Genomic DNA, 56,461 nt, shown 5'->3' on the forward strand with positions numbered 1-56,461 from the left:
CCCGGTGCTGATCGGGGAGCCCGGCGTCGGCAAGACCGCCATCGTCGAGGGTCTCGCCCAGCGGATCGTCCGCACCGATGTGCCCGAGGGGCTCCGCGACAAGACGGTCTTCCAGCTCGATCTCGCGGCTCTCATCGCCGGCGCGAAGTACCGCGGCGAGTTCGAGGAGCGGATGAAGGCGGTGCTGGCGGAGGTCATCTCCTCCGACGGCCGCATCCTCCTGTTCATCGACGAACTGCACACGCTGGTGGGTGCCGGTGCGACCGAGGGCGCGATGGACGCGGGCAACATGCTCAAGCCCATGCTCGCGCGGGGCGAGCTCCACCTCATCGGCGCGACGACGCTGGACGAGTACCGCCGGCACATCGAGAAGGACGCCGCGCTCGAGCGCCGGTTCCAGACGGTGCTGGTGGAGGAGCCCGGCGTCGAGGACGCCGTCTCCATCCTGCGAGGGCTGCGCGAGCGCCTCGAGGTCTTCCACGGCGTGCGCATCCAGGACAACGCGCTCGTCGCGGCCGCGACCCTCTCGCACCGGTACATCACCGACCGGTTCCTGCCGGACAAGGCCATCGACCTCGTCGACGAGGCGTGCGCGCGGCTGCGCACCGAGATCGACTCGATGCCGGCCGAGCTCGACGAGCTGACCCGTCGCGTGACCCGTCTCGAGATCGAGGAGGCCGCCCTCGCGAAGGAGGAGGACGCGCCGAGCCGCCTCCGCCTCGAGGAGCTGCGCCGCGAGCTCGCGGACCTGCGGGCGGACGCGGACGCGAAACGCGCGCAGTGGGAGGCCGAGCGCCAGGCCATCCGGAAGGTGCAGGAGCTGCGCAGCGATCTCGAGAGGGTGCGGCGGGAGGCGGAGGACGCCGAGCGCAGCTACGACCTCGACCGCGCCGCCGCGCTCCGCTACGGCACGCTCTCCGAGATCGAGCGCCACCTCGCCGCCGAGGAGGCGCGGCTCCTGTCGAAGCAGGGCCCGCAGCGGATGCTGCGCGAGGTCGTGACCGAGGAGGAGATCGCCGAGATCGTGGCCGCCTGGACCGGGATCCCCGTGGCGCGCCTCCAGGAGGGCGAGCGGGCGAAGGTGCTGAAGCTCGACGAGGTCCTGCAGGAGCGGGTCGTCGGGCAGCCGGAGGCCGTCGGCCTGGTCGCCGACGCGATCATCCGCGCTCGATCGGGCATCCGCGACCCCCGGCGCCCGATCGGGTCGTTCATCTTCCTGGGGCCGACCGGTGTCGGCAAGACCGAGCTCGCCAAGGCGCTGGCCGGTGCGCTGTTCGACAGCGAGTCGGCGATGATCCGCCTCGACATGAGCGAGTACCAGGAGCGGCACACCGTCAGCAGGCTGGTCGGAGCCCCTCCCGGGTACGTCGGGTACGACGAGGGCGGGCAGCTCACGGAGGCGGTGCGGCGGCGACCCTACTGCGTCGTGCTCTTCGACGAGATCGAGAAGGCGCATCCGGACGTCTTCAACACCCTGCTGCAGGTGCTCGACGACGGCCGCATCACCGACAGCCAGGGCCGCACGACCGACTTCCGGAACACCGTGGTGATCATGACCTCCAACATCGGGGCGGACCACCTGCTGACCGGTCCCCGGGACAGCAGCGGAGGCATCACCGGCGACGTGCGCGACCTGGTCCTCACCGAGCTGCGCGGCCGCTTCCGCCCGGAGTTCCTCAACCGCGTCGACGACATCGTCGTCTTCGCGCCCCTCGGCCTGGAGCAGATCGAATCGATCGTGGAGCTGCTGATGGCCGATCTCCGCCGACGCCTCGCCGACCGGCAGATCGCGCTCGAGCTCACTCCGGAGGCGCGGCGGCTGATCGCGGTCCGCGGATACGACCCGCTCTACGGGGCGAGGCCCCTGCGGCGCTACATCTCGCACGACATCGAGACCCGTCTGGGGAGGGCGCTCCTGTCCGACGCCGTGGGTGAGGGGTCGGTGGTGCGCATCGATGTGCGGGACGGTGACCTCGCCATCGACCTCGACCGCGCGGCGACCGACGCGGACGTCGAGGTCGTGAGATGACGGCGACGACGATCGTCCGCTGCGCCGAGTGCGGTCGCCGGAACCGCGTGCCCGCGGCCGCCTCCGGTCGACCGCGCTGCGCGAACTGCGGCACGGCCCTCCCGTGGATCGTCCAGGCTCTCGACGACACCTTCGCCGAGGTCGCCGAGAACGCGGACCCGCCGGTGATCGTCGACATGTGGGCGACCTGGTGCGGCCCCTGCCGGATGGTCAGCCCGGTGCTGGAGCAGCTGGCCCGCGAGAGGGCGGGCGAGGTGAAGCTCGTCACCGTGGACGTCGATCGAGCGCCGGGACTGTCGTCGCGGTTCTCGGTGCAGGCCGTGCCGACGCTGCTCGTCATGCACCGGGGCCGGGTCGTCGCGCGCCAGGCCGGCGCCGCGCCGGTCGCCGTGTTGCGGCGGTGGTTCGACGAGGCGATGGAGAAGGACTCGCGCGAGTTCAGGGGCGCCTCCCCGGGCGCCGAGCACGGAGAACCCTCATGACCGTCCGTCCCGATCCCCATCTGGCCGCCGTCCGCGCCGTGACGCCCCGCACGCCGGGTGCCTGCGAGGACTGCCTGGCACTCGGCACGCCATGGGTCCACCTCCGACTGTGCTTGACCTGCGGCACCGTCGGGTGCTGCGACTCCTCGCCGATGAGGCACGCACGAGCGCACGCCCTGCGCCACCGGCACCCGATCGTCCGCTCCCTCGAAGCGGGGGAGACCTGGCGCTGGTGCTACATCGACGAGGACTTCGCATGACCGGGGGAGTCGGCTCCCCGGGCGTCGTCGAGGAGACTCCCGACACGCTCGGGGCGTTTCCCCGGCTCACGCCCGTGCAGCTGGAGGCGCTCGGAGCGGTCGGCTCGAGGGTGGCGGTCGTGGAGGGCCAGGTGCTGGCCCTCGCGGGCGAGTCCCCCTCCGCGTTCTTCGCCGTGCTCGAGGGCCGGCTCGCGGTCGCCGAGGGGGAGCGGGTCGACATCCACGGTCCCGGCCGCTTCGCCGGTGACATCGGGCTGCTGGAGGGGCAGCCGTCGTTCGCGACGATCACCGCGGTCGACGACGGCACCGTGCTCGCGGTGCCGGTCGAGGCGCTCGAGAGGATCGTGACGGGCGACCCGCTCGTCGGCGACGTCGTCCTGCGCGCGTACCTCATCCGCCGGTCGCTGGCGATCGGGTTCGGCGCGGGGCTCAGGATCGTCGGGTCGCCCTTCTCTCCCGACACCCGCCGGCTGCTCGACTTCGCCGCGCGGAACAGGGTGCCGCACCGCCTCCTCGACGTGGAGCGCGACCAGGGCGCCGAGGTGATCCTGCGGCGGGCGGGGCTGGATGCAGCAGACGTGCCGGTGGTCGTCGTCGCCGGTTCGCGACTCCTCCGGAACCCGTCGGTCGCGGAGCTCGCGGAGGCGCTGGGCATGCGGAGCACCCGGCCCCCGGCGAGCACCGACCTCCTCGTCGTCGGCGCGGGGCCGGCGGGTCTCGCCGCCGCCGTCTACGCGGCCTCCGACGGACTCTCCGTGGTCCTCACCGACGCCGTCGCGACCGGCGGCCAGGCGGCCCTGTCGGCGCGGATCGAGAACTACCTCGGATTCCCCTCCGGGATCCCGGGTGCGGAGCTCGCCGAGCGCGCCACCCTCCAGGTCGCGAAGTTCGGCGCCACGCTCGTCGCCCCCTCGGCCGCCCAGAGCCTCCGTGCCGACGGAGGGGTGCTCGAGGTCCGCTTCTCGGACGGATCGGTCGTCTCTCCACGGGCGGTGGTGATCGCGTCGGGCATGCGGTGCAACCGCCTCGATGCGGTGGACCTCGACCGCTTCGAGCACACCGGCGTCCACTACGCCGCGACGCTCAACGAAGCGCGCCACTGCGGCGCGGCCGGGGTCGTGGTGGTGGGAGGCGGCAACTCGGCGGGGCAGGCCGCCGTCTTCCTGGCGGGCACCGCGTCGCACGTCCATCTGGTCGTCCGGGGGCCGGACCTGGCCGCGAGCATGTCGCGCTACCTGATCGTCCAGGTCGAGGATCATCCCCGCATCACGGTGCATCTGCGCACCGTGGTGGTCGAGGCGCGCGGCGAGGACCGCCTCGAGTCGATCGTCGTCGAGCGCGCGCCCTCCGGCGCGCGGGCGGAGCTCGCCGCGGCGCACCTCTTCGTGATCGTCGGGGCGACACCGGCGACGTCGTGGCTCGGGCCGGAGTTCGACCGCGACGAGCGCGGCTACCTCGTCACGGGAGCCGGCACGTCCGCGTCGGGGGCGAGCAGGCCCGCCCTCGAGACGTCGGTCCCCGGGGTCTTCGCGGTCGGAGACGCGCGCAGCCGGTCGGTGAAGCGCCTCTCGGCGGCGATCGGCGAGGGCGCCGGCGTGGTCCGGATGGTGCACGACCACCTCGAGACGGGGGGCAGTCGACGGGCGGAGACGTTCAAGGCCTGAAGACCACGGAGAACGTGCGGATGCGCTCCGTGATCGTCCAGGTGCCGGTGTTCCGCGGCGGAGTTCGAGCGCCACCTCGCGCCGGTGAGCGACCGGGAGCAGCGGGAGTGCTTCGGGCTGCTCCGACCGGAGCGCCCGCGTCTCAGCCCGCGGCGCGCCGGCTCGCCGCGGCGTGCGCGAGGAGGGTCGCGACGACTCCGACGGCCACGCCGATCGCCGTCTCGAGTGCGCGGTCGCGCAGCAGCACGAGCTCGTCGGTGCTGTGCGCCAGCTCGACCATCAGGATGGCGAGCGGGGTGACGAATGCGAGCGTGAGGCCGTAGTTGCGGCCGACGACGAGCTCGGCGGTCATCTGGAGGAGCACCACGACCACGATCGTGCCGAGCGGCGACAGCGGGAGGGCGAGGAGCGCGGCGGCGATCGCGACTCCGACGACGGTGCCGAGCATCCGGTGGCCGGCGCGGACGAGGCGGGCCGTCGCGTCGACTCCCGACACGGCGGCCACGGCCGAGACCATCGCCCAGTAGGGGTGCCCGAGGCCGGTCGCCGTCGGGATCGCCCCCGCGACGAGCACGACGGCGGCGAAGCGGACGATCGCCGCGCGGGTCGCGGGGCGAGTCGCCGCGGCTCGGAACGAGGTGCGCCACGGGGTCGGTGCGAGACGGCGCGCGCGGGGAGAGGCGATGCCGCTCACCCCCACGAGCAGCGCGAACGCGGCCGAGGCGGAGGCGAGGGCGAACGCCTCGACGAGGCGCGACGGCTCGACCGCCACCGAGGCGCAGGCCGTGACCGCGAACACCGGGAAGAGCGGCCCCGGCGGGTGCCAGTGCAGGGCGTCGCTGAGGTACGCGGCTCCTGCGGTCGCGAGGGTGACGACCGGGATGATCAGCCACTCGCGCACCGGGGAGAGCGCGACGGCCGTGCCGATCGTCACCATCGCGACGAGGTAGGCGGCGGCCGAGAGCTGCATCGCGAGACGCGGCCGGTGGGTGTGCTGACGACCGTAGAGCGCGGTGAAGGCGCCGAAGGTCGCGTAGAGCGCGAGATCGGTGCGGCCGACGGCCCACAGGAGCAGGAGCGGGACGGCCATCGAGATCCCGGCGCGGACCGCGACCCGGTGCGCGCCGTTGTGGGGTCCGAAGGCGATCAGCTCGCGCGGGTGGGGCATCAGGGGAGTGGTGACGGGCATGAGGTCCTCAGGTCGGCCGGAGTCCGAGCGGCACCGGCCGGAGTAATGGTTCACGGGTGAACCAAATATACTTTACTCGTGAATGACTCCGGGAGCCACCTCGCAACGGACGCGGTCGACGAGATCCGTGCCGGATGGGCGGCGCTGCGGCCCGATCTCGACACGGAAGCGGTCGAGATCGTCGGGCGACTGATCCGCGCCTCCGCCCTCGTCGTCCGGGCGACGGAGGAGCGGCTCGCCGCCTTCGAGCTCACCCGCGGCGAGTTCGACGTGCTGACGACGCTCCGCCGCGCCGGCGCCCCCCAGTCGCCGACCGCGCTCCGCACGATCGGCCTCGCCTCGGCTCCCGCGATCACGAAGCGCCTGCACGCGCTCGAGAGGCGAGGGCTGGTCGCGCGCTCGGCGAACCCGACCGACGGGCGCGGCGCGCTGATCGCGCTGACCGCGGCCGGCGCCTCCCTCATCGACCTCGCGTTCCCCGAGGTTCTCGAGGTGGAGCGGGGACTGCTCGCCGCGGTGCCGGCGGGCCTGCGCGACGGGGCCGCGCGCTCCCTCCGGGCCGTGCTCGCGAGCGTGGAGGCCGCGCAGAAGCCGTGACTCCCGCCTCCGGAGCGCTCGCTACCGTGGAGCCATGCGCCTGACCTCGAGCTTCACCGTGGCGTCGCGGCCGCCGCTGCTGCAGCTGGTCAAGACCGCGGTCGCGACGATCGTCACCTGGATCCTCGCGAGCCTGATCTTCCCCGACACGCTGCCCGTGTTCGGCGCGATCGCCGCCCTGCTGGTGGTCGCGCCGAGCGTGAACCAGTCGTTCTCGAAGGCCCTCGAGCGCAGCGTCGGCGTCATCGTCGGCGTCGTCGTCGGGTCGCTGATCGGCACCCTCCTGGGCGACGAGAGCGCGATCGTGCTGCTCGCGATCGTCGCGGCGATCGCCCTGGGCTGGGCGATCCGCCTGACTCCCGCCTCCGCGGTGCAGATCCCGATCAGCGCGATGCTCGTGCTCTCGGTCGGCGCCGTCACACCCAACTACGCGTTCGACCGCATCATCGAGACGCTGATCGGCGCTGCCGTCGGAGTCGTGGTCAACGGAGTGATCGTGCCGCCGGTCACCCTCGCGCCGGCCGAGCGGGCCGTCGGCGATCTGACGGCGCAGCTGGCCGCAGCGCTCGACGACCTCGCCGACGTGCTGCAGAAACCGGTGCCGCGTGCCCGGCTCGACGAGCTCCTGATCAACGCCCGACTCCTGCAGACCATGCAGCGCAAGGCCGAGGAGGCGATCGCCACGGGGGAGGAGTCGCTCCGGCTGAACCCGCGCCGGTCGGCCCACCGCGACCGGCTGGTGGCGCTGGACTCCATCACCCCGCGGCTCGCCCGCATCGTCACCCGCGTGCGCGGGATGACCCGGACCGTGCACGACCTCTACGACGGCGACCTGGTGCGCGAGCCCACCATCGCCGACATCGCCGTGCAGCTGCACCGCGCGGCGCACGACCTGCGGCTGCTCGTGCAGTCGTCGGTCGCCGTCCCCGAGCCGGAGGTGATCACCGACGAGCTGCCGGCGCTCACCGCGCCGCTCGTGATCGCGACACCGCATCCCGAGCACTGGATCCTGCTCGGCGCGCTCGCCGAGGACCTCCGCCGCATCCGCGAGGAGATCGTGGGCGAGGAGTCCTGAGCGGGGAATGCGCTCCGCCGCGAGCCGGTTCGGTCCGATGATGTCCTCGGTCTCCCTCGCCTCCGTCCCCCTCGCCGTCCTCGACCTCGCCGCCCGGCCGTTCGGCGGCACCAACGCCGATGCGGTCGCAGGGAGCATCGCGCTCGCGCAGCACGCGGAGCGGCTCGGCTACGAGCGCTTCTGGGTCGCCGAGCACCACGGGATGCCCGGGATCGTCTCGAGTGCACCGGCCGTGCTGATCGCGGGCATCGCGGCCCGCACCGAGCGGATCCGCGTGGGCAGCGGAGGAGTGATGCTCCCCAACCACGCGCCGCTCGTCGTCGCGGAGCAGTTCGGAACCCTGCGCGCGCTCTACGGCGACCGCATCGATCTCGGGATCGGCCGAGCGCCCGGGACCGACGGGGCGACCGCCGCGGCACTGCGGCGCACCGAGAAGGGGCTCGGAGCCGAGGACTTCCCGCAGGAGCTCCTCGACCTGATCGGCTTCTTCGAGGGCTCGATGAGCCCGAACAACCCGCTGGCCGGGATCACGGCGGTTCCCGGGCTCGGCGACATCCCGCAGATCTGGCTGCTCGGCTCGAGCGGGTACAGCGCCCAGGTCGCCGGAGCGCTGGGGCTGCCGTTCGCCTTCGCGCACCACTTCTCGGGCGAGAACACCGAGGAGGCGCTCGCGCTGTACCGCTCGTCGTTCCGACCCAGCGACGATCTCGCCGCCCCGCACTCGGCGGTCAGCGTGCAGGTCGTGGCCGACGACGACGCCGACGTCGTCGAGCGCGAGTCGCGGCCGGGCATGCTCACGTTCCTCCGGATGCGGCGGGGCGCGAAGCCCGAGCCGGTCTCGGTCGAGGAGGCGGCTGCTCACGTGTTCACGCCGATGGAGGAGGAGGTCGTGCTGCAGAGGAAGGCGCGGCAGGCGTTCGGGACGCCCGGGCAGGTGCGGGCGGCGCTCGGGTCGCTGCTCGGGTCGACCGGCGCCGACGAGCTGATCGTGTCACCCGCCTCGGCGACCGTGTCGTCGAAGCTGCGGACCCTCGAGATCGTGCGGGAGCTGCAGGCGGCGTAGGGCCGTCAGGCCTCGCCTCCCGGCTCGTCGCGGAGCGCCTTCGGATCGGTCGCCTCGGCGTGCTGCGTCTTGCCCTCGGCGATGAGCGAGTCGTCGTCGACGAGGATGCCGGCGAGCTCGGTCACCCGGCCGAGGGCGGCTCCGAGCGGATCGGGCGCGGCGGCGTCCTCCTGGGATCGGTCGACCTCGTCGTCGGGGAAGCGCCGGAGCTCGGCCTCGCCCCGGTCGGGCTGCGGAGCGCGGGCGTGCTCGACGCAGAGGCGCGCGACCTCCTCGGCGTGCGCGTGCATCACGGAGTGGGAGGCGTCGGGGATCTCCCAGGCGCGGGCGTGCGGGATCGCCTCCGCGACCTCCTCGACCCACTCGCGCGGCACCAGCCGGTCGTACTCGCCGCGGATGACGAGGGTCGAGGCGCGGATGCGCGGCACGGTCCGCTCGATCGGGTAGTGCATCATCTCGGGCAGCACGCGCGAGAACCAGCGCGGGCCGCAGAGGAGGTAGGCGGCGGCCGCGAGGATCGCGACCTTCATCGGCTCCCGGAGGCTCGACTGCGCGAAGCGGAGGGCCGCGATCGGGAGGCGGCGCTCGCGGCGGTTCATCACCGGGCCGAGCAGCACGATGGTCGTGAGCTCGGGGCGCCTCGCGGCCAGCTCGGCGACCACCTGGGTGCCCATCGAGTGGCCGAGGACGACGGGATCATCGAGTCCGAGCTCGTCGATGACCGCGCCGACGAGCTCGGCGTAGTCGCCGATGCTCATCCGCCGCGCGTACGGAGGGTGCGGCACGCCGCCGAAGCCCGGCAGGTCGAGCGCGTGCACCGGACCGAACTCGTTCAGGGCGGGGGCGAGCCGCTCGAAGTAGGTGGCGGCGACTCCGATGCCCGGGACCAGGACGAAGGTGCGCTCGCCCTCGCGGCCGACCGTGCTCACCCGCGCCCACACGTCGCGGTGGCGGACGCGCTTCACGGAGACGTCGGTGCTCCGGTAGCGGCGGCGCGGGTCGCGGCGGCGGGAGCGGGTGGTGGCGAAGACGTCGCGGACGCCGGGCCGGATGCTCGAGGCGAGGGAGCGCAGCGGGTCGCTCGGTCGGGGCACGGTCGCCTCCTCGGGATCGGGGTCTGTGCGAGCCTAGATGCTCGTCGGATCGGCACCTCCTCGCGTGGACTCAGAGGAGCATGTCCTCGGAAGGGTGCAGGATCAGCCGGGCCGGGCCGAGGTGGAGGACCCCGTTCGTGAGCGGGGCGGTGCGGACCCCGCCGCGCCTCCGCATGGCCCTGTGCGCCCCCGGCGCGAGCGAGACGTTCATCCACGCGCACGGGTTCGCCGGCCGGCCGCCCTGGAACTCGAGGCGCTCGCCGGCCTGCTCGATCGCGAAGGTGCGGCCCGCGAGGGCGTCGATGTCGGCTCCGCGCACGACGATGTTGCGGCGGACGTCTGCCGGGTCGAACGGGTCGGCGCCGAGCTCGGCGGCGACGTGCTCGAGCGACTCGATCGCGTAGAGGGTGACGGCTGCGGTGCGGTGGGCGCGCTTGGCGAAGTAGCGGTCGCCGACGATCCCGAGACCTGCGCGGATCTCGATCCGATCGGGCTGCTCGTTGCCCTCGTAGGGGACCGGCCCGTCGGCGGGGCGGCCCTCGAAGCGGTGCAGGGGCGAGACGACGAAGCGCACGAGCTCGATCGCGGCTGCCTCCATGAGGGCAACGCTACGCGGCCCGCGCGGCGCCTGTGCCGACGGAACCCGTTCTCGCCCAGGGAGCCCTGTCAGCGACGTGTCTCGGGCGGAACGGGTTCCCTCGCGGGAGCTTTGGAGGATTCGCGGACGCGCCTCGCGGCATGTATAGTCGTACCTCGTTGCGTGCGCCCCTCCGGGCTGCGCGATGGACTGCGCCCGTAGCTCAACGGATAGAGCATCTGACTACGGATCAGAAGGTTGGGGGTTCGAATCCCTCCGGGCGCACTCGGAATCCAGGCCCTCACCGGCTTCGGAGCCACCGAGTACTGGTTGAGACAGTGCGGCTCCCAAGAGCCTCGAACGGCCCGCTTCGGCGGGCCGTTCCTCGTTGACAGGAGTGCGGGCGTTCGATTCGCGCCTGGCTGAGGTGGGTCCCGCTGGATGCCGGAAGCGCGCCAGAGGCAGCATCGTCATCCCTCGCCTGAATGATGAAGCGAGGCGCACTCTCGCCGCGGGCGACGACCCACTGGGGTGTGTCGGCGATCGCGCAAGCGCTGACCTCGCCGACGCACACCGCCATCGTGTCGCAACCGGGATCATCAGCTGTCGGGTCGGCGAGAGACGCGTGGATCGGTCGCCTCGAAGCATCGACGCAACGTGATGCGCGTGATCCAAGCGGGAGGCGTCGTTCAGTGGGGCATCCCGTTCGCGCCACTCGATGGGAACCTCGGCGTCTTCCTGCCCCACCTCCTCGCTCTCGTCATCGAGGGGCACGAACCACGACGGGTGCCCTGCCTAAACAGGTTCCACCAGAACCCTTCACCCGTGCATCACGCGTCCGTAGCGTTGCCGACATGGATCACCGAGCTGAGGTACGCGAGTTCCTCGCGTCGCGTCGCGGGCGCATCAGTCCCGAGCAGGCCGGGATCGAACCCAGCGGCGGTCGTCGCCGAGTCGCGGGGCTGCGTCGAGACGAGGTGGCCCGTCTCGCCGGCATGAGCGTCGACTACTACACCAGGCTCGAGCGGGGGAACCTGTCGGGCGTCTCCGACTCCGTCCTCGACGCGATCGCTCGCGCTCTCGTCCTCGATCGTGCCGAGCACGACCACCTCTGCGATCTCGCGCGAACCGCGAACGAGGCGGGAGTCCGCTCCCGGTCGCGGCCTCCCGTCGCGGCGAAGGTCCGACCCGAGGTGCAGTACCTGCTCGACGCGATCACCGGGGCTCCGGCCTTCGTGTCCAACATCCGGATGGACCTGGTCGCCGCCAACGCGCTCGGCTTCGCGCTGTACTCCGAGATGTACAGGAGCACGGCGAGGCCGGCGAACCACTCCCGGTTCATCTTCTTCGACACCCGGTCGCACGACTTCTACCCCGACTGGGAGCGGGCCGCGGATGTCAACGTCGCGATCCTGCGACGCGACGCAGGCCGCAACCCGCGCGACGCGCAGCTCGCCGCGCTCATCGGCGAGCTGTCGATCCGCAGCGACGACTTCCGGACTCGGTGGGCGGAGCACAACGTCCGACGGCACTACACCGGTCTGAAGCAGTTCAACCACCCCGCGGTCGGTCTGCTGGAGCTGACGTTCCAGGCGACCGAACTGCAGGACGACCCCGGCCACTCGATGACCGTGTACCCGGCTGTGCCGGGCAGCGCCTCCGACGACAAGCTGCGGCTCCTCGCCACGTGGGCCGCGACAGAGGACATCGCACGCCTCACCTCCAGCTCCGCGAGCTGACCCCCCTCCTCTCCCTCTCTCCACGGCCACGGTGCGGCTCCCGCCTCCTGCGACGCCGCCCCCGAGCCCCGAAGGACGCCATGACCTCCACCCTGCCCGTGCTCCTCCCCGACGCGAGCGACCGAGCCGAGCCCCGCACGATGCCCTGGCTCGCGCTCTCCCTCCTCGCGACGATGGGGTTCATCCTCGTCGCGGCGGAGACGATGCCCGCAGGCCTCCTTCCGGTCATCGCGGAGGGGATGAGCATCAGCGAGGGAACGGTCGGACAGTTCATCAGCGTCTGGGCACTCGGGACCGTGATCGTCACGATCCCGGCGATCAGCATGACCCGCGGCTTCCGGCGGAAGCCGCTCATCCTCGTCGTCATCGCGTGCCTGATCGCGGCGAACACCGTCACCGCCCTCTCGAGCGATGTGGTGCTTTCACTCGTCTCGCGATTCTTCGCCGGAGCGTTCACGGGGATCATCTGGGGGATGCTGGCCGCCTACGGCCGCAGGATCAGCCCACGTCGGCGCGCCGGACTCGCGCTGTCGATCGTCTCGGTGGGAGCGCCCGTCGGCTTCGCCCTCGGCACGCCGCTCGGCGCCTGGCTGGGAACGACCTTCGACTGGCGCTGGTCCTTCGGCGGACTCAGCCTGATCGCGCTGATCACCTTCGTGATGATCGCCGTCTTCGTCCCTGACGCCCCCGGTCAGCCGAGGACCGCGGCGGGGAGCCTCCCGCTGGCTCGCGTCTTCGCGATGCCCGGCGTGGCGATCGTGTGCCTGACGATCTTCGTCTGGATGCTGGCGCACAACACGATCTACACCTACGTCGCTCCGTTCCTGCGCGAGGGCGGGTCCGGTCTCGGCCCCGACCTCGTGCTCCTCGTCTACGGGGTCTCCTCGATCGTCGGAGTCGCGATCACTGCGGCTCTCATCGACCGTCTCCCGCGGGCGCTGCTGCACCTGAGCGTCGCGGTGTTCATCGTCGCGGCCCTCGTGCTCCTGCTGGGCCGGGGCGCTCCCGCAGCCGTCCTGGGAGCGAGCGTGCTGTGGGGGATCGCCTTCGGCGGTGCCTCGGCCCAGCTGCAGTCGGCGCTCAGCCGCTCCGGTCGCGAGAACTCCGACGTCGCCAACTCCTTCCTCCCCGTCGCGTTCAACCTCGCCATCTTCGCCGCAGGAGTCCTCGGCGCTCTCCTGCTCGACGCTTTCGACTCCGTGGTTCTCGCGGGCCTGATGGCCGTGCTCGGCGCGGCCGCCCTCGGGATCACCGTCCTCGGCCGCCGAACGGCGTTCACCGCGGCTCAGGTCGATGCGCTCCACGGACGCCCCCACCCCGCGTGACGACAGCGGTCTGATCACCGTCCGCCCGGTCCTCCCTCACACTCAGGAGTCACACTCATGAAGGCTGCATACATGTTCGGCGCCGGCGATGTCCGCATCATCGACGCACCGGATCCCGTCCTCCAGGACGCGACCGACGCCCTCGTCCGGATCGTCCGCGCCTGCGTCTGCGGGTCCGACCTGCACCCGTACCGCGACATGGAGAAGAACACCGACGGCGTGTCGATGGGGCACGAGTTCATCGGCGTCGTCGAGGAGATCGGCGCCGACGTCCGCGCTCTCGCCGTCGGTGACCTCGTCATCTCGCCGTTCTCGTTCTCGGACGGCACGTGCGAATTCTGCAAGGAAGGGCTCTACACGTCCTGCGTGCACGGCGGCTTCTGGGACATGCCCGGCATGGGCGGCGGCCAGGCCGAGGCCATCCGCGTGCCCTTCGCCGACGGAACTCTCGTCAAGGTCCCGGGAGTCGACGAGAAGTCGCCGCTGCTCACGTCTCTGCTGACCCTGTCGGACGTGTACGGCACCGGATGGCACGCCGCCACCAGCGCCGATGTCTCGCCCGGGGACTCCGTCGCCGTGATCGGAGACGGAGCCGTCGGCCTCTTCGCCGTGCTGTCGGCCAAGCAGAAGGGCGCAGAGCGGATCATCCTCATGGGTCGCCACAAGGCCCGCACCGACCTCGGAGTCGAGTTCGGCGCCACGGACGTCGTCGCCGAGCGCGGCGAAGAGGGCATCGCCAAGGTCAAGGACCTCACCGGCGGCGTCGGAGTCGGGAAGGTGCTCGAGGCGGTCGGCCACCTGCCCGCGTACGAGCAGGCGTACAAGATCGTCCGCCCCGGCGGCATCATCAGCCGTGTCGGCGTCCCGCAGTACGAAGACGCACCCGTGGGGTTCGCCAGCCTCTTCGGCGGCAACATAACCCTGACCGGCGGCCCCGCTCCCGTCCGCGGATACATCGAGCAGCTCATGCCGGCGATCCTCGACGGCACCATCGACCCGGGCAGGGTCTTCGACCGCACCATCGGCATCGACGGCGTCCCGGACGCGTACCGCGCCATGGATGAGCGCCAGGTCCTGAAGGCCATGATCACCTTCTAGGCGATCCCCCTGCTGCACCGCACGAATAGCCGTGCGGTGCAGCACCACGGCACACGAAGGAGAACACCGTGAACATCGAACCCGCCCGCCCCACCACCAAGAACCCGCCCGCGCAGTTCGCCGGCGACGTCTGGGTCGACATGATCGCCGTCCCGCACGAGGACGGCCAGCACATGAACGTCGGCCTCGTCCGCTTCGCCCCCGGTGCGCGCACCGCCTGGCACTCGCACGCCCGCGGGCAGTACCTCCGCGTCACGCAGGGCATCGGCCGGTTCGGAACTCGCGACGGGAACATCATCGAAGCCCTTCCCGGGCAGACCGTCTACACCCCGCCCGGCCAGGAGCACTGGCACGCAGCCCCGGCGGACAGCTTCATGGAGCACCTCGCCATGTACGAGAACGCCGACGACCCCGCGACGACGACCACCTGGCTCGAGCACGTCACGGACGACGAGTGCGCGGGCACGACGACGCAAGCCTGAGCTCGACCTCCACGACGAAAGGACACCGCGATGACCGCTCGCGACGACGCTCTCCGTGAAGCCGCGATCCTGTTCCCGGCGACGCCCGGGACTCGGGGCTCGCCGTGCAGAGGGAGATCTTCGGGGCGGACGCCGTCGACGGTCTCTTCTCGGGTCCGGTCGACTCGCGCCGCTTCTCGGAGTTCCTGGCCGGCAACTGCTTCGGCGACTTCTCCACCCGCACGGGACTCGATCTGAAGCAGCGTGAGCTCATCACCTTCGCACTTCTCGCGGCGCTCGGAGGCGCGGACAGTCAGGTCACGAGTCACGTCACCGCGAACCTGACCGTCGGCAACACCCGAGCGGATCTCCTCGATGTCCTGACGGTGCTGGTCGCGTACATCGGCTACCCGCGCACCTTGAACGCGCTCGCCCAGGTGAACGCGGCCGCGCCGGCTGCGGACTGACATCACGACCCGCCAGCGCCGATCCTGAGGAGAACCCCGTGACAGACACCCCGAGCTTCGGACACGTCCTCGTGGTCCCCGGCGTACAGGCGGTCGGGTGATGCGCGTCCGGGCCAGCACCGGTGGACGGGCTGCCCCGGCTCTGCTCGCGCCCGCCGTGGTCCTCGCGCTGACGCTGTCGGGCTGCAGCGCTCCGACCGGCAGCTCTCCGACGGGCAGCGCGGAACCGTCGGCGCCCACCACCCTGACGAGCACCGCTCGGACCACTCCGGCCACGACCACCCCCGCCGGTCCGGCGTCGGCCGACCCGCCGACCCCGGTCGGCCAACCGGCGGCGGCCGCTCCGACGCAGATCGCCCTGCAGTTCGGCGACGTGGAGATCACGGGAACGGTGGAGGACACCGCGGCGGGGCGCTCACTGCTCGCCCAGCTCCCGGCGGAGCTCGACTTCAGTGACTACGGCGGGCAGGAGAAGATCGCGACCCTCCCCTCGCCGCTCGACCTCAGCGGAGCACCGGATCGTGCCGCCGCCCCGGCCGGCACCCTCGGCTACTACGCCCCTGACCAGGGTCTCGTCCTCTACTACGACAGCGTCGGTGCGCACCCCGGCATCGTGCCACTCGGTGTCGTCGACGACGTCGAGTCGCTGAGGGGCGCGAGCGACGGATCCGTGGAGGTCCGCGTGCGGGACTGATCACCGCTCCGCATCGCGGCGATCCCGTGCCCCGACCGTGCTCCTCAGCGGCTCCCGGTCCGCGACGGCACCGTGCGATCGGGGCTGACCGACCTGCTGAGCTGCCTCGAGGAGTGCGACGCGGCGATGTCGTTCGTGCCCGGCTGAGGCGCGATCGGGAACCGAGCACGGCGCATTCGACGTTCCCCTTTCCGCCCGACGCTTCAGGATCACCGAAGCATTCCATGGAAGCAACTTCCCTGGTACATTCATGCCATGGCATCGACTTTGACCGACTTCCGAGCACTCGTGCGCTTCGAGACCGATCTGTGGAACGAGGTCGAACGGCGACTGCGGGCCGTCGAGGGCGCGGTGTCGCTCGGTCGTCACCGCATCCTCGAGCTCGCCGCCGCCGACGGGTCGACGCGGGTCCAGGACATCGCGGAGGAGCTGCTCATCACGGTCGGCGCCGCCAGCCGGCTGGCCGACCGGCTCGAGGCCGACGGGCTGATCGCCCGCACACCGCATCCCAGCGACCGGCGCGGCTCGCTCATCGCGCCGACCGAGAGCGGCCGGCGGGCCCTCGAGATCACGACGCCCGCGATCGACTCCGCCCTCGAGGGCGTCCTCGGCGCCTCCGGCTCGGCGGCCCTCGCGACGATCGCGGGGCTCCTCCCGCTGGCCTCGGCAGCGGCGGATGCGGCACGATGACCGCCACGATGCGCGCGGTCGTGCTCGACGGGTTCGGCGGTCCGGAGGTGCTCCGTGTGCGGGAGGTCCCGATCCCGACCGCGACTCCGGGCCAGGTGCTCGTCCGCGTCGAGGCGTTCGGGCTCAACCACTCCGAGCTGCACTTCCGCCGCGGGATGGGGTCCTTCGGCTCGCTGCCGCGGATCCCGGGCATCGAGGCGACCGGCACCGTGGTCGACGCTCCCGGAGGCGAGTTCACAGCCGGGCAGCAGGTCGCCGCGCTGATGGGCGGCATGGGCCGCACGATCGACGGCGGCTACGCCGAGTACACCCTCGTCCCCGCGGCGAGCGTCGTCCCGTTCTCGAGCGACCTCGACTGGGCGACCCTCGGCGCGCTGCCCGAGATGCTGCAGACCGCCCACGGCTCCCTCACCACGGGGATCGGTGCCCAGCCGGGCGACACGATCCTCGTCCGCGGAGGCACCTCCTCCGTCGGCCTCGCGATCGCGGTGCTCGCGAAGCAGCGCGGCATGACCGTCTACGCCACCACCCGCTCAGCCGCGAAGGCCGCCGTGCTGGAGGGCGTGGGAGTCGACCGCGTCTTCCTCGACACCGGCGACATCGCGGATGCGGTGCGGGCGGCGTCGCCCGGGGGAGTCGACGGCGCCGTCGAGCTCGTCGGCACCGACACGCTCCGCGACACCCTGCGGGCGACCCGGGTGCACGGCACCGTCTCGTTCACGGGGATGCTCTCGGACGTGTGGACGGTGCCCGACTGGTACCCGATGGACTTCATCCCCAACGGGGTTCGCCTCACCGCCTACTCCGGCGACGCGAGCGACCTGCCCGCGGCGGTGCTGCAGGAGTTCATCGACGCGGTGCAGGCCGGAACTGCGACCGTGCCCATCGGCCGGACGTACGCGCTCGACGACATCGCGGACGCGCACCGCGACATGGAGGCGGGCACCGTCACCGGGAAGCTCGTCGTCACCACCCGCTGACCCGCACCCGCTCGCGACCACAGGGGATCCCCATGCCCGGACGCGCCCGTCCCCTCACCTTCGCCGCCGCCGCCGCGGCCTCGCTGCTCGCCCTCAGCGGGCTGCATCAGCGCCGACCCCGTCGCCGAGATCGAGGACGGGACGATCGACCTCTTCCCCGAGTACACCGGCCCCCTCCTCACCTGCTGGGATCCGGAGACGACCGCCCGCTTCGAGGACGAGGTGGACCCGGCCCTCGAAGCCGCGACGCCCGACGGACTCCGCGTGCTCGACGCCTCCAGCGCGACCGACCAGGACACGGACGTCGTGACCCGGGAGTTCTCGGAGGAGTACGGGATCACCTCCGTCGCCGACCTCGCCTCCGCCCCTGCGCCGGTCACCCTGGGCGGCCCCGCCGAGGGCCGGATCCGGCCCATCGGCCCCGCCGGACCCGTCACGGTGCAGGCCCTCCAGGACGGGGTGATCGACCTGGCCGTGCTCTCCACCGCGTCACCGATCGTCGCCGACGACTCACTCGTGCAGCTGGAGGACCCCGCCGGTCTCCTGCTTACCTCCCACGTCGTCCCCGTCGCGAGTGACAGGATCGACGGGGCGCCGCGGCGGTGATCGATGCGATCAGCGCGGCACTCACCCCGGAGGGGCTCCTCGCCCTCAACACCCGCAGCGTCGACGGGCAGGCGTCGGCCTCGACCATCGCCGGCGACTGGCTCGCCGAGAACCCGATCACGATCGCCCTGTCCGACCTCAGCACAGAAGAGATGCCCGCCCGATGACACTGACGATCCTGCACGCCGAGCGCACGCCGGACACGATCTCCGGACCCGCCGTCGTCGTCCTCCTCCACGGCTACGGCTCGAACGAGCGCGACCTCCCCGGTCTCGCCTCCGCTCTCGGCGTCACCCTGCCCTGGGTGTCGCTCCGAGCGCCGATCGAACTCGGGAACGGGGGAGCCGCCAGGTTCACGATCACCACCCCCGGCGATCCCGACGCGGCTCCCGTCGTCGAGGCCACCGATGCGATCTGGGCCTGGATGGACTCCCACGTCGATCCGGACACGAGGATCGTGCCGATCGGGTTCTCCCAGGGCGGCCTGATGGCGAGTCAGCTGCTGCGGACCCGCCCCTCGCGGGTGCTTGCTCCGGTGATCCTCGGCGGGTTCGTCCTCGGCGCCGCTCAGCCGGGAGACGATCAGCTCGTCTTGGACCGGCCTGCGGTGTTCTGGGGGCGCGGTGCCGACGATCGCGTGATCACCGGCCCCGCGGTCGACCGCACCCGTGCGTTCCTCCCGGAGCACAGCACGCTCGTCGAGCGGGTCTACCCTGGCCTCGCCCACGGCATCGATGCCCGCGAGATCGCCGATGTCCGCGACTTCCTGTCCGCGGAGGTCGGCTCGACCGCCGTCTCGGCAGGATGAGCGGCGCACTCGACCTGCTCCTGGAGATATGCTCGCCCAGGTCGGCCTCGAGAACCTCGCCCGGCGCGACCCTCTGGCCCCGCGAGACCGCCGAGATCCGCCCCGCGCTCCGCGCCGGCCCCCACGCTCGTGCGTGAGCGGCGCCCCGGGGTCGGCGGTGGGGCCCGCGCGGACGAGACGGCCGTCACCGACGGTCTCCTGATCCCCGGGGGTCCCGGGTGGTCGGTCTTCGCCTGGACGCTCTTCCTCGCGGGCTTCGCCACCTTCGCGCTCCTGTTCGCGCCCCAGGCGTTCCTCTCGGCGCAGCTCGCGGTCGACGCCGACTCGGCCTCGATGACCGTGTCGTCGACCGCCCTCGGGGTCGCCGCCGGAGTCCTCGGCTGGGCCGCTGTGTCGAATCGCACCGGTCACCTGCGGGCCATCCGACTCTCCCTCCTCGTCGCCCTGCTCGTCGCGGTCGTCGTCCCCCTGCTCCCGGATCTGCAGAGCGTGATCGCCGTGCGGTTCGTGGAGGGCCTCGCCCTGGGTGCAGCACCTGCCGTCGGCATGGCAGCGATCGCGGAGCGGGTCGACGGCCGGTGGGTGGCGCACGTCGCGGGGACCTTCGTCGCCGGCAACACGCTCGGCGGGATCGTCGGCCGCCTCGCGTCCGGCGCGGTCGCGGACGTGGGAGGCTGGCGTCTCGCCTTCTGGGTCAGTGCGGGGACGGCGGCCGTGGCGATCGGCGCACTGCTCGTCCTGTCGCGTCGTCTCCCCGACCGCAGAGCGGTGCCGGCGCGTCACAGCGCCGCCCGTGCCGTGGGGGAGAACCTCCGTGATCCGGTCATGCTGGCGCTGTACCTGCAGGGATTCCTGCTCATGGGGGCCTTCGGCGCCGTCTACAACTTCTTCGGGTACCGGGTGCAGGAGCCGCCGTTCGGGTTGCCGGCGTGGATCGCCGGCGGCCTGTTCCTCGTCTACCTCACCGGATCCGTCGCAGCGCAGCGCTCGGGCGCCCTCGCCCGGAGGATCGGGACGGCCCGCGCGATGGTCGCCGGTATCGCCGCCATGCTCGTGTCGCTCCCGATGATGGCGTCGGACTCCCTTGCGGCGATGGTCGCAGGGCTCGTCCTCTTCACGATCGGCTGCTTCACCGCGCATCCCCTCGCGAGCGGGCTCTCGGGCCGCTCGGCTCGCATCGGCCGGCCTCAGAGCGCCGCCCTCTACCAGATCGCGTGGCTCGGAGGCACGAGCCTGTGCGGCTGGGCGGGCGGTCTCGCCTACGCCGCGGCGGGCTGGGCGACGACGCTCGGCCTGGTCGCGATCCTCTGCGCGGTCGCTGCGGTGGCCGCCGTCCTCGGCGGGACCGTGCTCGCCCGAGCTCGGCCGGACGCGGTACCGGAGGGATAAGGCCGCCGTCGGTCGGCATCGACGCGGGCCGGCTGCGCGCTCTGCTCATCAGATTCCGGAGACGGCGTCCGACCCTGAGGCGACATCTCGCAGGGCCGAGCAGAGGAACTCGAGCGTGCGGGGCACCTCCCGCGACCCGCCCGTTCATCGAGCAGCAGTTCACTCACGGTGTGACGAAGCGGGCCGCATCGAGGCCAGGTATGCCAGGGACTGCTCGCTCGGACTGCCCTTCGCCGGCGTCCCGACGAAGAGCTGCTGTCCTGGGGCGTCGCGCACATCGAAGGCTTGATAGGTGAGTTCGATAGTGCCTGCCTCAGGGTGCTCGAGCCTTTTCGTCGCACGGGTCAGTCCAGCGACGCCCTGCTCCCTCCAGAGAGTCCTGAATGCCGAGGATCGTTCTTCGAGTTCAGCAGCGACAGCGGTGATTCCGGGATCGCCAGGGATCAATCCCAGATTCAGGCGAAGAGCATGAACGATGGCCCGGGCCATGAGATCCCATTCGGGGTAGATCGTCTTCGCCAGTGGATGGGTGAAGTGGATCCTCGGCATGCTCGGCTCGCCTCCGAACGGGGAGAGAAGGGCGTCTGCGACCGGATTCGTCGCCAGGACGTCGAGGTCCGGGCCGAGCACGTAAGCGGCGGCGAGGGGGAAAGCGTCCAGCAGTGTGAGGAGTTCAGGATGCGCGACGTTTCGAGAGCTGTCGGGGGTGAGCTGCGGGTTGAGGCCGACGAGACGGTAGAGATGCGCACGGCTGTCGGAGGACAGGCGTAGGGCGCGCGAGAGGGCGTTCAGCATCTGAGGTGACGGGTTCCGTTCCCGGCCCTGTTCGAGGCGCGCGTAGTAGTCCGCACTCACGTCGGCCAGCACGGCGACCTCTTCGCGCCGAAGGCCTGTCACTCGTCGACCGTGACGCCCGCCAGCGAGGCCGACGTCTCCTGGGCTGAGCGCTGCTCGGCGACTGCGGAGAAAGTCGCCGACGTCGTCGGGTGCGCCGGTCACCCCGGCGGGACCATCTACTCGGGCTGGATCCGGCTTGTCGAGGTTCATCGCGGGGTGTCCTTGCTGGGTGGGTCTGCGAGCGTGAGATCGACGTCTCGGGTCTCGCGGACCACGAGCACGACGAGGAGGGAGATCGCCGCGACGGTGATGAGGTACAGCGAGATGGGGATGGTGCTGCCGGAGGTGGAGTAGAGCACGGTCGCGATGACCGGCGCGAGCGCACCGCCGAGAATGCCACCGAGGTTGTAGCCCACGGCGGAACCCGTGTAGCGGACCGGGGTGTCGAACAGCTCGCTCGTGAACGCTGCCAGTGGCGCGTAGACGATGCCGTAGGACGCCATGCCGCCGGTGAAGGCCAGGACCATGAGGCTGAAGTCGCCGGTGTCGAAGAGGGCGAAGAACGGGAAGGCCCACACGATCATCGCTACAGAGCCCGCAATCACGACCGGACGACGACCGATTCGGTCCGACAGCATCGCCGCTAGCGGAATGGTGATCGCGTTCGTCGCCACGCCGATGATGAGGGCCGCCAGGATCGACGTGCGATCGATGCTCCGCTCTGTCGAGCCGTAGCTCAGCGAGAACGTCGCGATCAGGTAGAACGTCGCGAACTGGCTGATGTTGACGCCGGCCACGATCGCGATCTCCCTGGGGTGGTGGCGCAGCACGTCGAACAGCGGCACGCGCCCACTGCGGGCGTCTCGGCCGTCGGCCCGGGCTCGAAGGTACACCGGCGACTCTTCGACGTGCTGGCGCACGTAGAGCCCCACCCCGACGAGAAGGATGCTGACCAAGAAGGGGACGCGCCACCCCCAGTCGAGGAACTGATCTGCCGGCAGATAACTACCCATCACGAGGAACAGCACGGACGATGCAACGAAACCCGCCACTGGTGCCGCGTTGTTCAATCCGGTGTAGAACCCTCGTTGATGGGCTGGAGCATGCTCGGCGAGCATCAGTACTCCGCCGGTGTACTCGCCGCCGTAGCCGAAACCCTGAGCGAAGCGCAGCACGGTGAGAATGATGGGCGCCGAGACCCCGATCGCCTCGTACGTGGGCAGCACTCCGATGAGGAAGGTGCTGATCCCCATCAGCAGCAGAGTGATCACGAGGGTCCGCTTTCGGCCCAGTCGATCGCCGATGTGCCCGAAGACGATCGCACCGAGCGGGCGTCCCACGAACGAGATCGCGAAGGTCGACAGCGATAAGAGCATCGCCGCAGCCGGCTCGGCCGCCGAGAAGAACAACTGCCCGAACACGAGCGCCGCTGCTGTGCCGTAGAGGTAGAGGTCGTAGGCCTCCAGTGCTGTGCCGACGACGCTGCCCGCGACGACACGGCGCAACTGACGTGCAGTGGCGGGGCGGGGGGTCATGGCTCCTCCGCGTGAACGCGGTCGATGCGCGCGAGAGACGTCACGAGGATCCACCGCAGGAGAGTCGCCTCCGATCGAGCCGAGGATGGTCCCGTCAAGCTGGACCCTGAACGTCGGTGATCGCAGTCGAGTGCGAGACGTCGTTCCACTCCGCTTGCTCGCGGGCGACGAGCGCCACCTTGGCGGCCACGGCTGCGAACGAGTCCGCACCGAGCTGGAGGCGTTCGGGCACCGTGTCGCGGTGCGCGAGATCGACGATGACGGCCGCGGCTCTCTCGGGGTCGCCGTCCTGCGCGTTATTGGTGTCGGCGGCCCAGCGACGAGTGGCACCCGCGGTGTCCGCGTAGTCGTGGATGGAGGATTCTGCTGCGACGAGACTGGAGCTGTCGAGGAAGTTCGTGCGGAAGGCACCCGGCTCCACCGCAACGACTCTCACCCCGAGTGGAGCGAGCTCCTTGCCGAGGCCCTCCGAGATCGCCTCGACGGCGAACTTCGTCGAGGCGTAGACGCCCCAGCCCGGACGTGACACGAAGCCGGCCACGGATGAGATGTTGATGATCGTGCCTGACCGCTGCTGCCGCAGCACAGGCAGGACGCCCCGGGTCACGGTCAGCAGCCCGAAGACGTTGACCTCGAACACGGCGCGCACCTCCGCGTCGCTCGCCTCCTCGATGGCGCCCAGCAGACCACGGCCGGCGTTGTTCACCAGCACGTCGATGCGCCCGAATCGCGCGGTGCCTCGATCGACCGCGACCGCGACGCTCGCGGCGTCCGTCACGTCGAGGGGGAGCGCGAGCAGAGCGTCGCCGGCGTTCGGGAATCGCTGGGTGATGGACTCGGGTCGGCGGGCGGTCGCGATGACGTGATCTCCCCTGGAGAGGGCTTCGCGGACGATCTCGATGCCGAAGCCGCGAGAGGCCCCGGTGATGAACCAGACGGACATGTTCTACTCCTCGGTCTGTGTGGATGAAGGAAAGGGGTGGCTACTGTCGCGACCCGTCGAGCAGCCAGCGAGTGACGGTCATGTCGATGAGCGCGAGCGGCCCGCCCAGCGCTCCCACCTCGCGGTCGAAGTTCGTGTACTTGCTGCGGAACATCGTCGCGACCTCGCCCTCGGGGTCGAACGGCGCGAGCACTGCCGTTCCTTCGGCGACGAGCGAGTGCGGGGTCGTCCCATCGATCGCCAACGACACTCGAGGTTCCCCGACGAGGTTGCGGGCCTTGCGGGAGCGCTCGGAGGTCGTGATCCAGAGGTGCTCGGCGTGGTGCAGGAACCACACAGGCACGAGGTGCGGCGATCCGTTCGGTCGAATCGAGGCGAACCATCCGTGCTCCTCGACAGCCAGCCGGGTCTCGCGGTCGGGCAGCTCGTGCGTATCAGGCTGTTCCGCCGTGATATCCGGCTTACCTGCGGTCATGGGGTTCCTCTCGGGTAGGTGTCCAGGCGAGTGGTGAGGTCCGGTCGGCGGGTCCGCGGAGCGGCTCACTGAACGTCCGTCCCCAGCAGCTCCTGGGTGATCTGGTGGAGCCTGCGCTGCATGTCGGCGTTCAGCGCCACACGGCTCGGAGATTCGACCTGTCGCTCGTCGAAGTAGCTGCCGGACGGCGCGGTCGTGGCGGCGGCCGCCAGCAGGTTGCGAGCACCCTCGGTCACGTCGCCGCCACCGACACCGAACATGGCGTGCAGCAGCCCCGTGGAGACGACACCCGGATGCACGCTCATCACTGTCTGCGGGATACGCGCGGCCAACCGAATCGAGTTGGTCACGACGGCCAGCTTCGATTGCGCATACGCCGCGATCGGGGAGTAGGAGCGGTGGTCGAAGGAGAGATCGTCGAGGTCCAGCGTCGCCGTCTGATGGGTAGCGGATGCCACGTTGACGATGCGGCCGTTCGTCGGCATGAGCGGGAGCAGGTCGTCGGTGAGCAGCGCTCCGGCGAGGTAGTTCACCCCGAAGGTGACCTCGACACCCCAGGCGCCCATCGTTCTGCGAGAGGCACCGGGGACTGCTGCGTTGTTGATCACCACATCGACGGTGTCGGTGACCTCACGTATCTGCTCCGCGAGGGAAGTGACGGCGCCGTCCTGCGTGAAGTCAGCGTTGAGGTAGTGGAGCGTTGCGCGATCGGCAGGAGGACCCTGCTGAAGTGCTCGGACGGCGCTGGGGAGAGCGCCGTCGCGCTCGGGGCCCTGAAGGAGGAGCGTGCCCCGGCGCTGCGCGAGAAGTCGCGCGGCTGCGAGTCCGATGCCGCTGGTCGCCCCGGTGAGAACGGTGGTGCTCGGCGGGGTCACGGCGCTTCGTCCAGGCGGGTCATGACGGGTTCGGCATAGCGGGCTCCGTAGGCGCGACCGATGGGGAAGTGGCGGCTCAGCCACCGGGTGACGTCGGCGTCTTGGATGCCGCGACTCGTCTCGAGGTTCTCCTCGAAGTTCGCGAGTCGCCGCGTGCCTGGAATGGTGATCACGTTGTGTGCGGCGAGCACCCAGCCGAGGGCGAGATCCGCCGGCGTCGTCCCGTGGCGTTTCGCAAGACGGAAGAGCGGTTCGACGGCGGCGATATTCCTCGCCAAGTGGCCCTCGTCGAACCGGGGGTATCGCCTGCGTCTGCCGTCGTCGGAGGGGACGTCCTCGGGGCGTCTGATGGCCCCGGAGAGCAGGCCTCGCCCCAGTGGACTGTACGCGACGAGCGTGATGCCGAGTTCGCGAGCGGTCGGCAGCAGTTCCACCTCTGCTGTGCGCTCGAGCAGCGAGTACTCGTGCTGCACGGCCGCGATGGGGTAGGTGGAGTGCGCCCGACGCAGGGTCTCTGTCGTCACTTCCGAGAGCCCGACAGCGCGGATGAGCCCCTCGCTCACGAGGTCGCCGAGCGCCCCGACCGTGTCTTGGATGGGGGTCGTCGGGTCGATCTGGTGCAGGTAGTAGATGTCGATGTAGTCGGTGCCGAGCCGCCGAAGGCTCTGATGGAGCGAGGCGCGCACGTGATGGGCGCTTCCCAGTCCGACACGGTCCATTCCGAACTTCGTCCCGATGACGACCTCGTGGCGTCTGCCCTTGACGGCGCGACCGACCGCGCGCTCGACGGTGCCGCCGCCGTAGTAGCTCGACGTGTCGACGAAGTCGACTCCCGCATCGAGAACCGTGCGCAGCAGATTCGCCGCGTCGTGCGAGTCGATCGGACCGTACACGCCTGACAGCGGCATGGTGCCGAACCCCAGTCTGCTGACCTCGAGGTCGCTCCGGCCGAGCGGGACGCGCTGGTCGTCCGTGAATCCACTCATGAGCCGGTCGCCGGGCCGGGTTCGTTCTGCGGGACCTCGCTGGAGGGCTGGGTGGTCGAGTCGGAACTCGTGTCGCGCAGCCGGCTGATGAGCGTCTGCGCGTCGTACGGACCGACGAGTCGGCGGCCGTTGAGGAAGAAGGTCGGTACGGCGGTGATGTCCATGGCCTCGGCGTCGAGCATGTCGTCACGCACCCGCGCCGACACGTCGGGGGAGCGAAGGTCGTTCTCGAACCGTTCCAGATCGAGGCCGAGCTCGCGGGCGTGCCGCATGATGTCGGTCGGCTGGAGGTGGTCCTGGTCGGTGAAGAGGCGCCGTCCGAACTCGAAGAATCGCCCTTGGAGCGCGGCGGCCTCCGTGGCTTCGGCGGCGGCCAGTGCGTTGGGGTGGAACGCGGTGAGCGGAGCGTGCCTCCACACGTAGCGGAGCTGGTCGCCGAGCTCGCGCCGCACCTCGTCGATGGAGCCCGAGGCGCGCAGGCAGAAGAAGCATTGGAAGTCGGCGTACTCGACGATGGTGAGCGGTGCATCCACGGGGCCGGAGATGTGATCGCGTTCCGGGTCGACTGCTCGCAGGAGGCTCGTCGTCGAGGTGGACGACGAGCGGGACGCGTCAGTGACCGTGAAGATGACGGCGCCCAAGGCGAGGGCGATGAGCGAGGCGGCGAAGACGCCGACACGCGCTTCGTTCTGCGCTCCCTCGTCGTCGATGGCGAGATCGGTGATGAAGAGAGAGATGGTGAAGCCAATACCGCAGAGTGCCGCCCCGCCGGCGATGCGGTTCAGGGTCAGACCCGGTCCGAACTCACCCATTTTGAACAGTCGGACCAAGGCGGCCGATCCCCAGACGCCGAGGAACTTGCCGACCACCAGCCCGGCGACGACTCCCCAGGTGAGGGGAGACCTGAGGGCGTCGAGGAGGATCTCGCCGGTGATCTGCACGCCGGCGTTCGCGAAGGCGAACAGAGGGAGGATGAGGTAGGCCACGTAGGGGGCGTACGCCGAGGTGAGGCGCTCGTTGATCGAGATCGACTCGCGCAGGCTGTTCGCCGCTGCTCGAGCGTATTCAGTGTTCGGCGATTGCCGGAACGTGTGGGTGAGTTCGACGGCCTGCTCGACATCGCGGCGGGTAGGTCGGTAGACCGGCACCAGCAGAGCGATGACGACCCCGGCGAGGGTGGGGTGCACCCCAGAGTCGAGGAACGCGAACCACACGACCGCGGAGAGCGCGACGTAGATCGGGCCTCGTCCGCGACGCAGGTAGCGGGTGAAGAAGATTCCGATGAGACCCAGGCCGGCCAGCACGAGCGGGAGCGGGCTGAAGCGGTCGGTGTAGACCAGGGCGATGATGCTGAGCGCGCCGATGTCGTCGACCACCGCGAGTGCGAGGAGGAAGACGCGGAGACGGCCGGGAGCCCTCGGGCCGATCAGCGCCAGGGCACCCACCACGAAGGCTGTATCGGTGGAGATCACGATGCCCCAGGCGTACACCTGGTCGCCCTGCACGTTGAAGAGGACGAAGATGACGGCGGGCAGGGCCAGGCCTGCGACAGCGGCGGCCACGGGCACGATCGCGCGGGACCAGTTCGTGAGCTCGCCGATCGCGAACTCCCGCCGCACCTCGAGACCCACAGTGAAGAAGAACAGCGCCATCAGCGCGTCGTTCACGATCGCGTGCAGGGTGAGGTCGAGGTACTGGCCGGCGAGCCCGACGCTCACCTCCGTCTCCCAGAAGTCGTGGTAGGTCGAGTACGAGATGTTCGCCCAGGCGATCGCCGCGGCAGTGGCGAGGAGAAGGAGAACAGCGCCCGTTCGGGCCTCGCCGGCGTTCGCGATGCGAGCCGCGATGGACGGCCGGCGCTCGCCGTGGTGAGGTAGCTCCGGGTCCGGGGAGCGTTCGACGACAGCCAGGTGGGTCACGCGGATCCGCCTGCTACCGAGCCGTTCAGAGGTGCTGAATGCTCTTCGGCCCAGTCCGCCGCGAAGTCGGCGACTTCTTCCCACCCTGTCTGCCCGACGATGCGGTGCGAGCGGCCGGGAAATTCTCTGTACTCCACGAGTGGCGCGCCCTCGGAGTAGCGCTTGAGAAGCGCTTTCTGCACGGCAGGCGGCGCGACGTGGTCGATCTCACCGGCGATGAGAAGCAGGGGAGCGCGGTCGGGCTTGAGGAAGTCGACCCGGGTGATGCCGTTCCTGGCCTGAGGGATAGCCAGTACGCCTTCGAAGAACAGCCGGTTGTAGGACGGGATGGCGGATTTCTCCCACTCCCGATCCGAGTCGGCTCGGCTGAGATCGTTACCGAACGCGTAGTGGAACTGCGACTTGCTGATCGGAGTCGCCGAGTTCCTCCGGAACGGATTCGTCAGTACCGCCGCTCCGGTGCGGAGGGTCGACCCCCGAAGAGTGAGTACGCCCGCGGTGTTGCCCGGTTCCACCGCGACACCCGCGACGCCGAGGCCGCGGTCGAGCAGCATCTGCGTGAAGATCCCGCCGAACGAATGGCCGATGATGATCGGCGCCTCCGGCAAGGCTCGGATCGTGCGGTCGAAGTGCTCCACGACCTCCAGCAGCCCGACCCCCTCGAGAGCACGGGGATCGGCGCGCACCTCTGCGGGGGTGCGGTCGCCGATCCCGGGCCAGGCCGGAGTGATGACCTCGTGCCCACGGGCGCGGAATCGCTCTGCCCAGCCGGCCCAGCTGGCCGGGGTCATCCAGAGGCCGTGAATGAAGACGACGGGCGGGGTGGCTGAGGGCATCGATCGTCCTTCGACGTGGGGTGGGAAGGTGAGGAGTGGCTGTCCGGCGGACGGACTACGCGAGGTCGGTCGACGCGGCCGTGACCTTCTGCCGGACGAGTTCGGCGCTCACCGCATCGACCTTCGCGCCCACCGCGGACAGGGTGTCGCTGCCGAGGAACAGGCGGGCGGGGAACTCGCCGCTGTCGACGGCGTCGACGATCGACTCGGCACCCTTGACCGGGTCACCCGGCTGCCGGTGATTCGCGCCGGCAGCCGTCTCTCGCACGTCGCCGACCGGTCCGCTCTCGTAGTCGGCGATCCCAGCCGAGACGGCAAGGCTCGTTCCATCGAGGAAATCGGTGCGGAAGTAGCCGGGCTCGACGATGCCGGCGGTGACCCCGAGAGGCGCGAGCTCATCGCGGAGCGCTTCGGTGTACCCCTCCAGCGCGAACTTCGTGGAGCAGTAAACACCGAAGCCGAGAGCGCTGGCGAAACCACCGACCGAGGAGATGTTCACCACGGTCCCGCTCGAGTTCTTCCGCATGACCGGGAGCACGGCGCGCATGATGGCGAGGGGCGCGAAGACGTTGACCTCGTAGATCGAGCGGATCTCCGACTCTGTCGCCTCTTCAACGGCGCCGAGCAGGCCGCGGCCCGCGTTGTTGATGAGCACGTCGATTCCACCGAACTGAGCGACGGCCGCGGCGACCGCGATGGTGATCTGGCCGGCGTCGGTGACGTCGAGCGCGATGGGCATGAGGTTGTCATCGGCCTCCGGGAAGCGGTCGAGCACCTGCTGCGCGTTGCGGGCCGTCGCAACGACCTGGTGGCCGCGGTCGAGGGCTGCTCGGGTGAGCTCCGCGCCGAAGCCTCGGGATGCTCCCGTGATGAACCAGATACTCATGGGATGTTCCTGACTGTCGTACCGAAGGGGATGCCTCGACTGGAGCCGCAGACGTGGATCGAGTCAACTGGGCCAGATCGCGTGGATGAGCCTTCTGCGTGGGCCTGCGCTGCCGGGGTCTGTCGGACCCTCTCAGGCCGCTTCCGGCGACGTGATGACGCACATAATGAGGTCTCATGATGGAGCGATCCGAACTCAGCGCCTTCCTTCAGGCGCAGCGGGCCCGCTTGCGCCCGGCCGACGTGGGCCTCGTGCCCGACGTCGTGCCCCGGCGGGTCCCTGGCCTGCGCCGCGAAGAGGTCGCTCATCTCGCGGGACTCAGCACCGACTACTACACCCGGTTGGAGCAGGGCCGGAAGGACTCCCCGTCCGACGCCGTGCTGAATGCCATCGCCCGCGCCCTCCTCCTCGACGAGACCGGTCGCCGGCACCTGCTCGACCTGGCTCGCCCGGCAGCACTCGCGGGCCCGGCGCGGGTGCTGCCTGTGCAGCGGGTGCGCGCCAGCACTCGCCAGCTGATGGAGTCCTGGAGTGACCAGCCGGCTCTTCTGCTGGGTCGGCGACTCGACGTGCTCGGAACCAACGCCCTCGGCCGCGCCCTGCTGTTCGACTTCGGCTCGCTCCCGGTCGGCGAGCGCAACTACCTGCGCTGGCTGATACTGCACCCTCGAGCGAGAACGCTCTACCGGGACTGGGAGACCGTCGCCTCCGAGATGGTGGCCGCTCTGCGACTGGACGCCGGCCGCCACCCCGACGACCGAGGCATCCTCGATCTCGTGGGGGAACTGGCGGTGCAGAGCGAGGAGTTCGCCACCTGGTGGGCTGACCAGCGTGTGACCGCCCATACCCATGGTGTGAAGCGGTTCCACCACGACGTCGTGGGCGACGTGGAGCTGAACTGGCAGGGACTGGCGCTCCCCGGCGACGAGGACCAGACGATCTACGTCTATCACGCTCCTCCCGGCTCGCCGGCTGCAGAGAAGCTTGGACTGCTCGGGAGCTGGGTAGGGGCCCACCCGCCGGAGCTTCACCGGGGCTCTTCGTCCAGTTCCGGGCCTGATGCGGCAGTCAACGAGCCGGGCTGACATCACGCGCCGTGGGCCGGTGAGACGCTCGGTGCGCCGCTGATTCGCTCGGACAGCTCGAACATGTTGCCCCAGGGGTCTCGGAAGAACGCCAGTCGAGCGCTGATGTCGTCGAGCTCGAACGGCTCGTTCACGACATCCACCCCGCGGCGACGGAGCTCGGCGAGAGTGTCGTCGACGCTCTCGACTGACAGGCACACGTGGTTGTAGCCGTTGACCACGAGGCTGGCGTCGACGTCGGCGTACTCGGCCTGGGGTGCGGCACCGGGCCCGGCGAGAATCTCGAGATGGAAGTCATCCTGATTCGGCGGGCTCACATAGGCCAGCGTGAGGTCGCCGTAGGGCCAGGTCTGCAGTACTCGCCAGTCGAGCTTGTCGACCCAGAACGACCTGGCGTCTTCGAAGTCGGGGTAGCGGATTCCGGTGTGGTGCCCACGCATCGACGCGAACGGCGACGACGGATCGGTGGCGGGATCAGCAGGGAGTGGCACGGGATGCTCCTTCGTCGGTGCAGTCGGTGATACGGGTTCGGTTCGTCCGTGACCACACCGTAGGAGTTCGCGATCCCGGCCGTCACTGGACCCGGCGACAGGTCTCACCCGAGACTTTCGTACCCAGCTACGAAACGCAGGATGAGGCAGGCGAAGATGGATGACGTGCGCGAATCGAGAGACACCCTTCTGGCGGGGCTCGCGGAGACCTCGTCGACGATCACGAAGACCGTGATCGGCAGGCTCTACGACAACATGCCGTCGTACCGGGTCGTGCCGCGCGAGCAGCTGTCGGAGTCGATCGGGCAGATCATCGCACTCGTCACGGAGGTGGTGCGCTCGGGCACAGTCCCCGCCCCGGACGAGATCGTGCAGGCGCGGACGTCCGCGGCAGCCCGGTCCCGACAAGACGTGCCCGTGCAGGACATCATGCGAGCCTTCCGATTCACGATCGGCGGCATCCATGAGGAGCTGCACCGACTGGTAGCCGCCCAGGACCTGCCGGCCACCGAGATGGTGCTCGTCACTGACGTCCTCTGGCGGTTCAGCGATGCATACACCGCGAGTCAGATCGCCGCGTTCCAGACGGCCGTGGTCGACCGTGCTCTGAACCGGGCTCGCCACTCCCAGCAGTTCCTCCGAGACCTCGCCGACGGCGTCGATGATCACGCCGCACTGCAGCGTTCGGCGCGGGAGCTCGGTCTCCGCATCGACGTGACGCACGCCGCGGTGAGGGCGCGCTCGCGCGACGGCGACGAAGCCGACCGGCTTCGTCGAGAACTGGAACAGGACGCCCGCCGACGCGGCGGCTCGGCTCTGTTCGCCGTCGTGGGCAACGAGCTGCTCGGCGTCACAGACATCCGGCCCGCGTTGCTGGATGCATCGCACCTCGTCGCGGTCGGCGAGCATGTCGGTCTGCTCGATGCCGCGGCATCCTTCCGGTCGGCTGAGATCGCTCGCGCGGCAGCGAGTCTCGTGAACACGACGGGGGTGGTCGCAGCTGCGGAACTCAGCTGGCGGTTGGCCGCCGTGCACGCGGGCCAGGCGAACGTCATCCTCGCCGACCGCTACCTGGAGCCCCTTCGGAGCCAGGGCACGTTCGGGCAGATGATCGAGGACACGCTCCGCGCCTACCTCGCCGCCGACCGCAGTATCCCCCGAGCAGCCCGCAGCATCCCCGTGCACGCGAACACCCTGCGCTACCGTCTCCGGCGGTTCGAGGAGTTGACGGGACAGTCGCTCGACTCGACGACGACCATCGTCGAGCTGAGCTGGGCGCTGGAGATCACGGCGCGGATGGCGGCCGGAGGGGCTGCGACGACACAGCCCGCACGACCCCGCTGACCACGCCACGGGCGTCTTCAGCCGACGCGTTCACCCACACCGTGCCGAAGCGGTCGGAGATGCCGCCGTCCGATGACGTGACGGCGACGCTGTAACCGACTCGCCACGGGTGCTCGGGGCCTGAGTTCCACGGCAGGCCGGAGGGGTCCGGATGGTGCTCGCTCCTCTCGACGAACGCCCAGACGGCGTCCTCGAGGCCCGTGCCGAGCGGACCGACGAGGATCCGGTCGCCTCGCACGACCGGGGACGTCATCCGTCGGCTGCGGCTGGCCCGGTCGGCGTGACGATCGCCGATGCTGCGACGGGTCCGTTGCCGGCGGAGGACGCGGCGGCCTCGGCTGCGGCGCTGACGTCTCGGCCGGCGCGGGCGGCTCGGCCCGTAAGCTTCCACCACGCCATTCGGAGCGCACGGGGGCCGGGCGGGAAGACGCCGAGCTGTTCGAGCATGCCGAGGTCGTCGCGAAGGGCGTCGTGGTGCACGATCATCCCTCCGGAGAGCGACACGAGGTGGATCTGCTCGACGTCGATCGGGCGGCCGGTCGGCGGGATCACCTGGGCGAGCCCCCCGCTGTCGTAGCGCACGAACGGTCCGGTGTGGGTGCCGCGCATGCGCAGTCTCAGCCAGACCTGGTCGTTCGACGCGGACGAGCTCTGCACGGAGAAGCTCAGGTCGGGAAAGGCTGAACGCAGCCAGGCGCTCGAGGCGAGAACACCTCGATGACCGGCCGTTCGGCAGACGAGTGGAGAGTTCGACGCGGTGGGATTGCTGAAGTCGTCAGCGATCACCTCGCGGGCGAGCTCAGCGCTCCCCGACTCGAGCACTCGGAAGAGTGCGCCGGCGGCGTCGGTGATGGTCGTAGTGGTCATGGGTGTCCTCTCATATCGACTGCACACTCTATGCACTGAATATGAGAGGAGTCTGATACCGGCGCGGTGATCAGCGCAGCAGCATGGACTGGGCTCGACGAAGCAGCCAACGCTCCGCCTCGGCCCACGATTTGCGGAGGTCGCGGGTGGTCGTCGTCCAGGCGTCCACGCCGAAGCAGAACCAGAGGATCTCGCCGGCTTCGCGGCTTGTCATCGACGGGATCAGAGCATCGATGTCCATCAGATGACCTGCGGCGACGTCGAGCAGCTCGGCGTACCGTCGGATGAGCGATGCGCGGATCTCGAGTGCCTCGGGCATGCTCGCTGTCGATCTCGCGAGCTCGAAGATCGCCTGGCTCCTCTCGTTGCCCTCACGCGTTCCCTTCGCGAGCGCGGCGAGAACGGCCGACGGGTTGTTCAGCTCCTTCACGCGGTCGATGACCTCTTCGCCCCCGGAAGACGATTCCGCTCGGGCGATGACCGCGGCCAGGAGCTCCGGCTTTCCGCCGGCGCTCGAGTACACCGTGCGCAGAGAGACGCCCGCGTGAGCAGCGATCTCGGCCACAGTGACGGTCGCGTAGCCCTTCGTGCTGAACAACTCGAGAGCCGCATCGAGGATCGCTGCTCTCGTGCCGGCCGCATCCTCTCGTCGTCTGCTCGAGTCGTAGGGGCGCCTCTGTTCCGCCGTCATGCGGCAAGGCTAGCGATGCATGCTCACGACGCTGAGGGAGGCGGCGGGAGCAGTTCGAACTCCGTCGCACCTGAGCTGACGCCGTTCACGTGGAGCTCGACCGCGTGAGCCCCCGGGTGGTACCGGCGGGTGGTCAGTGCTCGGAACGAGTGCGTGCGGTCCACGTGAGCCTCTTCGCCGGGAGCGAGGAGGAGTGTCGTCAGCTTGAAGGTCTTGCCTGTGCGTGTTCCGTTCGCCTTCACGTGGTGCACCGTGTAGTCCACCGACAGCCGCGCAGGCTCGCTGCCCACGTTTCGGATGCTCGCGCGGAATCGCAGCTCGCCCCCGAACTCGACAGCCTCTGTGTCCACGACGGGGGCGCTCGTCTCGAGGTTCGCGGGTGAGAAGCCGAGCAGCTCCAGGGCTCCCGGATGCCCGCGTTTGACGAGGGTGCGGAGCCCTCGGTTCACCACGCGAAGAGTGTTCTCGTCCGGTGTGGACAGCCACCTCCTCGCCGTTCCGACCACGAGATCCGCAGCGTCCCGGCTCACATCGTTGAGGTGATTCGCGACCGAGCGGCGCACGTACTCACTGTCGTCGCGATAGAGGCGGTCGAGGATCGGGACGGTGATCCCGGGGCTGCGGGTGATCTCCGGGACGCGGACAGACCAGGGCAGGTAGGGGCGGGTTCCCTCGGTGGCCAGACGTCGCACGTCCACATCGGGCGAGACCGTCCACGTCTCGGTGATCACGCGAAGGGCTCGATCGAGGTCGTGCTGCAGGAGTGCGCGGACAGCGAACTCCGACGTGAGCAGCCCGGTGAGCTCGGCGAGGAGCGCAAGGGCGTCCTCGAACGCCGCGGAACCTCCGTCCGCCGCGCGTCCTTCTGCGGCACTGCCCTCCGCCAGGGCCTTCTCGGCCACTGCACTGGTGACCGGCCAGACGGCCCAACCGCGAATCCCCCCGAGGTCGCGAGCCGCGCGGATCGTCGTCGCGAAGGAGACGTAGTCACCCGGCAGGCCATCGAGAAGTGCGTCGCGCAGCAGGTCGGCTCTGGCGCGAAGCGCCAGGGGGCCCAGCAGATCGGCGCACGTCGCAAGACGCTCGAGATCGGCAGTCGGCGCCGCCGCCCGAATGGCGGCGTGAAGAGAACGAGCGGTCTGCACGCCGATCAACTCGTCAGCGAAGGGCATCCGGACACTCCTTTCCGAGACGACGGACATCAGAAGGTGAGCATGACTTTCACGGCTTTTCGTTCGTCCATCGCCGCATATCCTTCGGCGCTCTCCTCGATGGGAAGAGTCAGATCGTAGACCTGACCAGGATCGATCTCACCAGTCCAGATCAAGTCGATGAGCAGTGGAAGATATCGGCGAACGGGTGCCGGACCTCCGTGAAGATGAACACCGGAGAGGAAGACTTCCCTTCCGGGCAGAGACACATCGTGGGGCAGCCCGACGTAGCCGATGCAGCCGCCTGGCCGCGTAGACCGGATGGCCTGCAGCATCGATTCCGACGTCCCGACGGCTTCGATGGTCGAGTGGACTCCGAGGCCTCCGGTGAGACGCTTCACCTCGGCAACCGCAGCGTCGCCCCGCACCTCAACGATGTCCGTAGCGCCGAACTTCATCGCCATGGCCTGACGCGCGGGATTGCGCGACATGACGAGGATGCGTGTCGCGCCCCTCTGCTTCGCCGACATGACGGCCAGCAGACCGACGGCACCATCTCCTACGACAGCCACGGAGGTCTCGGGACCGACCTGCGCCGCGTCTGCCGCGAACCAGGCGGTTCCCAAGACATCCGACGCGGCGAGAAGCGAGGGAATCAGCGCCGGGTCCGGAGTGGTCGGAGTTCGCACCAGCGTGCCGTCTGCCAGCGGGATCCGCACGAACTCGGCTTGCGCCCCGAAGGCCGCCGGCTCCCGCCGCACGCAGTGGACGGGATACCCGGAGCGGCACAGCTCGCAGGTTCCATCGGAGGACATGAACGACCCCACAACGAAGTCGCCACGCCTGAGCTTCGTCACCCCGGAGCCGACCTCACTGATGACCCCCGCGTACTCATGCCCCATCCGAGTGCCACGGACATCATCGATGCCACGGAAACTCCACAGGTCGGATCCGCAGATACTGGCCGCCGAGAGCTTCACGATGGCGTCCGTCGGGTCGACGACCCTGGGTACCGGGCACTGCGCTACCTGAATGTCCCGCGGGCCGTTCAGGAACACCGATCGCATGGTCTCCTGCTTCATGACGCCAGCGTATGGCCGCCTCTCGTTCGCATCCGGGGTGCGTCGTACCTAGGAAGTCGAGCCGAGTCGCCACCACCGGCTGTCGAATCTCGCCGATGTCTCGGCGAGTCCGTCGCCCGTCAGCACCACGAGTCCTGGATCGGTGGCCGGTACTCGGCGCTCACCCGGCCGGTTCCCGCAGACCGGCGGGAGAACCGGTGCCGGCCACCGGCGTCAGGGGTAGAGCCCGGCTCGGAAGGTGAAGCTCACGAGCTGCGCCCGGTCTCTCGCTCCGACCTTGGTCATCGCTCGGACAGCGTGCGTCTTGACGGTGAAGGGCGAGACCGAGATCTGAGCGGCGATCTGCAGTGCGAACGAGAAGCGCCGCCGCCGCTCGCCCCGCCGCGGTCGCCGAGACGATTGCCGTGACTCACGGAGCCGTCACCACCACCCTGGCGCGCGCGATGTTGTCGAGACGCGCGTGCGGATCCTCCGCCCGTCCCTCCGTCTGCGCGGTGACGCGGGCCGAGAGCAGATAGGTGCCGGGTGCGCCGAAGGTGCACTCGTGTCGCAGGCTGATCGCGGCGGCGGGAGTCACGGACTCGGTCGTCGTGAACCGGCCCGCGCCGGTCAGGTCGGTCGCGACGGAGACCACGACCCCGTGTCCGGTCGTCGCCCGAGCGGTCACCCGCACCGCGACCGCCTGCCCGACCATCACCTGCGTCGACTCGGCGCCGTCGACGGTCAGCGACACGATCGGCTGCACACCGCCGCGCGCGGGATCGTCGGTGTCGACGACGACCTGCCCGTCGATCACCTCGTAGATCGTGGTGGCGCTCGGCTCGACGCCCTCCTCGACCCAGGCGCTGAGCTGGCGCAGTGCGGCCTGCAGGGCGCCGACGTAGCTGACGGTGCGCGTCTCGTGCTCCTGCACTCCGCTCTCGTCACCGTGCAGCGCATTGTCGGTGTACCAGAGGCGGAAGCGGTCGTCGATGCCGTCGCCGACGAACTCGGCGACCCGGGAGCGGTACCAGTCGGCCTGCCACGGGAACGCCTCGCGGTCCAGGAGCGAGGCGACGACGATCATCCGTCCGCTGATGCGCCCGGTGGGAACGGTGCCCGAGGCGCCTTGCGCGAAGAGGGGCCCGAGCAGCATCGGGCGCTGGGGGTGGGTCGGCGCGCCTGCCGCGTCGCGGAACTGGTCCCAGACGCGGTAGTCCGCCGAGGGCACCTGGTGCCGGTGATAGGTCTGGGCCGCGAGGAAACTCGAGTTGTCGAGGGTCACCTCGTCGCCGACGGCGAGCCCGACGTCGCCCTGGCCCGGCTCGAGGAGCACCTCGTCGCCGTCGACCCCGGCGACGCGCAGTACGCGACCGGCCGACGCGCCGGAGCGGACGGCGAGCTCGGCTCCCAGGGTCCAGCCGGCGGGAGTCGCGGCGAGGCGCACACCGATCACCGTGCCCGCACCGGAGGCGGTCGCCTTGTACGACTCGTCGACGCCCCCGGTGATCGCGGTCTCCGCCGCCGCCGTGAGCAGCTCGACAACCGTCGTCGCGAGCCTCACGCGATCGCGGTGCACGGAGGCGTCGGGCTCGCTCCCGAGGTACCCCGGCTGGTTCCAGAAGTCATCGGCGTAGGAGGGATCGGCCGCCATGATCCCGGGGTACAGCACGCTGAACGCGTGCATGCCCATCGTCTCCCAGCCGAACCACGAACGCGGCGGGAAGCCCATTCGGGTGACCTCGTCGAGGGCGGCGCGCTGCTCCGGAGTGAGCTCGAGCGCCGAGGGGTCGCCGCCCGCGTCGTAGGCGTCGACGATCCTCGGGAAAGCGTCACGCAGGATCCGCTGGGCGTGCATCCGGACCGCGAACACGTTCGGGATCGCCATCGGGCTGCCGATCACGTACGGCACGAAGCCGTCCCAGACGCCCTCGGTGCTCTCGGAGGCGCCGATGGTCCGGTACCCGCCGCCGCTGCCGCCGTAGAGGTAGCCGAAGATCCGCTGCTCGCCGAAGACGACCGTTGCGAGGCGGCGCGAGAGTCGCGCCACTGCCGCGTTGGCGCGGTAGGCGCCGATCGTCGGGTCCACGCCCGACATCGGGCCGCCGGACGCGGCCGGTCCGCCTCCGTTGGTCTCGACGTAGTAGCCGCCGCTCGCGAGGGTGAAGGGGATCGGGTTCTCGTCGTCGAAGCGCTCCTGGGCGAGGTTCTCGCTCTGGGGCACCGGGGTGACGTGCTGGAAGAACCGGCCTGCGAACTGCTCCGGAGCGGGGAGGTAGAGCGAGAAGCGGGTGTCTCCGTCGTGGAAGCCGCCGTGCAGATAGCGGTGGCGGACGGGTTGGTCGCGCCACTCGTCGAGGTCGACGTAGGGCCGGGCGAAGGCGTCGTCGACGGGGTCGGGGTCGAGAGGCGTGTCGACGAGCGAGTGGGCGGCGAGCGAGGAGGTGTGCGTCATCGGATGTCCTAGTGAGAGGCGGGTGGCGGGTCAGTTCTCGGGGGGAGTGCGCACCGTGCCCGGCACGGACTCTGCCCGAGCGGTGGTCAGCTTCGGGTCGGCCGCAGTGACGATCGCGAGCCCCTGGGTGATCGTGGGGAGCATCTGCTCGAACGCCCGGTAGGGGCGCATGACGAGCGCGACGCCGACCCACAGGAGCGCGGGGAACGCTCCCGCGAGCAGGACGATGCCGGTGAGCGCCTCCGGAGACTGGGTCGCCGCGGTGCCGTCGTAGCCGACGATGCCCAGCACCCAGCCGGTCGCCGCTCCGCCGAGGCCGCCGCCGAGCCGCACCGAGAGGGCGGTGATCGCACCCATGGTGCTCTCGAGGCGGCGTCGGCCGCTCCACTGGTTGTAGGCGGCGTTGTCGATGACCAGCAGCTGGGTGAGGAACGTGATCGGGAGGATCCCGAGGCCGCTGAGGGCGCTGGAGACCAGGACGAGAGCCAGGTTCCCGTTCGCCACGATCATGAGGACGCCGGCGAGGACGCCGCTGATCGCTCCCGCCGTGATGATCGTGCTGACCGTGAACCGCTTCATGAGCCGGGGGAAGAACAACATGGCCGGCAGGATGAGCACCGGCACCAGGCCGGTCAGGCTCATCAGCGAGATGTCGCCGACGACGTACTTGAAGTAGTAGATCGCGATGCCGGTGCCGCCGGCGAGGGCGCCGACGAAGCTGATGCCGGCGACGATCCAGATGTAGCGGTTCGAGGTCAGGACCTCGCGGATGTCGCGGAGGGTGACCTTCGGGGCGTCCGCCGCCTCCGTCCGGTACTTCTCCTGGAAGAAGAGGAATCGGCCGAGGCCGATGAGGGCGAGCGGGATCGCCAGGTAGAGCGCCAGCGTCGACCAGGCGGCGCTGCTGGTGCCGGCCTGGGCGATGAAGATCGGCAGGGCCACGTTGAAGGCGACGACGCCGACCGTCGTGAAGAAGCCGGTGCGGGTGGCAACCTTGGCGACGAGGACTCGGGAGTTGAAGGAGCGCGCCAGATAGAGGTAGTCGTTCGCGCCGAGAAGAGAGGTGAAGACCACGTTCGCCAGCACGAGCCACACGAACAGCCAGACGGTCTTGCCGGCGTCCGAGAGATCCGGAGTCGAGAACAGGAACCAGGTCGAGACCCAGACCCCGATGATGGCGAGTTCGTAGGGACGGGCCTTCCCCCAGCGGGTCTCGGGGGTCCGGTCCACCATCCAGCCCGCAGCGACCGTGACGACCGCCTCGAGCAGCTTGCTGACGAGGGCGAGCGTTCCGAGGATCGCGGGGTCGAGGCCGAGGACGTCGGTGCCGTAGAACACCCACATGCCGAGGAAGAGGTAGTTGATCGCTCCGGAGACCCCGGTCGTGGTCCAGGCGAGGCCCGCCGCGGCGGACAGCCGGTCGGGATCACTGCGTCGGTCGGCCTTGCGGGCAGCGCGCGAGCTGGTCGGGCGTGACGTCGTCGTCATCGTGTTCCTTCAGGGGGAGGCGTCGAGGATCGGGGGGAAGACGCCTTGCGGCATCTGGTCTGAAACCAGAGTGAACCACAAGCTTGGCGCGCGCGATAGAGCGTTTCTGGAGCATGGGCGCCCCGGAATGTGGATCGACTCCGATTTCGCCTCGCTTAGGCTGGGACCTGTGACGACCTCAGCACCGACGAAGCGCGGACCGTACGCCTCGACGCAGAAGCGCCGGGCGACGATCATCGCGGCCGTGGTGGCCCTCGTCGACGAGCTCGGACACGAGGGCGTGACGACCGCGCTCGTCTCGCAGCGATCGGGCGTCAGCGAGACGACGGTGCTGTACCACTTCCCCTCGAAGGACCACCTGCTGGTCGCGGCGCTCGCCGCGATCGAGGAGCAGGCGGCCGCGGAGTCGCACGTGGATCTCGACGAGACCGTAATCGACGCCCGCTCGTTCCGCCATCTCCCCGCTCCGGAGGCGACCGACCCGCGCTTCCGTCTGATGACGGCGATGAAGGGATGGGCGGCATCGCCGGATCACCCCGCCTCCGAGTACTTCGCCGGACGGAACGCCCGCATGGTCGAGGTGTTCACCCGGTTGGTCGAGCACAGCCAGAGGACGGGGCTCGCCCATCCGGCCGCCGATCCGCGGGTGACCGCCCTGCAGGTCATCGCGGTGTGGGACGGTCTCTCGCAGCTCTGGGTGTCGGATCCGAGCTTCGACCTCGGCGCGGCCGTCGAGGATGCGATCCGACGTCTGACCGGTCAGAACCTGATGGAGATCCAGAAGCTGCTCGCCACATCGTTCGACCCCACGGCCTGATCAGGTCGTGCCGCCCTGGACCAGCTCGAGCTGGAGGGCGCTGACCGGTTTCTCAGGGGCGGGGATGTCGCCGAGGGCCGACAGGAAGCTGGCGATCATGTTCGCGGCGGGCGCGGTGACGTCGTACGAGATCGTGGTGAGGCGGGGCACCGTGACCTGCGAGAGCGGAGTGCGGTCCATTCCGATGATCGCGACCTGCCCGGGCACGTCGAACGAGCGGACCCTCGCGGCCGACAGCAGACAGGTCGCGACGTCGTCGTTGTAGCACGCGATCCCGATCTCGGGAGGAGTCAGGCTGTCGAGCGCAGCCAGCGCCTCGTCGAGATCCACTCCCAGGTGCACGACCTCGGGGTCGGCGAGACCGGCGCGGCGGCACTCGTCCCGCACCCCCTCCTCGCGACCCTGACCGAACGGATCCTGCCGCGCGTCCCGGAGCCGCGCCACGGCCAGGCGCGTGCTTCCCCGCTCGATCAGATGGCGGGCCTGAAGTCGGCCGATCTCGTGATCGAACCGGTCCTCCGAGCCGAGCTGCGGATCGAACGCGCGCACGCCGCGACGCTCGAGCAGGTCGCGCTCCTCGGCCGTGAACGGCGTCAGAGACAGCACCGCGCGCGGCGCCATTCCGGTCACCAGGCGGCCGAGTGCCGCTGTGGTCGTCGTCGCGAGCCGCAGCACCAGGGTGAGCCCCTGCTCCGCCAGCTGCTCGGTGGCCGCACCGAAGATGTCCTGGAGGTTGCCGCCGAACGTGGTGTCCGGGATGAGGGCGATGACGTAGTCGCTCGAGCCCATCGCCAGCGCGCGGCCCGCCGCTGACGGCTGGTAGTCGAGCTCGAGCGCGGCCTCTCTGACGCGCTCGATGGTGCTCGCCGAGAAGCGGTCACCGCGGCCGTTGAGGATCTGACTGACCGCCCCCCGCGAGACGCCTGCGAGGCGGGCGACGTCCTCGCTCTTCGCGACCACGCGTGTCCCTTCCGATTGCTTGTCGGTGCTCACCCCGATTCTATCGACGGCTGTTGACACGCGTTACCCGCCGTGGTTGGCTCCGTAACGCGTGTTACCTCACGCACTGCCCCGATGAAGTGGAGACCTCGATGACGAGCCTGACCGATCCCGACGTCCGCGCCGACAGCGCCGACGCCGCTCCGGAGCAGTCGACCACTCGCTCGAACCGCGTGCTCTTCACCCAGGGCTGGTCGTTCCGCACGAAGGTGACCTCCTTCGCCGAGCTCGGCGGCTCGGGAGCCTCCGACTGGGTTCCCGCGCACCTGCCGCACGACGCGCTGATCGGGCAGGCGCGCAGCGCCGACGCCCCGCGGGGCGAGACCAACGGCTACTTCCCGGGCGGTGCCTTCGAGTACCGCCGGACGTACGCCGCGCCGGAGCGGGACGCCGGCTCGCTCGTCCTCCTCGAGTTCGACGGCGTCTACCGCGACGCCGCCGTCTTCGTGAACGGCAACCTGGCCGGCACCCGGGCCTACGGCTACTCGCGCTTCACCGTGCGGATCGACCCGTTCCTGCAGTTCGGCGCCGACAACGAGATCCGCGTCGAATGCCGCACAGCGCTGGACAGCCGCTGGTACGCCGGCGCCGGCGTCTACCGCGACGTGCACCTGATCGTGAAGCGTCCGAGTCGCATCGTGCACGACGGGGTCACCGTCACGACTCCCGAGGTCGCGGCGGGCGAGGCGCTCGTCGAGGTCGAGGCCCTCGTCGAGAACGCCGGCCCGCTGACCCGGACGTACCGCCTCGAGGTCGCGCTGCGCGACGGCGACGGTGTCCCGGTCGGCGCGAGCGGATCGCCGATCACGCTCCTCCCCGGCACCAGCGGCACGGTCCGCCGCCGCATCCACGTCGAGAGCCCCGCCCTCTGGAGCGTCGACTCGCCGGCTCTGCACCACGCCCGCGTCGTGCTCCACGACGGCGACGAGATCGTCGACTCCGAGGACATGACGTTCGGGATCCGCTCGCTGCAGCTCGACCCGAAGCACGGCCTGCGCATCAACGGCGAGACCGTGAAGCTCCGCGGCGCCTGCATCCACCTCGACAACGGCCCCCTCGGCGTCGTCTCGATGCGCCCGGCGGAGGAGCGGAAGGTCGCGATCCTCAAGGAGGCGGGCTTCACCGCCGTCCGCAGCTCCCACGCGCCGATGAGCAGCGCCCTGCTCGACGCGTGCGACCGCCTCGGGATGCTCGTCATGGACGAGACCTTCGACATGTGGACGCAGGCGAAGTCCGACGACGACTACGCCTCCGACTTCGCCGAGTGGTGGGAGCGGGACGTCGAGGCGATGGTCGCGAAGAACCGCCACCACCCGAGCGTGATCTTCTACTCCATCGGCAACGAGATCCCCGAGACCGGCACCGCGATCGGCTCGACCTGGGGTCGGCGCCTCGCCGAGAAGGTGCGCTCGCTCGATCCGACCCGCTACGTGACCAACGGCGTGAACCCCTTCGTCTCGATGATCGACACGATCGTCCCGCAGATGAAGGCCCAGCGCGCGGCCGCCGCCGAGCAGCCGGGCGGAGGGGTGAACACGATGATGGCCGGGTTCGGCGCGATGATGGGCCGCATCCAGGGCTCCGAGCAGGCCACTCAGCGCACGGAGGAGTCGTTCGCCGTCCTCGACGTCGCCGGCATGAACTACGCCGACGCCCGCTACGAGCTCGACCGGGAGCTGTTCCCCGACCGCATCATCGTCGGCACCGAGACCTGGCCGTCGTCCATCGTGGGCAACTGGGCGCTCGTCGAGGCCGACTCCCGCGTGATCGGCGACTTCACCTGGACGGGCTGGGACTACCTCGGAGAGGTCGGCATCGGGGTGAACCGCTACGTCGAGCCCGGCGCGGAGGCGATCACCGGCTTCAGCGGTGCCTACCCCGCGCTCACGGCCGGCTGCGGCGACATCGACATCACAGGAGTGCGCCTCCCGGTCTCGTTCTTTCGCGAGATCGTCTTCGGTCACCGCTCCGAGCCGTACATCGCGGTGAGCCGCCCGAGCGGCACGGTCAGCAGATCGCCGTCGCGACTCCGTGGGCCTGGACCGACTCGCTCGGCAGTTGGTCGTGGCCCGGCTTCGAGGGCCGCCCGATCCGCGTCGAGGTGTACAGCGATGCCGAGCGGGTCGAGCTGCTGCTCGACGGCGCCTCGCTCGGAGTCGCGACGGTCGGCGCGGAGCTGCCGTTCCGAGCCGTCTTCGAGACGCAGTACGCCGCCGGCGAGCTCGTCGCGGTGGCCTCGATCGCCGGAGTGGAGAGCGGCCGTTCCGCTCTCCGCTCCGCCGGCCCCCGGGTCGGGCTGAGCGTCGCCGCCGATCGGACCGAGCTGCGCGCCGACGGCTCCGACCTGAGCTTCCTCGCGATCGCACTCGTCGACGACTCCGGGGTCGTGCTTCCCGCCGAGTCCTGCGTCGTGACGGTGTCGGTCGACGGTCCCGCCGTGCTGCAGGCGCTGGGCACCGGCGCGACCTCGACCGCCGAGCCGTTCACCGCCGATCACTGCACGACCTCCGACGGCCGCGCCCTCGCGATCGTCCGGCCGATCGGTGCCGGCGACATCACCGTCACCGTCACCGCCGAGGGCTGCGCGCCCCTCGCAACGACCCTGACTGCGCTCTGACCCAGCCCCACCCCCTCACCGAACGACGAAGGAGTCACCATGAGAGACCAGGACGCACAGCCTCCGATCCCCACGGCAGGAGCGTTCCCGATCCCGGGTGCGCTCGCATCCGAGGACGCCGTTCAGCAGACGGCGGCGGCCGACCTCGGCGGTACCCCCGAGCCGCCCAAGGTCAGCAAGGGCTGGATCACCCTCCTCGCGCTCGGCCTCTTCGGCGCCTACCTCGCCTTCGTCACCCCGATCGCGATCTCGCTCGCCATCCAGGTGCAGGCGCTGGCCCCCGGCAACGAGGAGTACCTCGGCGTACTGCTCGGCGTCGGCTCGCTCGCCGCGCTGCTCGTCGGACCCCTCGGCGGTCAGCTGAGCGACCGCACCCGCACCCGCCTCGGGCGCCGCCGGCCGTGGATCCTCATCGGCACGGTCATCGGCCTCATCGGCCTGACCGTGATGGCGGCCGCTCCTAACGTGCTCGTCCTCGGCATCGGCTGGGTCATCGCGCAGATCGGCTGGAGCCAGACGGTCAACAACTTCACCACCCTCCAGGCCGACAAGCTCCCCGAGAGGCAGCGCGGCACGGTCGGAGCCATCACCGGCTTCGCGACGATGGTCGCGCCGGTCTTCGGAGCCGTCATCGGCGGGACGCTCGCGAGCCAGCCGTTCCTGCTCTTCCTCGTGCCCGGCGGGATCGCTCTCGTCCTCGTGCTGGTCTTCGTCGCCTTCATGAAGGAGGAGGACAGCCGGAACGCGCCGACCGAGCAGACGCTCACGGCCGGGATCGTGCTCTCGAAGTACGTCTTCAACCCGCGGACGTACCCGGACTTCTCCTGGAACTGGCTCGGCCGCTTCCTCTTCTTCTTCGGCCTCACGCTCAACACCTCCTACACGGCGTTCTTCTTCTCCTCCAGGCTCGACATCCCGGTCGACGAGATCGGCGGCACCGTCGCCACCGTCGGCCTCCTCGGCATCGTCGGCACCATCATCGGAGTCTTCGCGGGCGGATTCCTCAGCGACAAGCTCCGCCGGCGCAAGGCCTTCGTTCTCGGCTCGGGCGTCCTGTTCGCCGCCGGTTCCCTGGTCATGCTCCTCGCGAACGATCTGCCGCTCCTCATCGTGGGCGCGTTCATGGGCAACCTCGCGATCGGCGTGTTCTCCGCGGTCGACCAGGCGCTGTTCCTCGACGTGCTCCCCGAGCGGGCGACCGAGGCCGGGCGCTTCGTCAACCTCACGCAGTTCGCGACGACCATCCCCCAGGCGCTCGCTCCGCTGCTGGCCTCGGTGATCCTCGCGATCGGCGCCGGCGCGGACGGCGCCCGCGACTACTCGATGCTCTACATCCTCGCGGCGGTGTTCACGCTGCTCGGCGGACTCGTGGTCCTCCGCGTCCGCTCCGTCCGCTGATCGCCCATCGGCTCACCCCCTCGAAGGACGCCACGCCATGACAGCACTCCGCTCCGACTTCCTCTGGGGAGCCTCGACAGCGCCGCACCAGACGGAGGGCGGCAACGTCAACAGCGACTGGTGGGTGTACGAGCAGCGCTCACCGCACTTCGCCGCGAGCGGTGACGGAGTCGACTCGTACCACCGCTACGAGGAGGACATGCGCCTCCTCGCCGAGGCGGGGCTGACCGCGTACCGCTTCGGCGTGGAGTGGTCGCGGATCGAGCCGCTGCCCGGGCAGTTCTCGCGCGCCGAGCTCGCTCACTACCGGCGGATGATCGACACCGCTCTCGGTCTCGGGCTCGCGCCGGTCGTCACGCTGCACCACTTCACGAGCCCGCGCTGGTTCATCGAGGAGGGCGGCTGGCTGGGTGAGACGGCGATCGACCGGTTCAGCGCCTATGTGCGCGAGGTGTGCGGGATCCTCGACGACGTCGAGTGGGTCTGCACGATCAACGAGCCGAACATGTTCTCGTTCATGATCCTGATGGCCCGGATGATCAACTCCGACGCGGTGCCGCCGATGGAGACGCCGACGATCCAGCCCGAGGGCGGCTTCACGCTGCCGTCCCCGTCGGCGGAGACCACCGAGCGGCTGATCGAGGCGCATCACGCCGCCCGGGCGATCGTGCGGGAGCTGACCGGTGCGAAGGTCGGCTGGACGGTCGCGAACCTCGCTCTGCATCCGCTCCCGGGAGGGGAGACCCGGCACTCCGACGAGCAGCACGTCCGCGAGGACGTGTTCCTCGAGGCGGCGCGCGGCGACGACTTCCTCGGCGTGCAGGCGTACTCGACGCAGGGCGTCGACGCGAACGGCCTCGTGCCGACTCCGCCGAGTCCCGAGAACACCATGGTCGGCACTCCGTACCGCCCCGATGCGCTGGGCATCGCGCTGCGGCACTCCTGGGAGGTGAGCGGAGGCGTCCCCCTCCTCGTGACCGAGAACGGCATCGCGACCCCCGACGACGAGCGTCGCATCGCCTACACGGAGGAGGCGCTGCGCCATCTCCGCGAGGCGGTCGCCGACGGGGTGGACGTGCGCGGCTACCTGCACTGGAGCCTGCTCGACAACTTCGAGTGGGGCCACTGGGAGCCGACGTTCGGCCTCGTCGCGGTCGACCGCGACACCTTCGAGCGGCACCCGAAGCCGAGCCTCGCCCGGCTCGGCCGGATCGCCGCGACGTCGGCTCGACCCTGACACCAGGAGATCCACCACGACCGCCCTCCGACGGCGGCGAGTCCGTCTCCCGGAGCACGCCACCCGCCACTCCTCACCCGCAGAATCGGCCGGACCGGCCGGAAGGATCCACCGCATGACCACGCACGCCGCCACCGCTGCCTTCGTCGGGGCCGACCGCCCGGCTCAGGAGGGCGACCCCGCGACGTACTTCCGTCGGTCCTTCCCCGTCGGCGACGGGCTCCGCCGCGCCGAGCTCGTCGTCACCGCGCTGGGCGTCGTCGAGGCGTACGTCAACGGCGCGCGCCTCGGCGACGAGGTGCTCGCTCCCGGATGGACCTCGTACCGGCACCGCGTGGTGGCCCGACGCCACGACGTGACCGACGTGCTCGTCGCGGGGGAGAACGCGATCGGCGCGATCGTCGGGGAGGGCTGGGCGGTCGGTGCGCTGACCTGGGAGAACAACCGGCACAACTACGCCGACCGGCCGGCGCTCTACGCCCGGCTCGAACTGACCTACGACGATCGCACCGAGGTGATCGGCACCGACGACCGGGTGCGCGTCGGCACGGGCGCGGTGCTCTCCTCCGGGATCTACGCGGGCGAGGCGTACGACGCACGGGCAGAACCGCTCGGCTGGTCGGAGCCGGGATTCGACGACTCGGCGTGGGAGTCGGCCGTCGAGGTGCCGTGGGACCTCGCGACGATCACGGTCGACGACACTCCGCCGATCCTCCGCATCGAGGAGCTCGCGCCCGTCGCCATCACGACCAGCCCCTCGGGCCGCGCGATCGTCGACTTCGGGCAGAACATCTCGGGCCGGGTGCGCCTGACGGTCTCCGGCGAGGCCGGCGCGACGATCACCCTCCGTCACGCCGAGCTGCTCACCCCCGACGGCGAGCTCGAGACCGAGACGCTGCGCAGCGCCGCCGCGACCGACCGCTACACCCTCCGCGGCGGCGGGCCGGAGACGTGGGAGCCGCGCTTCACGTTCCACGGCTTCCGCTACGCCGAGGTCGACGGCTGGCCGGGCGAGCTGCGGGCGGACGCGCTGCGGGCCGTCGTCGTGCACAGCGACCGGCTGGTTCGAGACCTCGAACCCGCTCGTGACCAGGCTGCACGAGAACACCGTCTGGTCGATGCGCGACAACTTCGTCGGGGTGCCGACCGACTGCCCGCAGCGCGACGAGCGCCTGGGCTGGACCGGTGATCTGAACGCCTTCGCGCCGACGGCGACCTTCCTCTACGACGTCCGCGGAGTGCTCGGTTCGTGGCTGCGGGACCTCGCGGTCGAGCAGGCCGACACGGGGACCGTCCCGTGGACCGTTCCCGACGTGCTGCCGACGGGCTCCTCCGCGACCGCGCTCTGGAGCGACGTCGCCGTGAGCCTGCCGTGGGCGCTGTACCAGGAGTACGGCGAGCTCGGGATCCTCCGCGACGCCTACCCCTCGATGACGGCGTTCATCAGGGAGGCCGAGGCCGCGCTCGACGAGAACGATCTGTGGGGGAGCGGGTTCCAGTTCGGCGACTGGCTCGACCCCGACGCTCCGGCCGACAACCCGGCGGGCGGCAAGACCGACCGCTACCTCGTCGCCTGCGCGTACCTGTACAGGACCACGCGCGAGATGGCCGAGACCGCGCGACTCCTCGGCGAGGGCGCCGACGCCGACCACTTCGCCGACCTCGCGCGGCGCGTGCGGGCGGCCTTCCGGCGCGAGTTCGTCACCGAGTCCGGACGGGTCGTCAGCGAGTCCGCGACCGGCTACGCGCTGCCGATCATGTTCGACCTGCTCGACGAGCCGCAGAAGGCGAAGGCGGGCGCGAAGCTCGCCGAGATCGTCGCGCAGTCGGGCTTCACGATCTCGACCGGGTTCGCGGGTACTCCGCTGATCACCGACGCACTCAGCAGCACAGGGCACCTCGAGGAGGCGTACGAGCTGCTGCTGCAGACGACGAGCCCCTCGTTCCTCTATCCCGTGACCATGGGCGCGACGACGATCTGGGAGCGCTGGGACTCCGTCCTCCCGGACGGGACGATCAACGCGACCGGCATGACCTCGCTCAACCACTACGCCCTCGGAGCGGTCGCCGACTGGATGCATCGCGTGATCGGCGGGCTCACCCGCACCTCCGCGGGGTGGCGGACGCTGAGCATCGCACCGCGGCCCGGCGGCGACCTGACCTCGGCGCGGGCCGTGCACGACACCGTGCTCGGGCGCGCGGAGTCGCACTGGCGCGCCGTCGACGGCGAGATGCTGTTCGACGTCGTCGTCCCCGACGGTGCGACCGCGACCGTCGTGCCGCCGCTGCACCCCGAGGCCGTGAGCGTCGAAGTCGGGCCGGGCGCCCACTCCTGGCGCTACCCGCTGCCCGCGGGCTTCGGTGAGGAGGCGGTCCTCTCGCTCGAGTCGCCGATCAAGGACGTGATGAAGCACGAGGCGATCTGGCAGGCGGTCCTCGACGTGATGCGCGCCTACTTCCCCGGCGTCCCCGTCGAGGCGGCGGGCAGCCACCTGGGCGAGTTCCCGCTCGGGATGCTCGCCTCGCGCCTTCCGCAGAACGCCGACGCGATGGAACGCGACCTGCTCGCGGTCCTCGAGACAGGAGCGACCCGATGAGTAGCCACGACGCCTTCCACCCCGGCCGGGTCTGGCTCGACACGAACGGCGAGCGGATCCAGGCCCACGGCGGCTCGATCCACTACGAGGACGGCGTCTACTACTGGTACGGCGAGAACAAGGAGAGGACCGTTCCCGGCGGTGGGATCTGGCACTGGGGCATGCGCGCCTACTCCTCGACCGACCTCTACAACTGGGAGGACCGCGGCCTGATCGTCCCACCGGTCCTCGACGACCCCGACTCGCCGCTGCACCCGTCGAAGGGAGCCGACCGGCCGCACATCCTCTTCAACGAGAAGACGGCGACGTACGTCTGCTGGATCAAGGTGATGGACGAGGAGTCGAAGACCCAGTCCTCCGTGATCCTGACGGCAGACTCCTTCCTCGGCCCGTACGAGATCGTCCGAGAGGGGCTCCGCCCGTTCGGCATGGATGCGGGCGACTTCGACCTGGTCGTCGATCCCGCCACGAAGAAGGCGTACTACTACTTCGAGAAGGTGCACACCGAGCTGATCTGCGCCGAGCTGACCGACGACTACACCGACGTCAGGGGCGAGTACACCAGTCACTTCCCGCACCCCGGTCCGCCCTTCACCCGGGAGGCGCCGGCGCACTTCGAGCGAAACGGTCGGCACTACCTGATCACCTCGGGGACGACCGGGTACTTCCCCAACTTCTCCGAGACCGCCGGGGCGCCCGACTTCCACGGGCCGTGGACCGTTCTCGGCGACACCCACCCGTCGGACGCGTCGCGCACCTCGTTCCGCTCGCAGATCACCTCGGTCTTCCGGCACCCGAGGATCGACGACCTGTACATCGCCCTCGCCGACCGCTGGCTCCCTCAGCTGCCCGACGACATGCCGAACGTGTACAAGTCCGTCGCCGCGATGACGCTCGGAGGCGACGCGACCGAGGCGCCGGCCGCACCACAGGAGGCGTCACCCGAGGACCGCGCGCGGATGGGGGCGATCATGGCCGCGGGCCGAGGCGAGAACACGGCGATCGCCGACTACGTCTGGCTGCCGATCCGCTTCGACGGCGAGTACCCGGTGATCGAGTGGCGCGACGAGTGGCGCGTCGACGACCCGCGCTGAGCCGCTCATCCCACCACTTCGCCACGATCTCAGAAGTCCCCCTGTCCAGCACCGCATCCCTCACCCCTGAACAGAAGGCAGCGCTCCTCACGGGGGGCTTCTGGTCGATCGCTACCGCTCCCGGTCTCGAGGAGATCGTCCTGAGCGACGGCCCGCACGGCGTGCGGCGTCAGCTTCGCCAAGCTGCGCGTCGTCGTCACACAGCCGACCAGCAGCTCTGCCCACCGGATCAACGGGTCACTCCTCGCACGCGGTGCCTCGCGTAGAACTGCACCACTTCGGTCCCGGTGCGTGTACCGGTGTTCATGACTGTCGTCCGGGCGGACAGATCGCCGTCGGTCGCGATCTCGGGCGTGAGCACCTCGAATCGACATGCATCAGACCGTGAGGAGGAAGGGACGTCAGCTGCTGCGCCTTCTCCTCGAGAGTCATCCTGCCGAGCAGCTCGCGTGCCCTGTCCTCGGGGCTGAGCTTCTCCGGCTGGGACATCGGTGGTCTCCTTCCGTCGGAGGCGCTCGGAAGGCGTCGGCGCACTCGCCCCGAGGCGGAGCGCCCGTCGTCGTGTGCCAGCTCGGGCTCGAGGGGCCGAGCGTCGTCATCGCGCGGCTGCCTCCTGATCCGTGGTCGGGCGGTACGAGACTGATCCGATGCGCCCCTCACGAGAGCGGGAGCCGAGGGCGAGGGTGCGGCCAGTGAACCCGGCGGCGACCTCCGTGGAGAAGTAGCGGCCATCGAGTCGCGCGATCTCGGTCGACACTCCGTCGGAGCGCACCGAGAGCACCACGTCGTCAGGACCGGCGTAGCCGAAAGGCACAGGAGGAGTCTCCGGTCGAGCGGTCTCCACAACGAGGACGACGTCGCCGGCTGCGACACGGACGGCCGCCGTCTCGTGCCGGACGTCGCCGATTCGGACGACCGCTCGGACGGAACCGTCTTCGAGGACGATTCCGCACCAGTGCCGGTCGTCCAGCCGGAGGCCGAACGAACCGCCGACCGTGACGCTCGCCTCGGCCCGCCAGGAGAAGTCGCGGACCCGGCAGCAGAGGTAGTCGGCCGCCTCACCGCTGCTGCGGAAGGCGAGTCCGGTGGCGGTGGCGACGACGAGGGAGTCGGGCTCGCCGCCGGGAACCACCCAGCGCGGGTCGAGCACCTCGGTCGTGAACTCGTCAAGGAAGGCCGTCTCGGCCGCGGGAATGCGGAAGCGGCCCTCGTCGAAGACGGGCCAATCGTCGACCCAGTCGATGCCCGCGAGGAAGGTCTCGCGGCCGAGGACATGGAATCCGGGTGTCGATCCGCGTGGCCGGGCTCCGAGGTAGACCGCGGCCCACTCTCGTGTCGGCGTCGGTACGAGGTCGGCGTGGCCGACGTTCTGCACGGGGTGCGAGCTGCTGCGGTGGGTGAACACGGGATTGCGGGGGTCGCCCTCGAAGGGGCCGCGTGGGGAGGTGCCTCGCGCGACGGTGACGCTGTGCCCTCGCTCGGTGCCGCCCTCCGCGAGCAGCAGGTACCAGTACGAGCCGATGCGGTGAAGATGGGGACCCTCCGCGGCTTGCATGCCGCTGCCCTGCCAGATCGGGTAGTCGGGCTCGAGGAAGGACCCGGTCTCCAGGTCGATGGGCGCCTGGCGGATCCCCTGCCCACCGACGGTGAAGTCGAGCAGGTGCCAAGTGAGATAGCACTGCCCGTCGTCGTCCCAGCACAAATCGGGGTCGATGCCCTGCGCCTCGGGGACGAAGATCGGGTCACTCCACGGTCCGGCGGGGTCCACGGCGTGCACGATCACCTGACCGGCCTCGAAATCACTGACATTCGTCGTGATGAACCAGAAGCGTCCGCCGTGGTAGCGGAGGGTCGAGCCGTAGATCCCGGTGGAGGGCCCGGTCGTCCCGCGGCGGAACTGGTTCCTCGAGGTCAGGATGTTGCCGATCTGCTCCCAGGCGACGAGGTCGCGGCTGTGGAAGATCGGGGCGCCCGGGAAGTACTCGAAGCTCGACGTGGCGAGGTAGTAGTCCTCACCCTTCCGGCAGATCGTCGGGTCGGGGTAGAACCCCGGGATGATCGGTCTCACCGCGCTGCTCGCGAGATCATCCGGGGACGCCGGCTCAGTGTCCGCGTCTTCGTCGGCCTGCATTCCGGGGGAGGTGCTCCGTGCGAGGTGCTCGATCGCGCTCATCGTGAATCTCCGGAGGTCGTCGTCAGGGCGGGGGAGCTGTTCGGCGAGAGCAGGGGGGCGAGGACATCGGCGAGGGCCTCGAGCGCTGCCGGCGAGGGCCACCCCTTCGTCCAGACCGCCGCGAGGAGGTCCTCGACAGGTCGGTCCAGGAAGGGGCCGAGGAGGCGGGCGAGGCGGACGTCGCTGGGAGCGAGTCCCGCGCGGAGCACCGTGGCCTCGAATTCCGTCCAGCTCTCGGAGTCGTCGATGAGATCGCGAACGGTACGCGGCACCGTCCGGCTCCGCTGCACGTCGAGGACCGTCCAGCTGTGGTGCCCGTGCCGCACGATCAGTGGGGACGCCTCACCGGGCAGCGTCACTTCCGCGCTCGCACCGACCGGAACGGTCACGTCGAGGGTCAGGGTGCCGTCCTGCCTGCGCCAGCCGACGGCCGCCTCGCCGTACGGGGTGAGGTGACGCGTCGACGCTCGATCGAGATGAGCCGGCTGGAGCGGCTTCACCTCGATGAGGCGGTAGCCGGGCTCGCGTGGAGCGAGGCCCGCGAGGCGGCGGTGCATCCAGTCGATGACGCTGCCGAGGGCGTAGTGGTTGAACGAGGTCATGCCGCTGGGGTTGATGGTCCCGTCCGGCAGGAGGCTGTCCCAGCGCTCCCAGACGGTGGTCGCTCCCATCGTGATGGGGTACAGCCAGGACGGCGCCTTCGTCTGCCGGAGCAAGCGGTGAGCGAGATCCGGGTGGCCGGCGTTCGCCAGTGCGTCGGTGATCAACGGGGTGCCGACGAAGCCGGTGGCGATCCGGAACGCGCCCATCCGAACGAGGTCGGCGAGGCGGTCACCGGCCGCAGCCCGGCTCCGGGCGGGGAGGAGATCCCACTCGAGAGCGAGCGCGTACACGGTCTGGGCATCGGAGAGGATGCGGCCGGCCGGGGTGACGAATTCGCGGCAGAACGCCTCGCGGACGGCGTCCGCGAGAGCTCCGTAGCGGGTCGCGTCGTCCGGACGACCGATTTCTCGTGCGGTGTCGGCGACCAGGCGGGCGGAGCGCGCGAGGTACGCGGTCGCGACGACATCGGGGTCGGCCTTCGCCTCCGCTGCGTCGTCGTGAGGTGCTGTCGGGTCGAGCCAGTCGCCGTACTGGAATCCGCCGCGCCAGATGAGATCGTCGCCGGCGAGGCTCGCCACCTTGTCGACCCAGGCACGCATGCTGGCGTACTGACGTCGCAGGATGCCGGTGTCCCCGGTGCGCCGCCAGAGGACCCAAGGGACCACCGTCGCGCCATCCCCCCAGGCGGCCGCGGGGGCGGAGGTCAGCGCGGTCCTCAGGATGTCCGGGACGACGTGCGGAACGCTCCCGTCCGGCGCCTGCTCGGCGGCGAGGTCGGCGAGCCACGAGGTGAGGAATCCGGCGCTGTCGAAGAGGAACGTCGCTGTCGGAGCGAAGGCCTGGATGTCCCCGGTCCAGCCGAGCCGTTCGTCCCGCTGCGGGCAGTCGGTCGGCACGTCGAGGAAGTTGCCGCGCATCCCCCAGACCACGTTCTCGTGGAGGCGGTTCAGCACCGGGTCGGAGGAGTCGAACCAGCCTGTCCTCCGCAGGTCGGTGCCGATGACGACGGCGTGGACGTCCTCCGCCCGGATGTCGCGCAGGCCGGTGATCTCGGCGTAGCGGAACCCGTGGAAGGTGAGGGACGGCTCGAGGATCTCCGAGGAGTCGCCGCTCAAGAAGTAGGTGTCCGTCGCCTTCGCGCTGCGCAGCGGTCCGGTTCCGAGCTCGCCCGCTTCGAGGACCTCCGCGTGTCGGACGACCACCTCGTCGCCGGAACGACCGCTCCTGGCCGCGATCCGCACCCAGCCCACCACGTTCTGCCCGAAGTCCACGAGGGTCGAGCCGCCGGCCGTCGTCCAGACCGAGACAGCGCCGATCTCCTCGGTCTCGCGCATCGGCGGACCGTCGGCTCCGACGAGCCGGGTGAGATCGGACTCCACCTGCTCGACTGCTCCATCGAACGGAGCGGAGTCGTCGATGCGGAGGTCGGTGGTCTGCCCGTCGTAGATGTCGTCGGAGAGGATGCCGGTGGAGCGCGCGGTCCACCGCTCGTCCGTGTCGAGGACGTGGACGGATCCGTCGGCGGTCGTCACCTCGAGCTGAGCGAGGAGGGCGAGACGGTCGCCGTAGATGGCCCGTTCGCCGAGGAAGCCGAAGCGTCCGCGCCACCAGCCGTTGCCGAGGACGACCTCGAGGGAGTTCGCCCCTTCGACGACGAGGTCCGTGACGTCGTACACCTGGTAGCGCAGACGGTGCTGGTAGGCGGTCCATCCGGGGGCGAGGACGCTGTCGTCCACCGGCCGGCCGTTCACCCGCGCCGAGTAGACGCCGTGCGCTGTCGCGTAGAAGCGCGCGCTGACCACTCCTGCGGGTACCGCGATGATCCCGCGCAGCTCGGGAGCGGCCTGGCGGAGTCCACCCCTGCCGACCGGGCTGATGAAGCGCGCCGTCCAGTCGGACTCGTCGAAGAGTCCCGCCTCCGCGGTGGTCGGCTCGCTCCATCCGCTCCACTCGTCGTGGGCGACGCGCACACGGACGGCGATCCTCTCGCGGGAGACGAGGGGCTCGTCCGGCCACGGGACGAGCACTTGATCCGCCGCGTCGACAGTGAATCTGCGCGTCCCGCTCTGACGTGCGATCTCGATCTCGTAGCGGAGCTGCGTGTAGTCGAGGTCGGCTGAGGGCACGGTCCAGGACAGCGCGGGCGTCCGGCCGGCGAGTCCGAGAACGTCGCCGGTGTCGGTGCGGTGGTCGAGGCGGGGAGCGGTGGGGGCGGCTGAATGAGCCATCGGGATCCTGACGAGATGAGGCGGTGGCTCACGGCTCCACTCAGGTGGAGGTCGTGCCGTCCGCGGGGACCTGGGCGGCGAGCGCGTCCAGACGGGCTTGTCGACGCGCGCGCTGTCGCGGTGGGTCGGCGACGGGAGCCGCCATCTGCAGCCGTCGTGTGTACGGGTGCTGGGGAGACGTCGCTACCTGATGGGCGTCGCCGAGCTCCACGATGCGTCCGCCGTTGAGGACGGCGATGCGGTCGCTGATGGAGTGCACGACGCCCAGGTCGTGACTGATGAAGAGGTAGGCGACTCCGGTGTCCTGCTGCAGAGCCTTGAGCAGCGCGAGGACGCGGGCCTGCGTGGTCACGTCCAGGGCGCTGGTCGGCTCGTCGCAGACGATCACCGCAGGTTCCATGGCGAGAGCGCGGGCGATCGCGACGCGCTGGCGCTGGCCGCCGGAGAACTCTCGCGGGTACCGTCCGGCGGCGTCGTCGGGGAGTC

The 56,461-nt window shown here is 70.2% G+C and carries 52 protein-coding genes, 1 tRNA gene and 2 pseudogenes (2 of these 55 cut by a window edge); 31 read left to right on the forward strand and 24 right to left on the reverse strand.

Annotation, left to right across the window (positions count from 1 at the left end; translation table 11 throughout):
* The 4 genes in view from clpB to B9Y99_RS11245 are tightly spaced (each overlapping or abutting the next) and all read left to right on the forward strand, a layout consistent with a single transcriptional unit that may run on beyond the window.
* Positions 1-2,029 carry the 3' portion of an ATP-dependent chaperone ClpB gene (gene clpB, locus B9Y99_RS11230; RefSeq protein WP_085476695.1) on the forward strand. The gene continues 614 nt to the left of window position 1, outside the view, so only the last 2,029 of its 2,643 coding nucleotides appear in the window; its start codon lies off the left edge, out of view; the stop codon is at positions 2,027-2,029.
* On the forward strand, positions 2,026-2,511 hold the full coding sequence (gene trxA, locus B9Y99_RS11235) for a thioredoxin (protein ID WP_085476696.1): 486 nt from the start codon (positions 2,026-2,028) through the stop codon (positions 2,509-2,511). Before clpB ends, trxA begins: the two co-directional genes overlap by 4 nt.
* Complete coding sequence (locus B9Y99_RS11240; protein ID WP_085476697.1) at positions 2,508-2,771, forward strand: UBP-type zinc finger domain-containing protein; 264 nt, start codon at positions 2,508-2,510, stop codon at positions 2,769-2,771. The genes trxA and B9Y99_RS11240 overlap by 4 nt, the downstream gene beginning before the upstream one ends.
* Positions 2,768-4,435 carry an FAD-dependent oxidoreductase gene (locus B9Y99_RS11245; RefSeq protein ID WP_085476698.1) on the forward strand — a complete coding sequence of 556 codons (1,668 nt, stop codon included), beginning with the start codon at positions 2,768-2,770 and terminating at the stop codon, positions 4,433-4,435. The genes B9Y99_RS11240 and B9Y99_RS11245 overlap by 4 nt, the downstream gene beginning before the upstream one ends.
* Before the next feature lie 142 nt (positions 4,436-4,577).
* Here the strand turns inward: B9Y99_RS11245 and B9Y99_RS11250 are convergent, their stop codons facing one another.
* On the reverse strand, positions 4,578-5,624 hold the full coding sequence (locus tag B9Y99_RS11250; protein ID WP_085476699.1) for an FUSC family protein: 1,047 nt from the start codon (positions 5,622-5,624) through the stop codon (positions 4,578-4,580).
* A gap of 78 nt (positions 5,625-5,702) precedes the next feature.
* Here B9Y99_RS11250 and B9Y99_RS11255 point away from each other — a divergent pair, with 78 nt between their 5' ends.
* Genes B9Y99_RS11255 through B9Y99_RS11265 form a run of 3 tightly spaced genes read left to right on the forward strand, consistent with a single transcriptional unit; the run spans position 5,703 to position 8,359 of the window.
* The gene (locus tag B9Y99_RS11255) at positions 5,703-6,221 is read left to right on the forward strand and encodes a MarR family winged helix-turn-helix transcriptional regulator (protein WP_085476700.1); all 519 of its coding nucleotides are present in this window, start codon (positions 5,703-5,705) and stop codon (positions 6,219-6,221) included.
* A 34-nt stretch (positions 6,222-6,255) separates the two neighbouring features.
* Positions 6,256-7,296 (forward strand): FUSC family protein, encoded by a 1,041-nt coding sequence (locus B9Y99_RS11260; protein WP_085476701.1) that lies wholly within the window; start codon positions 6,256-6,258, stop codon positions 7,294-7,296.
* Between the two features lie 40 nt (positions 7,297-7,336).
* Positions 7,337-8,359 carry an LLM class flavin-dependent oxidoreductase gene (locus B9Y99_RS11265; protein ID WP_085477364.1) on the forward strand — a complete coding sequence of 341 codons (1,023 nt, stop codon included), beginning with the start codon at positions 7,337-7,339 and terminating at the stop codon, positions 8,357-8,359.
* A 5-nt stretch (positions 8,360-8,364) separates the two neighbouring features.
* On the opposite strand, the gene B9Y99_RS19220 is transcribed toward B9Y99_RS11265, so the two are convergent.
* Both B9Y99_RS19220 and B9Y99_RS11275 read right to left on the reverse strand, forming a co-directional pair.
* On the reverse strand, positions 8,365-9,453 hold the full coding sequence (locus B9Y99_RS19220; protein ID WP_085476702.1) for an alpha/beta fold hydrolase: 1,089 nt from the start codon (positions 9,451-9,453) through the stop codon (positions 8,365-8,367).
* A 70-nt stretch (positions 9,454-9,523) separates the two neighbouring features.
* Positions 9,524-10,051, reverse strand: a complete 528-nt coding sequence (locus B9Y99_RS11275; RefSeq protein WP_085476703.1) for an MOSC domain-containing protein — start codon at positions 10,049-10,051, stop codon at positions 9,524-9,526.
* 191 nt (positions 10,052-10,242) lie between these two features.
* Between B9Y99_RS11275 and B9Y99_RS11280 the strand changes: the two genes are divergently transcribed.
* The 13 genes from B9Y99_RS11280 (at position 10,243) to B9Y99_RS11335 (ending at position 20,287) form a co-directional block, all read left to right on the forward strand.
* A tRNA-Arg gene (locus tag B9Y99_RS11280) sits at positions 10,243-10,315 on the forward strand.
* 569 nt (positions 10,316-10,884) lie between these two features.
* Positions 10,885-11,769, forward strand: coding sequence for a helix-turn-helix transcriptional regulator (locus B9Y99_RS11285; RefSeq protein WP_085476704.1), 885 nt, complete (start codon positions 10,885-10,887; stop codon positions 11,767-11,769).
* An 80-nt stretch (positions 11,770-11,849) separates the two neighbouring features.
* Positions 11,850-13,094 (forward strand): MFS transporter, encoded by a 1,245-nt coding sequence (locus tag B9Y99_RS11290; protein WP_085476705.1) that lies wholly within the window; start codon positions 11,850-11,852, stop codon positions 13,092-13,094.
* 57 nt (positions 13,095-13,151) lie between these two features.
* On the forward strand, positions 13,152-14,192 hold the full coding sequence (locus B9Y99_RS11295) for an alcohol dehydrogenase catalytic domain-containing protein (protein ID WP_085476706.1): 1,041 nt from the start codon (positions 13,152-13,154) through the stop codon (positions 14,190-14,192).
* Between the two features lie 68 nt (positions 14,193-14,260).
* Positions 14,261-14,674, forward strand: a complete 414-nt coding sequence (locus tag B9Y99_RS11300; RefSeq protein WP_085476707.1) for a (R)-mandelonitrile lyase — start codon at positions 14,261-14,263, stop codon at positions 14,672-14,674.
* A gap of 104 nt (positions 14,675-14,778) precedes the next feature.
* Positions 14,779-15,120 carry a carboxymuconolactone decarboxylase family protein gene (locus B9Y99_RS11305; protein WP_085476708.1) on the forward strand — a complete coding sequence of 114 codons (342 nt, stop codon included), beginning with the start codon at positions 14,779-14,781 and terminating at the stop codon, positions 15,118-15,120.
* A gap of 100 nt (positions 15,121-15,220) precedes the next feature.
* A complete protein-coding gene (locus B9Y99_RS18505; protein ID WP_129588006.1) occupies positions 15,221-15,814 on the forward strand; it encodes a cyclophilin-like fold protein in 594 nt (197 codons plus the stop codon).
* A gap of 255 nt (positions 15,815-16,069) precedes the next feature.
* On the forward strand, positions 16,070-16,504 hold the full coding sequence (locus tag B9Y99_RS19375) for a MarR family winged helix-turn-helix transcriptional regulator (RefSeq protein ID WP_085476709.1): 435 nt from the start codon (positions 16,070-16,072) through the stop codon (positions 16,502-16,504).
* Positions 16,501-17,484, forward strand: a complete 984-nt coding sequence (locus B9Y99_RS11320) for a zinc-binding alcohol dehydrogenase family protein (protein ID WP_085476710.1) — start codon at positions 16,501-16,503, stop codon at positions 17,482-17,484. The genes B9Y99_RS19375 and B9Y99_RS11320 overlap by 4 nt, the downstream gene beginning before the upstream one ends.
* A gap of 129 nt (positions 17,485-17,613) precedes the next feature.
* Positions 17,614-18,090: a glycine betaine ABC transporter substrate-binding protein gene (locus B9Y99_RS11325; protein ID WP_280158582.1), complete on the forward strand. Its 477-nt coding sequence runs from the start codon at positions 17,614-17,616 to the stop codon at positions 18,088-18,090.
* The gene (locus B9Y99_RS18795; RefSeq protein ID WP_165759600.1) at positions 18,087-18,257 is read left to right on the forward strand and encodes a hypothetical protein; all 171 of its coding nucleotides are present in this window, start codon (positions 18,087-18,089) and stop codon (positions 18,255-18,257) included. The genes B9Y99_RS11325 and B9Y99_RS18795 overlap by 4 nt, the downstream gene beginning before the upstream one ends.
* Positions 18,254-18,898, forward strand: coding sequence for an alpha/beta hydrolase (locus tag B9Y99_RS11330; protein ID WP_085476712.1), 645 nt, complete (start codon positions 18,254-18,256; stop codon positions 18,896-18,898). The genes B9Y99_RS18795 and B9Y99_RS11330 overlap by 4 nt, the downstream gene beginning before the upstream one ends.
* Positions 18,899-19,027: 129 nt before the next feature.
* Positions 19,028-20,287, forward strand: a complete 1,260-nt coding sequence (locus B9Y99_RS11335) for an MFS transporter (RefSeq protein ID WP_085476713.1) — start codon at positions 19,028-19,030, stop codon at positions 20,285-20,287.
* A gap of 159 nt (positions 20,288-20,446) precedes the next feature.
* Here the strand turns inward: B9Y99_RS11335 and B9Y99_RS11340 are convergent, their stop codons facing one another.
* The 9 genes from B9Y99_RS11340 to B9Y99_RS11380 all read right to left on the reverse strand — a co-directional run bounded on the left by B9Y99_RS11340 (position 20,447) and on the right by B9Y99_RS11380 (position 29,579).
* Positions 20,447-21,334 (reverse strand): helix-turn-helix transcriptional regulator, encoded by an 888-nt coding sequence (locus B9Y99_RS11340; protein WP_085476714.1) that lies wholly within the window; start codon positions 21,332-21,334, stop codon positions 20,447-20,449.
* Positions 21,331-22,659: an MFS transporter gene (locus B9Y99_RS11345; RefSeq protein ID WP_085476715.1), complete on the reverse strand. Its 1,329-nt coding sequence runs from the start codon at positions 22,657-22,659 to the stop codon at positions 21,331-21,333. Before B9Y99_RS11345 ends, B9Y99_RS11340 begins: the two co-directional genes overlap by 4 nt.
* A 94-nt stretch (positions 22,660-22,753) precedes the next feature.
* On the reverse strand, positions 22,754-23,602 hold the full coding sequence (locus tag B9Y99_RS11350; protein WP_085476716.1) for an oxidoreductase: 849 nt from the start codon (positions 23,600-23,602) through the stop codon (positions 22,754-22,756).
* Positions 23,603-23,642: 40 nt separating this feature from the next.
* Complete coding sequence (locus tag B9Y99_RS11355) at positions 23,643-24,077, reverse strand: pyridoxamine 5'-phosphate oxidase family protein (RefSeq protein WP_085476717.1); 435 nt, start codon at positions 24,075-24,077, stop codon at positions 23,643-23,645.
* 65 nt (positions 24,078-24,142) lie between these two features.
* A complete protein-coding gene (locus tag B9Y99_RS11360) occupies positions 24,143-24,952 on the reverse strand; it encodes an SDR family NAD(P)-dependent oxidoreductase (protein WP_085476718.1) in 810 nt (269 codons plus the stop codon).
* Positions 24,949-25,938 (reverse strand): aldo/keto reductase, encoded by a 990-nt coding sequence (locus B9Y99_RS11365; RefSeq protein WP_085476719.1) that lies wholly within the window; start codon positions 25,936-25,938, stop codon positions 24,949-24,951. Before B9Y99_RS11365 ends, B9Y99_RS11360 begins: the two co-directional genes overlap by 4 nt.
* Positions 25,935-27,857 carry a Na+/H+ antiporter NhaA gene (gene nhaA / locus B9Y99_RS11370; protein WP_085476720.1) on the reverse strand — a complete coding sequence of 641 codons (1,923 nt, stop codon included), beginning with the start codon at positions 27,855-27,857 and terminating at the stop codon, positions 25,935-25,937. The genes B9Y99_RS11365 and nhaA overlap by 4 nt, the downstream gene beginning before the upstream one ends.
* A complete protein-coding gene (locus B9Y99_RS11375; protein WP_085476721.1) occupies positions 27,854-28,693 on the reverse strand; it encodes an alpha/beta hydrolase in 840 nt (279 codons plus the stop codon). The genes nhaA and B9Y99_RS11375 overlap by 4 nt, the downstream gene beginning before the upstream one ends.
* A gap of 55 nt (positions 28,694-28,748) precedes the next feature.
* Positions 28,749-29,579 (reverse strand): SDR family NAD(P)-dependent oxidoreductase, encoded by an 831-nt coding sequence (locus tag B9Y99_RS11380; RefSeq protein WP_085476722.1) that lies wholly within the window; start codon positions 29,577-29,579, stop codon positions 28,749-28,751.
* A gap of 176 nt (positions 29,580-29,755) precedes the next feature.
* On the opposite strand from B9Y99_RS11380, the gene B9Y99_RS11385 reads away from it, so the two are divergent.
* The gene (locus B9Y99_RS11385) at positions 29,756-30,664 is read left to right on the forward strand and encodes a helix-turn-helix domain-containing protein (protein WP_085476723.1); all 909 of its coding nucleotides are present in this window, start codon (positions 29,756-29,758) and stop codon (positions 30,662-30,664) included.
* A gap of 2 nt (positions 30,665-30,666) precedes the next feature.
* On the opposite strand, the gene B9Y99_RS11390 is transcribed toward B9Y99_RS11385, so the two are convergent.
* On the reverse strand, positions 30,667-31,155 hold the full coding sequence (locus tag B9Y99_RS11390) for a VOC family protein (protein WP_208856940.1): 489 nt from the start codon (positions 31,153-31,155) through the stop codon (positions 30,667-30,669).
* A 165-nt stretch (positions 31,156-31,320) separates the two neighbouring features.
* Here B9Y99_RS11390 and B9Y99_RS11395 point away from each other — a divergent pair, with 165 nt between their 5' ends.
* The gene (locus B9Y99_RS11395; protein ID WP_165759601.1) at positions 31,321-32,499 is read left to right on the forward strand and encodes a PucR family transcriptional regulator; all 1,179 of its coding nucleotides are present in this window, start codon (positions 31,321-31,323) and stop codon (positions 32,497-32,499) included.
* A gap of 249 nt (positions 32,500-32,748) precedes the next feature.
* Here B9Y99_RS11395 and B9Y99_RS11400 read toward each other — a convergent pair whose 3' ends face one another.
* From B9Y99_RS11400 to B9Y99_RS11430, 7 genes are all read right to left on the reverse strand, one after another.
* Positions 32,749-33,366, reverse strand: a complete 618-nt coding sequence (locus B9Y99_RS11400) for an ester cyclase (RefSeq protein ID WP_085476725.1) — start codon at positions 33,364-33,366, stop codon at positions 32,749-32,751.
* A 70-nt stretch (positions 33,367-33,436) separates the two neighbouring features.
* Complete coding sequence (locus B9Y99_RS11405; RefSeq protein WP_085476726.1) at positions 33,437-34,057, reverse strand: TetR/AcrR family transcriptional regulator; 621 nt, start codon at positions 34,055-34,057, stop codon at positions 33,437-33,439.
* 23 nt (positions 34,058-34,080) lie between these two features.
* A complete protein-coding gene (locus B9Y99_RS11410; protein WP_085476727.1) occupies positions 34,081-35,229 on the reverse strand; it encodes a DNA alkylation repair protein in 1,149 nt (382 codons plus the stop codon).
* 29 nt (positions 35,230-35,258) lie between these two features.
* The gene (locus tag B9Y99_RS11415; protein ID WP_085477367.1) at positions 35,259-36,275 is read right to left on the reverse strand and encodes a zinc-binding dehydrogenase; all 1,017 of its coding nucleotides are present in this window, start codon (positions 36,273-36,275) and stop codon (positions 35,259-35,261) included.
* Positions 36,276-36,503: 228 nt separating this feature from the next.
* Entirely contained in the window at positions 36,504-36,638 is a 135-nt protein-coding gene (locus tag B9Y99_RS19455; protein WP_208856975.1) for a LuxR C-terminal-related transcriptional regulator, read from the reverse strand.
* Between the two features lie 61 nt (positions 36,639-36,699).
* Positions 36,700-38,724: an alpha/beta hydrolase domain-containing protein gene (locus B9Y99_RS11425; RefSeq protein WP_085476728.1), complete on the reverse strand. Its 2,025-nt coding sequence runs from the start codon at positions 38,722-38,724 to the stop codon at positions 36,700-36,702.
* A gap of 30 nt (positions 38,725-38,754) precedes the next feature.
* Positions 38,755-40,212 (reverse strand): MFS transporter, encoded by a 1,458-nt coding sequence (locus tag B9Y99_RS11430; RefSeq protein WP_085476729.1) that lies wholly within the window; start codon positions 40,210-40,212, stop codon positions 38,755-38,757.
* A gap of 169 nt (positions 40,213-40,381) precedes the next feature.
* Between B9Y99_RS11430 and B9Y99_RS11435 the strand changes: the two genes are divergently transcribed.
* A complete protein-coding gene (locus B9Y99_RS11435) occupies positions 40,382-41,029 on the forward strand; it encodes a TetR/AcrR family transcriptional regulator (RefSeq protein ID WP_165759602.1) in 648 nt (215 codons plus the stop codon).
* Here B9Y99_RS11435 and B9Y99_RS11440 read toward each other — a convergent pair whose 3' ends face one another.
* Positions 41,030-41,989, reverse strand: a complete 960-nt coding sequence (locus tag B9Y99_RS11440; protein WP_165759603.1) for a LacI family DNA-binding transcriptional regulator — start codon at positions 41,987-41,989, stop codon at positions 41,030-41,032.
* Between the two features lie 131 nt (positions 41,990-42,120).
* Here B9Y99_RS11440 and B9Y99_RS19460 point away from each other — a divergent pair.
* The 8 genes and pseudogenes from B9Y99_RS19460 to B9Y99_RS11465 form a co-directional block, all read left to right on the forward strand.
* Positions 42,121-43,446: pseudogene (locus B9Y99_RS19460) on the forward strand (glycoside hydrolase family 2 protein); the annotation flags it as partial.
* A 683-nt stretch (positions 43,447-44,129) separates the two neighbouring features.
* Positions 44,130-44,219 (forward strand): annotated as a pseudogene (locus tag B9Y99_RS19465) (hypothetical protein); the annotation flags it as partial.
* Positions 44,220-44,258: 39 nt separating this feature from the next.
* Positions 44,259-44,645, forward strand: coding sequence for a hypothetical protein (locus B9Y99_RS19060; RefSeq protein WP_244274881.1), 387 nt, complete (start codon positions 44,259-44,261; stop codon positions 44,643-44,645).
* Between the two features lie 39 nt (positions 44,646-44,684).
* The gene (locus tag B9Y99_RS11450; RefSeq protein ID WP_085476732.1) at positions 44,685-46,043 is read left to right on the forward strand and encodes an MFS transporter; all 1,359 of its coding nucleotides are present in this window, start codon (positions 44,685-44,687) and stop codon (positions 46,041-46,043) included.
* Positions 46,044-46,080: 37 nt separating this feature from the next.
* The gene (locus B9Y99_RS11455) at positions 46,081-47,280 is read left to right on the forward strand and encodes a glycoside hydrolase family 1 protein (protein WP_085476733.1); all 1,200 of its coding nucleotides are present in this window, start codon (positions 46,081-46,083) and stop codon (positions 47,278-47,280) included.
* Between the two features lie 115 nt (positions 47,281-47,395).
* Positions 47,396-48,469, forward strand: a complete 1,074-nt coding sequence (locus tag B9Y99_RS19240; protein WP_244274882.1) for a family 78 glycoside hydrolase catalytic domain — start codon at positions 47,396-47,398, stop codon at positions 48,467-48,469.
* The gene (locus B9Y99_RS19245) at positions 48,366-49,877 is read left to right on the forward strand and encodes an alpha-L-rhamnosidase-related protein (RefSeq protein WP_244274883.1); all 1,512 of its coding nucleotides are present in this window, start codon (positions 48,366-48,368) and stop codon (positions 49,875-49,877) included. Before B9Y99_RS19240 ends, B9Y99_RS19245 begins: the two co-directional genes overlap by 104 nt.
* Positions 49,874-50,971, forward strand: coding sequence for a family 43 glycosylhydrolase (locus B9Y99_RS11465; RefSeq protein WP_085476734.1), 1,098 nt, complete (start codon positions 49,874-49,876; stop codon positions 50,969-50,971). The genes B9Y99_RS19245 and B9Y99_RS11465 overlap by 4 nt, the downstream gene beginning before the upstream one ends.
* Before the next feature lie 595 nt (positions 50,972-51,566).
* On the opposite strand, the gene B9Y99_RS11470 is transcribed toward B9Y99_RS11465, so the two are convergent.
* From B9Y99_RS11470 to B9Y99_RS11480, 3 genes are all read right to left on the reverse strand, one after another.
* Positions 51,567-53,039 carry a glycoside hydrolase family 43 protein gene (locus B9Y99_RS11470; protein ID WP_244274884.1) on the reverse strand — a complete coding sequence of 491 codons (1,473 nt, stop codon included), beginning with the start codon at positions 53,037-53,039 and terminating at the stop codon, positions 51,567-51,569.
* A 101-nt stretch (positions 53,040-53,140) separates the two neighbouring features.
* Positions 53,141-55,975: an alpha-L-rhamnosidase gene (locus tag B9Y99_RS11475; RefSeq protein ID WP_085476735.1), complete on the reverse strand. Its 2,835-nt coding sequence runs from the start codon at positions 55,973-55,975 to the stop codon at positions 53,141-53,143.
* Between the two features lie 40 nt (positions 55,976-56,015).
* Positions 56,016-56,461, reverse strand: the 3' portion of a protein-coding gene (locus tag B9Y99_RS11480) for an ABC transporter ATP-binding protein (protein ID WP_085476736.1). 397 nt of this gene lie beyond the right edge of the window; 446 of the gene's 843 nt are visible here — the last part of the coding sequence; the start codon falls outside the window, past its right edge; the stop codon is at positions 56,016-56,018.

Origin of the sequence: Rathayibacter oskolensis, from assembly GCF_900177245.1 — a bacterium.
GTDB lineage: Bacteria > Actinomycetota > Actinomycetes > Actinomycetales > Microbacteriaceae > Rathayibacter > Rathayibacter oskolensis.

Excerpts from the sequence above, each read along its gene's own strand:
- trxA (WP_085476696.1), top strand. The coding sequence starts at position 2,026 with ATGACGGCGACGACGATCGTCCGCTGCGCCGAGTGCGGTCGCCGGAAC.
- B9Y99_RS11240 (WP_085476697.1), top strand. The coding sequence starts at position 2,508 with ATGACCGTCCGTCCCGATCCCCATCTGGCCGCCGTCCGCGCCGTGACG.
- B9Y99_RS11245 (WP_085476698.1), top strand. The coding sequence starts at position 2,768 with ATGACCGGGGGAGTCGGCTCCCCGGGCGTCGTCGAGGAGACTCCCGAC.
- B9Y99_RS11250 (WP_085476699.1), bottom strand. The coding sequence starts at position 5,624 with ATGCCCGTCACCACTCCCCTGATGCCCCACCCGCGCGAGCTGATCGCC.
- B9Y99_RS11260 (WP_085476701.1), top strand. The coding sequence starts at position 6,256 with ATGCGCCTGACCTCGAGCTTCACCGTGGCGTCGCGGCCGCCGCTGCTG.
- B9Y99_RS11265 (WP_085477364.1), top strand. The coding sequence starts at position 7,337 with ATGTCCTCGGTCTCCCTCGCCTCCGTCCCCCTCGCCGTCCTCGACCTC.
- B9Y99_RS11275 (WP_085476703.1), bottom strand. The coding sequence starts at position 10,051 with ATGGAGGCAGCCGCGATCGAGCTCGTGCGCTTCGTCGTCTCGCCCCTG.
- B9Y99_RS11285 (WP_085476704.1), top strand. The coding sequence starts at position 10,885 with ATGGATCACCGAGCTGAGGTACGCGAGTTCCTCGCGTCGCGTCGCGGG.
- B9Y99_RS11290 (WP_085476705.1), top strand. The coding sequence starts at position 11,850 with ATGACCTCCACCCTGCCCGTGCTCCTCCCCGACGCGAGCGACCGAGCC.
- B9Y99_RS11295 (WP_085476706.1), top strand. The coding sequence starts at position 13,152 with ATGAAGGCTGCATACATGTTCGGCGCCGGCGATGTCCGCATCATCGAC.
- B9Y99_RS18505 (WP_129588006.1), top strand. The coding sequence starts at position 15,221 with ATGCGCGTCCGGGCCAGCACCGGTGGACGGGCTGCCCCGGCTCTGCTC.
- B9Y99_RS19375 (WP_085476709.1), top strand. The coding sequence starts at position 16,070 with ATGGCATCGACTTTGACCGACTTCCGAGCACTCGTGCGCTTCGAGACC.
- B9Y99_RS11320 (WP_085476710.1), top strand. The coding sequence starts at position 16,501 with ATGACCGCCACGATGCGCGCGGTCGTGCTCGACGGGTTCGGCGGTCCG.
- B9Y99_RS11330 (WP_085476712.1), top strand. The coding sequence starts at position 18,254 with ATGACACTGACGATCCTGCACGCCGAGCGCACGCCGGACACGATCTCC.
- B9Y99_RS11340 (WP_085476714.1), bottom strand. The coding sequence starts at position 21,334 with ATGAACCTCGACAAGCCGGATCCAGCCCGAGTAGATGGTCCCGCCGGG.
- B9Y99_RS11345 (WP_085476715.1), bottom strand. The coding sequence starts at position 22,659 with ATGACCCCCCGCCCCGCCACTGCACGTCAGTTGCGCCGTGTCGTCGCG.
- B9Y99_RS11350 (WP_085476716.1), bottom strand. The coding sequence starts at position 23,602 with ATGTCCGTCTGGTTCATCACCGGGGCCTCTCGCGGCTTCGGCATCGAG.
- B9Y99_RS11355 (WP_085476717.1), bottom strand. The coding sequence starts at position 24,077 with ATGACCGCAGGTAAGCCGGATATCACGGCGGAACAGCCTGATACGCAC.
- B9Y99_RS11365 (WP_085476719.1), bottom strand. The coding sequence starts at position 25,938 with ATGAGTGGATTCACGGACGACCAGCGCGTCCCGCTCGGCCGGAGCGAC.
- B9Y99_RS11375 (WP_085476721.1), bottom strand. The coding sequence starts at position 28,693 with ATGCCCTCAGCCACCCCGCCCGTCGTCTTCATTCACGGCCTCTGGATG.
- B9Y99_RS11380 (WP_085476722.1), bottom strand. The coding sequence starts at position 29,579 with ATGAGTATCTGGTTCATCACGGGAGCATCCCGAGGCTTCGGCGCGGAG.
- B9Y99_RS11385 (WP_085476723.1), top strand. The coding sequence starts at position 29,756 with ATGATGGAGCGATCCGAACTCAGCGCCTTCCTTCAGGCGCAGCGGGCC.
- B9Y99_RS11400 (WP_085476725.1), bottom strand. The coding sequence starts at position 33,366 with ATGACCACTACGACCATCACCGACGCCGCCGGCGCACTCTTCCGAGTG.
- B9Y99_RS11405 (WP_085476726.1), bottom strand. The coding sequence starts at position 34,057 with ATGACGGCGGAACAGAGGCGCCCCTACGACTCGAGCAGACGACGAGAG.
- B9Y99_RS11410 (WP_085476727.1), bottom strand. The coding sequence starts at position 35,229 with ATGCCCTTCGCTGACGAGTTGATCGGCGTGCAGACCGCTCGTTCTCTT.
- B9Y99_RS11415 (WP_085477367.1), bottom strand. The coding sequence starts at position 36,275 with ATGCGATCGGTGTTCCTGAACGGCCCGCGGGACATTCAGGTAGCGCAG.
- B9Y99_RS11425 (WP_085476728.1), bottom strand. The coding sequence starts at position 38,724 with ATGACGCACACCTCCTCGCTCGCCGCCCACTCGCTCGTCGACACGCCT.
- B9Y99_RS11430 (WP_085476729.1), bottom strand. The coding sequence starts at position 40,212 with ATGACGACGACGTCACGCCCGACCAGCTCGCGCGCTGCCCGCAAGGCC.
- B9Y99_RS11450 (WP_085476732.1), top strand. The coding sequence starts at position 44,685 with ATGAGAGACCAGGACGCACAGCCTCCGATCCCCACGGCAGGAGCGTTC.
- B9Y99_RS11455 (WP_085476733.1), top strand. The coding sequence starts at position 46,081 with ATGACAGCACTCCGCTCCGACTTCCTCTGGGGAGCCTCGACAGCGCCG.
- B9Y99_RS19240 (WP_244274882.1), top strand. The coding sequence starts at position 47,396 with ATGACCACGCACGCCGCCACCGCTGCCTTCGTCGGGGCCGACCGCCCG.
- B9Y99_RS11465 (WP_085476734.1), top strand. The coding sequence starts at position 49,874 with ATGAGTAGCCACGACGCCTTCCACCCCGGCCGGGTCTGGCTCGACACG.
- B9Y99_RS11475 (WP_085476735.1), bottom strand. The coding sequence starts at position 55,975 with ATGGCTCATTCAGCCGCCCCCACCGCTCCCCGCCTCGACCACCGCACC.